The 55,646-nt window shown below is 72.2% G+C and carries 58 protein-coding genes and 1 riboswitch (1 of these 59 only partly in view); of the genes, 18 read left to right on the top strand and 40 right to left on the bottom strand.

The features are described from left to right. Window positions 1-932, bottom strand: partial view of an RNA ligase RtcB family protein gene (locus ACZ3II_RS18135; protein WP_465518802.1) — the 5' portion only. 211 nt of this gene lie to the left of the window's left edge; only the first 932 of its 1,143 coding nucleotides appear in the window; its start codon is at window positions 930-932; its stop codon lies off the left edge, out of view. 282 nt (window positions 933-1,214) lie between these two features. On the opposite strand from ACZ3II_RS18135, the gene ACZ3II_RS18130 reads away from it, so the two are divergent. Then, complete coding sequence (locus ACZ3II_RS18130) at window positions 1,215-2,087, top strand: poly(ethylene terephthalate) hydrolase family protein (protein ID WP_465518801.1); 873 nt, start codon at window positions 1,215-1,217, stop codon at window positions 2,085-2,087. A gap of 45 nt (window positions 2,088-2,132) precedes the next feature. On the opposite strand, the gene ACZ3II_RS18125 is transcribed toward ACZ3II_RS18130, so the two are convergent. From ACZ3II_RS18125 to ACZ3II_RS18090, 8 genes are read right to left on the bottom strand one after another with little or no spacing between them, the layout of a single operon-like run. Continuing rightward, a complete protein-coding gene (locus tag ACZ3II_RS18125; protein ID WP_465518800.1) occupies window positions 2,133-2,618 on the bottom strand; it encodes a hypothetical protein in 486 nt (161 codons plus the stop codon). Beyond that, entirely contained in the window at window positions 2,615-4,231 is a 1,617-nt protein-coding gene (locus tag ACZ3II_RS18120) for an alpha/beta hydrolase (protein ID WP_465518799.1), read from the bottom strand. Before ACZ3II_RS18120 ends, ACZ3II_RS18125 begins: the two co-directional genes overlap by 4 nt. Next, window positions 4,228-4,530 carry a hypothetical protein gene (locus ACZ3II_RS18115; protein ID WP_465518798.1) on the bottom strand — a complete coding sequence of 101 codons (303 nt, stop codon included), beginning with the start codon at window positions 4,528-4,530 and terminating at the stop codon, window positions 4,228-4,230. The genes ACZ3II_RS18120 and ACZ3II_RS18115 overlap by 4 nt, the downstream gene beginning before the upstream one ends. A gap of 55 nt (window positions 4,531-4,585) precedes the next feature. Further along, on the bottom strand, window positions 4,586-5,071 hold the full coding sequence (locus tag ACZ3II_RS18110) for a hypothetical protein (RefSeq protein ID WP_465518797.1): 486 nt from the start codon (window positions 5,069-5,071) through the stop codon (window positions 4,586-4,588). Then, on the bottom strand, window positions 5,056-5,508 hold the full coding sequence (locus ACZ3II_RS18105) for a hypothetical protein (protein ID WP_465518796.1): 453 nt from the start codon (window positions 5,506-5,508) through the stop codon (window positions 5,056-5,058). The genes ACZ3II_RS18110 and ACZ3II_RS18105 overlap by 16 nt, the downstream gene beginning before the upstream one ends. A gap of 19 nt (window positions 5,509-5,527) precedes the next feature. Next, complete coding sequence (locus ACZ3II_RS18100) at window positions 5,528-6,367, bottom strand: DUF72 domain-containing protein (protein ID WP_465518795.1); 840 nt, start codon at window positions 6,365-6,367, stop codon at window positions 5,528-5,530. Continuing rightward, on the bottom strand, window positions 6,367-6,990 hold the full coding sequence (gene bluB / locus ACZ3II_RS18095) for a 5,6-dimethylbenzimidazole synthase (RefSeq protein ID WP_465518929.1): 624 nt from the start codon (window positions 6,988-6,990) through the stop codon (window positions 6,367-6,369). Before bluB ends, ACZ3II_RS18100 begins: the two co-directional genes overlap by 1 nt. After that, window positions 6,990-8,030 (bottom strand): LacI family DNA-binding transcriptional regulator, encoded by a 1,041-nt coding sequence (locus tag ACZ3II_RS18090; protein WP_465518794.1) that lies wholly within the window; start codon window positions 8,028-8,030, stop codon window positions 6,990-6,992. The genes bluB and ACZ3II_RS18090 overlap by 1 nt, the downstream gene beginning before the upstream one ends. A gap of 803 nt (window positions 8,031-8,833) precedes the next feature. On the opposite strand from ACZ3II_RS18090, the gene ACZ3II_RS18085 reads away from it, so the two are divergent. Next, entirely contained in the window at window positions 8,834-9,190 is a 357-nt protein-coding gene (locus ACZ3II_RS18085) for a hypothetical protein (RefSeq protein WP_465518793.1), read from the top strand. Continuing rightward, window positions 9,180-10,370: a serine hydrolase domain-containing protein gene (locus ACZ3II_RS18080; RefSeq protein WP_465518792.1), complete on the top strand. Its 1,191-nt coding sequence runs from the start codon at window positions 9,180-9,182 to the stop codon at window positions 10,368-10,370. Before ACZ3II_RS18085 ends, ACZ3II_RS18080 begins: the two co-directional genes overlap by 11 nt. 17 nt (window positions 10,371-10,387) lie before the next feature. Here ACZ3II_RS18080 and ACZ3II_RS18075 read toward each other — a convergent pair whose 3' ends face one another. Beyond that, entirely contained in the window at window positions 10,388-10,999 is a 612-nt protein-coding gene (locus ACZ3II_RS18075; RefSeq protein ID WP_465518791.1) for a hypothetical protein, read from the bottom strand. Window positions 11,000-11,602: 603 nt separating this feature from the next. On the opposite strand from ACZ3II_RS18075, the gene ACZ3II_RS18070 reads away from it, so the two are divergent. Then, complete coding sequence (locus ACZ3II_RS18070; RefSeq protein WP_465518790.1) at window positions 11,603-11,725, top strand: hypothetical protein; 123 nt, start codon at window positions 11,603-11,605, stop codon at window positions 11,723-11,725. 107 nt (window positions 11,726-11,832) lie between these two features. Here the strand turns inward: ACZ3II_RS18070 and ACZ3II_RS18065 are convergent, their stop codons facing one another. The 7 genes from ACZ3II_RS18065 to ACZ3II_RS18035 all read right to left on the bottom strand — a co-directional run bounded on the left by ACZ3II_RS18065 (window position 11,833) and on the right by ACZ3II_RS18035 (window position 18,339). Continuing rightward, the gene (locus ACZ3II_RS18065; RefSeq protein WP_465518789.1) at window positions 11,833-12,804 is read right to left on the bottom strand and encodes a hypothetical protein; all 972 of its coding nucleotides are present in this window, start codon (window positions 12,802-12,804) and stop codon (window positions 11,833-11,835) included. A gap of 5 nt (window positions 12,805-12,809) precedes the next feature. Then, window positions 12,810-14,372, bottom strand: a complete 1,563-nt coding sequence (locus ACZ3II_RS18060; RefSeq protein ID WP_465518788.1) for an AAA family ATPase — start codon at window positions 14,370-14,372, stop codon at window positions 12,810-12,812. Window positions 14,373-14,392: 20 nt separating this feature from the next. Beyond that, entirely contained in the window at window positions 14,393-14,941 is a 549-nt protein-coding gene (locus ACZ3II_RS18055; protein WP_465518787.1) for a hypothetical protein, read from the bottom strand. A gap of 2 nt (window positions 14,942-14,943) precedes the next feature. Continuing rightward, entirely contained in the window at window positions 14,944-15,153 is a 210-nt protein-coding gene (locus ACZ3II_RS18050; protein ID WP_465518786.1) for a hypothetical protein, read from the bottom strand. Then, window positions 15,150-16,886, bottom strand: coding sequence for a hypothetical protein (locus ACZ3II_RS18045; protein ID WP_465518785.1), 1,737 nt, complete (start codon window positions 16,884-16,886; stop codon window positions 15,150-15,152). Before ACZ3II_RS18045 ends, ACZ3II_RS18050 begins: the two co-directional genes overlap by 4 nt. Window positions 16,887-16,901: 15 nt before the next feature. After that, window positions 16,902-17,276 (bottom strand): hypothetical protein, encoded by a 375-nt coding sequence (locus ACZ3II_RS18040; RefSeq protein WP_465518784.1) that lies wholly within the window; start codon window positions 17,274-17,276, stop codon window positions 16,902-16,904. 403 nt (window positions 17,277-17,679) lie between these two features. After that, on the bottom strand, window positions 17,680-18,339 hold the full coding sequence (locus ACZ3II_RS18035; RefSeq protein ID WP_465518783.1) for a spermine/spermidine synthase domain-containing protein: 660 nt from the start codon (window positions 18,337-18,339) through the stop codon (window positions 17,680-17,682). 56 nt (window positions 18,340-18,395) lie between these two features. Between ACZ3II_RS18035 and ACZ3II_RS18030 the strand changes: the two genes are divergently transcribed. Continuing rightward, window positions 18,396-18,866 carry an SHOCT domain-containing protein gene (locus ACZ3II_RS18030; protein WP_465518782.1) on the top strand — a complete coding sequence of 157 codons (471 nt, stop codon included), beginning with the start codon at window positions 18,396-18,398 and terminating at the stop codon, window positions 18,864-18,866. 782 nt (window positions 18,867-19,648) lie between these two features. On the opposite strand, the gene ACZ3II_RS18025 is transcribed toward ACZ3II_RS18030, so the two are convergent. Continuing rightward, window positions 19,649-20,263 carry a hypothetical protein gene (locus tag ACZ3II_RS18025; protein ID WP_465518781.1) on the bottom strand — a complete coding sequence of 205 codons (615 nt, stop codon included), beginning with the start codon at window positions 20,261-20,263 and terminating at the stop codon, window positions 19,649-19,651. A 271-nt stretch (window positions 20,264-20,534) separates the two neighbouring features. Between ACZ3II_RS18025 and ACZ3II_RS18020 the strand changes: the two genes are divergently transcribed. Both ACZ3II_RS18020 and ACZ3II_RS18015 read left to right on the top strand, forming a co-directional pair. Then, window positions 20,535-21,587, top strand: coding sequence for a glutamate-cysteine ligase family protein (locus tag ACZ3II_RS18020; RefSeq protein WP_465518780.1), 1,053 nt, complete (start codon window positions 20,535-20,537; stop codon window positions 21,585-21,587). A 422-nt stretch (window positions 21,588-22,009) separates the two neighbouring features. Continuing rightward, window positions 22,010-22,774 carry a GAF domain-containing protein gene (locus tag ACZ3II_RS18015; RefSeq protein ID WP_465518779.1) on the top strand — a complete coding sequence of 255 codons (765 nt, stop codon included), beginning with the start codon at window positions 22,010-22,012 and terminating at the stop codon, window positions 22,772-22,774. Window positions 22,775-22,950: 176 nt separating this feature from the next. Here ACZ3II_RS18015 and ACZ3II_RS18010 read toward each other — a convergent pair whose 3' ends face one another. Further along, window positions 22,951-23,205, bottom strand: coding sequence for a hypothetical protein (locus ACZ3II_RS18010; protein ID WP_465518778.1), 255 nt, complete (start codon window positions 23,203-23,205; stop codon window positions 22,951-22,953). A 226-nt stretch (window positions 23,206-23,431) separates the two neighbouring features. Between ACZ3II_RS18010 and ACZ3II_RS18005 the strand changes: the two genes are divergently transcribed. Next, entirely contained in the window at window positions 23,432-23,785 is a 354-nt protein-coding gene (locus ACZ3II_RS18005) for an ArsR/SmtB family transcription factor (protein WP_465518777.1), read from the top strand. Next, a complete protein-coding gene (locus ACZ3II_RS18000) occupies window positions 23,782-24,252 on the top strand; it encodes an SRPBCC domain-containing protein (RefSeq protein WP_465518776.1) in 471 nt (156 codons plus the stop codon). Before ACZ3II_RS18005 ends, ACZ3II_RS18000 begins: the two co-directional genes overlap by 4 nt. Here ACZ3II_RS18000 and ACZ3II_RS17995 read toward each other — a convergent pair. From ACZ3II_RS17995 to ACZ3II_RS17975, 5 genes are all read right to left on the bottom strand, one after another. Next, window positions 24,177-24,446: a hypothetical protein gene (locus ACZ3II_RS17995; RefSeq protein ID WP_465518775.1), complete on the bottom strand. Its 270-nt coding sequence runs from the start codon at window positions 24,444-24,446 to the stop codon at window positions 24,177-24,179. The genes ACZ3II_RS18000 and ACZ3II_RS17995 overlap by 76 nt on opposite strands. A gap of 140 nt (window positions 24,447-24,586) precedes the next feature. After that, window positions 24,587-25,846 carry a glycosyltransferase gene (locus tag ACZ3II_RS17990; RefSeq protein ID WP_465518774.1) on the bottom strand — a complete coding sequence of 420 codons (1,260 nt, stop codon included), beginning with the start codon at window positions 25,844-25,846 and terminating at the stop codon, window positions 24,587-24,589. After that, window positions 25,843-28,053 (bottom strand): GH92 family glycosyl hydrolase, encoded by a 2,211-nt coding sequence (locus ACZ3II_RS17985; RefSeq protein WP_465518928.1) that lies wholly within the window; start codon window positions 28,051-28,053, stop codon window positions 25,843-25,845. Before ACZ3II_RS17985 ends, ACZ3II_RS17990 begins: the two co-directional genes overlap by 4 nt. 33 nt (window positions 28,054-28,086) lie before the next feature. Beyond that, window positions 28,087-30,363, bottom strand: a complete 2,277-nt coding sequence (locus ACZ3II_RS17980; protein WP_465518773.1) for a putative bifunctional diguanylate cyclase/phosphodiesterase — start codon at window positions 30,361-30,363, stop codon at window positions 28,087-28,089. Between the two features lie 69 nt (window positions 30,364-30,432). Next, a complete protein-coding gene (locus ACZ3II_RS17975; RefSeq protein ID WP_465518772.1) occupies window positions 30,433-31,659 on the bottom strand; it encodes an aminotransferase class V-fold PLP-dependent enzyme in 1,227 nt (408 codons plus the stop codon). 17 nt (window positions 31,660-31,676) lie between these two features. Further along, window positions 31,677-31,791: riboswitch (SAM riboswitch) on the bottom strand. A gap of 73 nt (window positions 31,792-31,864) precedes the next feature. Here ACZ3II_RS17975 and ACZ3II_RS17970 point away from each other — a divergent pair. Both ACZ3II_RS17970 and ACZ3II_RS17965 read left to right on the top strand, forming a co-directional pair. Further along, window positions 31,865-32,650 (top strand): DUF1684 domain-containing protein, encoded by a 786-nt coding sequence (locus ACZ3II_RS17970; protein WP_465518771.1) that lies wholly within the window; start codon window positions 31,865-31,867, stop codon window positions 32,648-32,650. Window positions 32,651-32,659: 9 nt separating this feature from the next. Then, complete coding sequence (locus ACZ3II_RS17965; RefSeq protein ID WP_465518770.1) at window positions 32,660-33,730, top strand: M20 family metallopeptidase; 1,071 nt, start codon at window positions 32,660-32,662, stop codon at window positions 33,728-33,730. Here the strand turns inward: ACZ3II_RS17965 and ACZ3II_RS17960 are convergent. The 4 genes from ACZ3II_RS17960 to ACZ3II_RS17945 form a co-directional block, all read right to left on the bottom strand. Next, window positions 33,713-34,270: an HD domain-containing protein gene (locus ACZ3II_RS17960; RefSeq protein ID WP_465518769.1), complete on the bottom strand. Its 558-nt coding sequence runs from the start codon at window positions 34,268-34,270 to the stop codon at window positions 33,713-33,715. The genes ACZ3II_RS17965 and ACZ3II_RS17960 overlap by 18 nt on opposite strands. A gap of 63 nt (window positions 34,271-34,333) precedes the next feature. Beyond that, window positions 34,334-35,974 (bottom strand): sensor histidine kinase, encoded by a 1,641-nt coding sequence (locus ACZ3II_RS17955; protein WP_465518768.1) that lies wholly within the window; start codon window positions 35,972-35,974, stop codon window positions 34,334-34,336. A 5-nt stretch (window positions 35,975-35,979) separates the two neighbouring features. Next, window positions 35,980-37,857, bottom strand: coding sequence for a sensor histidine kinase (locus tag ACZ3II_RS17950; protein WP_465518767.1), 1,878 nt, complete (start codon window positions 37,855-37,857; stop codon window positions 35,980-35,982). Window positions 37,858-37,924: 67 nt separating this feature from the next. Further along, window positions 37,925-38,206: a hypothetical protein gene (locus ACZ3II_RS17945; protein WP_465518766.1), complete on the bottom strand. Its 282-nt coding sequence runs from the start codon at window positions 38,204-38,206 to the stop codon at window positions 37,925-37,927. Window positions 38,207-38,343: 137 nt separating this feature from the next. On the opposite strand from ACZ3II_RS17945, the gene ACZ3II_RS17940 reads away from it, so the two are divergent. Beyond that, a complete protein-coding gene (locus ACZ3II_RS17940; protein WP_465518765.1) occupies window positions 38,344-38,784 on the top strand; it encodes a DUF1877 family protein in 441 nt (146 codons plus the stop codon). A 51-nt stretch (window positions 38,785-38,835) separates the two neighbouring features. Here ACZ3II_RS17940 and ACZ3II_RS17935 read toward each other — a convergent pair whose 3' ends face one another. Both ACZ3II_RS17935 and ACZ3II_RS17930 read right to left on the bottom strand, forming a co-directional pair. Further along, window positions 38,836-39,171, bottom strand: coding sequence for an L-rhamnose mutarotase (locus tag ACZ3II_RS17935; RefSeq protein ID WP_465518764.1), 336 nt, complete (start codon window positions 39,169-39,171; stop codon window positions 38,836-38,838). 26 nt (window positions 39,172-39,197) lie between these two features. Next, window positions 39,198-39,353, bottom strand: a complete 156-nt coding sequence (locus ACZ3II_RS17930; RefSeq protein WP_465518763.1) for a hypothetical protein — start codon at window positions 39,351-39,353, stop codon at window positions 39,198-39,200. Window positions 39,354-39,409: 56 nt separating this feature from the next. Between ACZ3II_RS17930 and ACZ3II_RS17925 the strand changes: the two genes are divergently transcribed. The 5 genes from ACZ3II_RS17925 to ACZ3II_RS17905 all read left to right on the top strand — a co-directional run bounded on the left by ACZ3II_RS17925 (window position 39,410) and on the right by ACZ3II_RS17905 (window position 45,970). Further along, entirely contained in the window at window positions 39,410-40,267 is an 858-nt protein-coding gene (locus tag ACZ3II_RS17925) for an alpha/beta hydrolase family protein (RefSeq protein WP_465518762.1), read from the top strand. Continuing rightward, entirely contained in the window at window positions 40,264-40,680 is a 417-nt protein-coding gene (locus tag ACZ3II_RS17920) for a MarR family winged helix-turn-helix transcriptional regulator (protein WP_465518761.1), read from the top strand. Before ACZ3II_RS17925 ends, ACZ3II_RS17920 begins: the two co-directional genes overlap by 4 nt. A gap of 72 nt (window positions 40,681-40,752) precedes the next feature. Further along, window positions 40,753-42,141 carry an NAD(P)/FAD-dependent oxidoreductase gene (locus tag ACZ3II_RS17915; RefSeq protein WP_465518760.1) on the top strand — a complete coding sequence of 463 codons (1,389 nt, stop codon included), beginning with the start codon at window positions 40,753-40,755 and terminating at the stop codon, window positions 42,139-42,141. Window positions 42,142-42,211: 70 nt separating this feature from the next. Beyond that, window positions 42,212-42,832, top strand: coding sequence for a thymidine kinase (locus ACZ3II_RS17910; RefSeq protein WP_465518759.1), 621 nt, complete (start codon window positions 42,212-42,214; stop codon window positions 42,830-42,832). 606 nt (window positions 42,833-43,438) lie between these two features. Next, window positions 43,439-45,970: a M14 family zinc carboxypeptidase gene (locus tag ACZ3II_RS17905; RefSeq protein ID WP_465518758.1), complete on the top strand. Its 2,532-nt coding sequence runs from the start codon at window positions 43,439-43,441 to the stop codon at window positions 45,968-45,970. A gap of 20 nt (window positions 45,971-45,990) precedes the next feature. Here ACZ3II_RS17905 and ACZ3II_RS17900 read toward each other — a convergent pair whose 3' ends face one another. Continuing rightward, the gene (locus tag ACZ3II_RS17900) at window positions 45,991-47,052 is read right to left on the bottom strand and encodes a zinc-dependent alcohol dehydrogenase family protein (protein WP_465518757.1); all 1,062 of its coding nucleotides are present in this window, start codon (window positions 47,050-47,052) and stop codon (window positions 45,991-45,993) included. 188 nt (window positions 47,053-47,240) lie between these two features. On the opposite strand from ACZ3II_RS17900, the gene ACZ3II_RS17895 reads away from it, so the two are divergent. Continuing rightward, window positions 47,241-48,116 (top strand): serine hydrolase domain-containing protein, encoded by an 876-nt coding sequence (locus ACZ3II_RS17895; protein ID WP_465518756.1) that lies wholly within the window; start codon window positions 47,241-47,243, stop codon window positions 48,114-48,116. Between the two features lie 168 nt (window positions 48,117-48,284). Here ACZ3II_RS17895 and ACZ3II_RS17890 read toward each other — a convergent pair whose 3' ends face one another. From ACZ3II_RS17890 to ACZ3II_RS17850, 9 genes are read right to left on the bottom strand one after another with little or no spacing between them, the layout of a single operon-like run. Then, complete coding sequence (locus ACZ3II_RS17890; RefSeq protein ID WP_465518755.1) at window positions 48,285-48,914, bottom strand: DUF2461 domain-containing protein; 630 nt, start codon at window positions 48,912-48,914, stop codon at window positions 48,285-48,287. Then, the gene (locus tag ACZ3II_RS17885) at window positions 48,889-49,722 is read right to left on the bottom strand and encodes an HpcH/HpaI aldolase/citrate lyase family protein (RefSeq protein WP_465518754.1); all 834 of its coding nucleotides are present in this window, start codon (window positions 49,720-49,722) and stop codon (window positions 48,889-48,891) included. Before ACZ3II_RS17885 ends, ACZ3II_RS17890 begins: the two co-directional genes overlap by 26 nt. Next, window positions 49,719-50,882 (bottom strand): acyl-CoA dehydrogenase family protein, encoded by a 1,164-nt coding sequence (locus tag ACZ3II_RS17880; protein WP_465518753.1) that lies wholly within the window; start codon window positions 50,880-50,882, stop codon window positions 49,719-49,721. Before ACZ3II_RS17880 ends, ACZ3II_RS17885 begins: the two co-directional genes overlap by 4 nt. Window positions 50,883-50,885: 3 nt before the next feature. After that, on the bottom strand, window positions 50,886-51,191 hold the full coding sequence (locus tag ACZ3II_RS17875; protein ID WP_465518752.1) for a Zn-ribbon domain-containing OB-fold protein: 306 nt from the start codon (window positions 51,189-51,191) through the stop codon (window positions 50,886-50,888). Further along, entirely contained in the window at window positions 51,185-52,303 is a 1,119-nt protein-coding gene (locus tag ACZ3II_RS17870) for a thiolase C-terminal domain-containing protein (protein WP_465518751.1), read from the bottom strand. The genes ACZ3II_RS17875 and ACZ3II_RS17870 overlap by 7 nt, the downstream gene beginning before the upstream one ends. Further along, window positions 52,300-52,683: a MaoC/PaaZ C-terminal domain-containing protein gene (locus ACZ3II_RS17865; protein ID WP_465518750.1), complete on the bottom strand. Its 384-nt coding sequence runs from the start codon at window positions 52,681-52,683 to the stop codon at window positions 52,300-52,302. Before ACZ3II_RS17865 ends, ACZ3II_RS17870 begins: the two co-directional genes overlap by 4 nt. After that, the gene (locus ACZ3II_RS17860; protein WP_465518749.1) at window positions 52,670-53,128 is read right to left on the bottom strand and encodes an FAS1-like dehydratase domain-containing protein; all 459 of its coding nucleotides are present in this window, start codon (window positions 53,126-53,128) and stop codon (window positions 52,670-52,672) included. Before ACZ3II_RS17860 ends, ACZ3II_RS17865 begins: the two co-directional genes overlap by 14 nt. Continuing rightward, entirely contained in the window at window positions 53,125-54,081 is a 957-nt protein-coding gene (locus tag ACZ3II_RS17855) for a RidA family protein (RefSeq protein ID WP_465518748.1), read from the bottom strand. The genes ACZ3II_RS17860 and ACZ3II_RS17855 overlap by 4 nt, the downstream gene beginning before the upstream one ends. Next, complete coding sequence (locus ACZ3II_RS17850; RefSeq protein ID WP_465518747.1) at window positions 54,078-55,535, bottom strand: MmgE/PrpD family protein; 1,458 nt, start codon at window positions 55,533-55,535, stop codon at window positions 54,078-54,080. Before ACZ3II_RS17850 ends, ACZ3II_RS17855 begins: the two co-directional genes overlap by 4 nt. Window positions 55,536-55,646 lie beyond the last annotated feature (111 nt).

Raw genomic sequence — 55,646 nt, 5'->3', positions numbered from 1 at the left:
ACGGTGTGTTTGGCCCTGCCGCGCCGCAGCGCGTCGGCCCGCGACATCTTGCGTCCCGCGCCGTGCGCGACCGAGAAGCCGGCCGCGCTGCCGGAGTGACCCGCCACCAGGAACGAGCGCGTGCCGCGGGTGCCGGCGATCAGCACGTCCTGGCCGTCGCCCGGCGCCGCGCCCTTGCGGTGCAGGTAAACCCTTTCAGCGTGTTGAGTTCGGCCGTCATACGCGCCCGAACTCAACACGCTGAGGACCTCGACGGAGTTGTGGCAGACGTCGGTGACGGGGTCGCCCAGTTCGGCGCCGAGGGCGGCGGCGACCCGCTCGGCCATCAGCCGCCGGTTCAGGTGGCCCCAGCGGACCGCGTCGTCGTGGGCGGCCAGGTACGCCTGCGGGTCGGCGGCCGGGCCCGCGCCGTGCGCTTCGGTGTGCGCGCGCAGGATCCGCTCGCCGAGACCGCGGGAGCCGCTGTGCACGATCAGGACCAGGTCGCCGGCGGCCAGTTCGAGCCGGGCCGCGTGCCCGGCGTCGAGGACCTCGCCGACCTTGGCGAGTTCGACGAAGTGGTTGCCGCGGCCGACGGTGCCGAGCTGGTCGGTGTACCCGGCGGGGACGTCGAGGCCGTCCGCGCCGACCGGCTCGTCCAGGTCGGGGAAACGGGCGGCGAGCTTCTCCGGGACGGCCCGCTTGAGCCGGACCGGGTAGACCGCGATGCCGCAGCCGATGTCCGAGCCGACCAGGAAGGGGTAGAGGATCGCCGAGGTCATCGCGGCGCCGATCGGGGCGCCCTTGCCGGGGTGCAGGTCGGGCATCCCGGCGACGTGGATCATGCCGTCCAGCCGGGCCACCTGGTGGCACTGGTCGACGGCGTCGGACTCGATCCAGCTGCCGGGCGCGGCGAAGATCTCGACGGTGGCGGAGGTGTGCTGCTGAGACAAGGCAGGCGCTTCTTTCGCATGACGGAGGCCTCGGCGCGGCGCAGAGCACGCGGAGGTGGCGGAGCCGGCCGGTGTCGTGGGCCGGGTGGGATGCGCGGGGAAGTGCCTCAGTACGTCATGGCGATCACCCTCGCCGAGCCGCCGTGCCCTCGCAACCGATTTACCGCCGGACATATCGCCACGGCAGGTAGTGGGGTGGGATTACCCCGGCTTTGTTACTCCCGGGTTAACTAATCGACATCCTTCGATTACAGGGAATCCCACGACCCCAGGGAGTTCCAGATGCCCGTTCCCACCCGTACCCGCTCGTTCCTGGCAGCCGCCGGCGTCGCCGCCGCCCTCGTCCTGACGCCCACCACCCCGGCCGTCGCCGCCAACCCGTACGAGCGTGGCCCCGCCCCCACCAACGCCAGCATCGAGGCCGCCCGCGGCAGTTTCGCGATCGCCACCACCACCGTCAGCCGGTCCAGCGTCTCCACGTTCGGCGGCGGCACCATCTACTACCCGACCAGCACGACCGCCGGCACGTTCGGCGCGATCGCGATCTCCCCCGGCTTCACCGCGTCCCAGTCGAGCATCGCGTGGCTCGGCCCGCGCCTGGCCTCCCAGGGCTTCGTGGTGATCACCATCGACACCCGCAGCACCCTCGACCAGCCGGACAGCCGCGGCACCCAGCTGCTGGGCGCGCTCGACTACCTGACCACCACCAGCTCGGTGCGCACCCGCATCGACGCCACCCGGCTCGGCGTGATGGGCCACTCGATGGGCGGCGGCGGCAGCCTGGCCGCGGCCCGCACCCGGCCCGCGTTGCAGGCCGCGGTCCCGATGACCCCGTGGCACGGCACCAAGAGCTGGTCCACGGTCCGGGTCCCCACCATGATCATCGGCGCGGAGAACGACACCGTCGCGTCGGTCACCTCGCACGCGGAGCCGTTCTACAACAGCATGGGCGCCGCCCCGGAGAAGGCGTACCTGGAACTCAACAACGCGAGCCACTCCGCGCCCACCCAGGGCGGCAGCGTGACAGTGGCCAAGTACAGCCTGTCCTGGCTCAAGCGCTTCATCGACAACGACACCCGGTACGACCAGTTCCTGTGCCCGGCGCCGTCCGGCTCGGCCATCCAGGAGTACCGCGCCACCTGCCCGCACTCCTGACCACATCGGTACCGAGGGCCCGGCGTTCGCCGGGCCCTCGGCCGGTCAGGGCCCCGGGGTCCGGTAGCAGGGCGACGACAGCATCAGCGACATCGCCCGGCCCTCGCCGCTGGCGATGATCAGGTCGTGGCCGTCCTCGGTCTTCGCGAAGATCTCGCCACCGCCGGCGTCGTAGTCACGCTCCTTCGTGACGGTGTAGCCGTTGCTCATCAGAGCGGACTTCACCTTCGCCAGCACCGGGCGGTGCTGCTCCGCCGGGATGAGCAGTTGATAGAGGCCCTGGATGTAGTAGACCTCGTCGGTGTCGGACAGCTCGCCGCGTCTGCCGTCGCAGGGTGAGACGTTCGCGTTCGCCTGACTGAAGTCGCCCGCGCCGGCCGCCGCACGGACCACCTCCGCGTCCTGACCGACCCGCCGGGTGGCGTCGGCCTGTGCCATCGTCTGCATGTTCTCCTCCTTGACGGAGCATCCGGCCGTCACCATCAAGGCGGCCACCAGCGCCCAGCCGATGCCGCGTGACCACCGGCTCATGATGTCGGCGCCTTTCCGTGATCCAAACCGACCTCCCCATAGTTACCGACGATGATGTTGGCCTGGTTGAACAGGCTCTGCGTGCCCTTGTCCCAGTAGGCGCTGTGTCCCTCGGTGTCCACGGTGAACCGGTTGCCGCCGAAGTCCTCGTCGCTCGGCTCGTTGTCGTGGACCCCGGGGATGCTGCCGGCCCAGCCGGCGATCCCGTCGCCTTCGGCCCGGCCGGCCCACACGTGGCGCGGGTCGATGCCGAGATCGGACGCATGGTCGGTGTGCATGCCCGGGCTCCCGGCGGTGATGATGTCCTGCACGTCGAGCCCGTCCCCGTTCAGCGCCGCCTCCGCGACCACCGTCGAGCCGTAGCTGTGCCCGACCACCGTGACGTGCGACGGATCCGTGGAGTGGGTGGCCCGCAGGCCGTCGGTGAAGCGGTCGAGCGCCTGTGCGCCCTGCTCGGCGCGTTCGCTGCCGAGCGCCGAGGTGTTGATCTCCGGCGCGTCGTAGCCCAGCCACAGCACCGCCGCGACGTCACCGGGCATGTCGGTGCGGATGTCGGCGACCTGCTGGATGTTGACGACACGCTTCAGGTCGTTGTCGACGTCGGCGAGGTCCGTGCTGACGCCGGGCACCCAGACCGCGGTGTGCCGGGCCGTGTCCGGGTTGCCGACCGCGACGATCGCCTTCCCGTCCCCGGCCGGGTCGATGCCGAGCAGCATCCCGTTCGGGCCGAGCTCCCCCAGTTTGTTCTCGATGTCGCCGAGGTCGCCGATCCGGCCCCGTACTCTCGCCAGCTCCGCCTGGAGGTTCTGCATCTCGGCGGCGAAGACCCGTCCCGCCGGCCGGCCCCGCGCGTCCTCGTACTTGTGCCCGATCTCCCGCTCCAGCTCGGTCTGCCGGGCCACCAGCTCGTCCCGGTCGCGGTCGAGCCGAATCCGGTTGGCGACGTCCCGGTCGGTGGCCGGTACCCCGTCCAGCCAGCCGACCAGCTCCGGCATCCCGGTGATGGCCTGTTCCTGCTGCTGCGGGGTCAGCGTCTCCCACCACGCCCGTACCTGCGCCGGGGTCCGCCCCTGCTGTGCCTGCAGCTGCTCCCGGGTGACCGGTGGCAGGCCCGGCTGCCCGGGCGGGGTGATGGTGGACGGCATGTTGACCTGGATCGCGGTGACCGTCGCGTCGTCGAGGGCCCGGGCCCGTTCCAGCACCGTGCCGAGGTCGGCCACGATGCCGTCGACGTCAGCGGTGGCGCCGGCGGGCTGCTGGACGGTGCCGGCGGCGACGTCGACGACGAGACCGGCCTGCCGGGCGGCGGCAACGATGCCCTCCGCGGTCTGCCGCAGCTCGTTGACGGCGTAGGCGTGCCGGTCGAGCGCGTCGAAGACCCGCCGCGCCGGGTTGTAGGAGTTGCTGACCCGGTCGCGCATCCCGGCGGCCTTGCCGGTGGCCGCCTGCGCGCCCTCCCCGGCGGTCCAGGCGAAGGCGAGGTCGCGGCTGGACCGGATGAACTGTTCCGCCGCGTCGTCGATCCCGTCGGCCAGCCGCCGCCACCCGGCGGCCGCCGCGTGCCACGGCCCGGCGTCGACGTTGAGCAGGTCCGCGAGCGTGAGGGTGCTCATTTCGCACCGATCTCCTGGCCGGACCGCTCGTCGGTGGCGCCGACCAGCCCGGCCGCCGCGAGCAGTTCCCGGCCGAACGCGCGCATGTCGCCGGCGAGCCGCCCGGCGTACGCGTGCCAGGCGTCCTCGGCGGCGCGGGTGGTGGCGGCAGCGGCCCAGCCCCGCTGGTTGGCGAGGGCGAGATTGTCACGGGTGGCGGTGCGGGCGTCGTCCAAGGTCCCGGCGGCGGCCACGGCACCGGCCGCGGCGCCCGCCAGGATCAGGACGTCGACCTGCATCACCCCGAACGGCATGGTCACGGCTGGCCTCCTGGTTCGCTCCTAAGAGGCCGTACGCCGCCGTGCCGTCACCGGTTCACAGGCAGATCCAGCAGAAGAGGTGCTCGCCTGCGTCGCGGGCCGCCCGGGCCAGCACGGTCAGTTCGGTGATGGTCTCGGCGGCGAACGCCTCGTCGCCGTCGCGGTGGTCGCCGAACTCCTCGATCCGCACCCACCGGGCCGTCACCTCCGGCAGCCGGGCGTCGTCGAACCCGGCCAGCACGTCACGGGTGGTGTCGGGCAGGAGGGTGACCCACGGTCCCTCGTGTGCGGTGTCCTGCTCGCCGCCGGGCGGCCAGACCAGGCTGTCCCGGGCCGTGCCGCGCGCCGACGGGTCGATGAAGCCGATCAGCTGCCCGAGGACCACGACCGGGTCGATCCGTTTGAGCTCGACGACCGGGGTCGGCCAGTCGCCGAGGTTCGCCGGGGAGGTGGCCTCCGTGCGGTCCATCAGGGCGGCGACGGCGGCGGCGTCGGGCGCGCGGAAGTAGTCGTAGAGGACGCCCATCAGTCGATCAGCCACACGTGCAGAACCGAACCCCACGGCGAGAAGGTCAGCACGGTCAGCGCCACGAATGCCGCGGTCCAGAGCGCCGGCCGCACCCACCGCCGGCCGGCCACGACCAGCGAACCCGCCGCGAGCAGGAGACCGGCCAGCGGGAACGGTTTGATCATGACGACGATCGAGTGGGGCAGGCCGAAGATCCACAGGAGCGGGTTCCACAGCTCGGCCGGGCCGATCAGCGGGATCGAGTCCTTCGGGTCGCCGAACCGCTCCAGGTTCGGATCAAGGATCCCGGCGTGGTCGCCGGTCGTGACGGCGGCGGTGAGCAGCGCCCCGAACATGCCGATCACCTGGATCGCGAGCAGCACCGCCAGGATCATCGTCACCGGCCGGCCGGGATGCCGCTCCACCCAGGCCTCGTCCCGGCCCTGTTGCTCGATGTGCGCCTGCGTCATGGGCGGCACGGTACCGCAATCAGAACAGCGTCGGCGGGCCGTCCTCCTCGATCGGCGCCGGCTCCGGCAGCGGGGCCAGCGACGGCACCAGCGCGCGGACCTCGTCGTGGAAGCGGCGGCACAGGGCGGGCGCGTCCGCGTTGTCCGGGGTGTGCACGAAGAAGGTCGGTGACCGGCCCTCGCGCAGCCAGCCCGCGACGATCGGCACCCACTTGCGCCAGCCCTCGACGGTCCGGTCCTCGGCGTCGCGGCCCAGGTAACGGATGATCGGGCGGTCGGTGAGGGCGGTGGTGCGCAGCGGCATGCGGGGCTTCTTCAGCCAGGCGTCGCGTTCGGCGTCGCTGGTCGGCGGCGTACGGAAGAACTCGGTGGTGTCGAACGGGACCCACTCCGCCCCGGCCTGGGCGAGCGTCTCCTCGAGCCGGCGCGGGTCGTGGAAGAAGGCCTGATCGCGGACTTCCACGGCGTACCGGAAAGGGGTTGGCAAGCCGTGCAGGAACCGGGAGAGGACCGGCAGGTCGCCGGGTCCGAAGGATCCCGGCAGTTGTATCCACAGCGCGTGGACGCGGTCCCCGAGCGGCTCGATCACCCGAACGAATTCCGACAGAGCCGAAACGTCGGAGAGGTTGGAGTCGTGGGTGACCGCGCGGGGCAGTTTCAGGACGAAGCGAAAGTCCGGTGGTGTCTGGGCGGCCCAGGTGGAGACCGTCGACAGTGACGGCGTCGCGTAGAACGTGGTGTTGCCCTCGACCGCGTCGCACCAGCCCGCATAGGCGCGCAGCCGATCCGGGCCGGCGGGGATGAAACGCCCCTGCCACGACCTGAGCGACCACATCGCGCAGCCCACGTGCAGGCGCATCACTGCCCCCACCGGTCGGCGTGCAGCGCGTCACTCAGTGGCCGCCGCTGGCGCCAGCCGTGCCGTTCCAGGTCGGGCACGTCTTCGAGGTGGGTGACCGGGCCGAGGCAGAGCCAGGCGACCGGCCGGATGCCCGCCGGGATGCCGAGCAGGTCGCTCAGGAACTCCTCGCGGTAGAACGACACCCAGCCGACGCCGAGCCGTTCGGCGGTCGCGGCCAGCCACAGGTTCTGGATGGCGAGGCAGACCGAATAGAGCCCGGCGTCGGCGATGGCGTGCCGGCCGAGGACCGCGGGCCCGCCGCGTGACGGGTCGTAGGTGACCACGACCGACAGGCTGGACTCCAGCACCCCGTCGATCTTGATGCGGGCGAACCGTTCGGCCGCGTCGGCGTCCAGGGTCGCGGCGAAGGTGTCCCGCTCGGACTGGACGTGCTGGTAGAAGGCCTCGCGCAGCGGCCGGGACCGGACCAGCACGAAGTCCCACGGCTGGGACAGCCCGACGCTCGGGGCGGCGTGCGCGGCGGTCAGCACCCGGTCGAGCACGCCTGGGTCGACCGGGGCGCCGGTGAACTCGGCGCGGACGTCGCGGCGGCTGTGGATGACCTCGTACAGGTCGTGGATCACCGCCGGACGGTACCAGTGGAGGCGCGGGCCACCAGCGCCGGCACGAACGTGGCCTGCTCGTGGGTGTGGTCGGGGTTGCCGGCCTCGTCGAGCACCAGCCGCGCGGCGGTCCGGCCGAGCTCCTGCCGCGGCTGGCGCACCGAGGTGAGCGGCACCGCGGCGGCCGCGGCGAAGTCGATGTCGTCGAACCCGACGATCGCCAGATCGTCGGGCACCCGCAGGCCGGCGGTGACGGCGTGCTGCAGCAGGCCGAGGGCGAGCAGGTCGTTGGCGCAGAACGCGGCGGTCGGCCGGCGCCGGCTCGGCAGGCCGGCCAGCCGCTCGCCGGCCGACCGGCCCTCGGCGACGGTGAGCGCCTCGGTCGGCAGGTGGATCAGGTCCTCCTCGGGCATGCCGAACTCGGCCCAGACCGCCCGGGCGCCCTGCAGCCGCTCGCGGACCTGGCCGATGCTGTCCGGCCCGCCGACGAACGCGACCCGCCGGTGACCGCGGTCGATCAGGTGCTCCACGGCGATCCGGCCGCCGAGCACGTCGTCGACGGCGACCGAGCAGTGCCCGCCGTCCCGGCTGAACCGGTCGACCATGACGAACGGGATGCCGCGCTGGGAGATGTCGCGCAGGTGCGGCGCGTCCGGGTCGACCGGGGTGATCAGGATGCCCTGGACGCGCTGCTGGACGAGCCGGTCGATGTGTTTGATCTCGCGCTCGGAACGGCCGCTGGAGTTGCAGACGAACAGCGACAGGTCGGCGTCCTCGGCGGCGGTCTCGATGCCCTCGGCGACGTCGTGGAAGAACGGGTTGCCGCCGTCGAGCATCACGTAGGCCAGCGCGCGGCTGGTGCCGGCACGCAGCTGGCGGGCCGACTCGTTGCGCACGAAGCCGAGCTCGGCCATGGCCCGCTCGACCCGCTCCCGGGTGGCGGTGCTGACCACGGCGGGCCGGTTGAGGACGTTGGAGACGGTGCCGAGGGAGACGCCCGCGGCGGCGGCGACGTCCTTGACCGACGGTGCGCGCCCGTTGCGCGGCTGGAGTGTCACCCGGTGAGTCAACCACGACTCTTGAAACATTTCAATCCCCGCCCCCGCACCCGAGGGCGTCCCCCTGTCCCGACGATCCAGAACCGGGCCGATGCGGTCCACGAGCGGCTGCCCGGCCACCGGCCCGCCGAGAGGACACCGCCGACCGGCTGGAGGCTGGTTGCGCTCCCGCCCCTCCGCCTGGGCATGGAAGCTCTCGTGGTCCAGCGTAAGGGGTGGAGGTCCGCGAGCACACTTCGGCCGGGATCCCCGAGATCCTGGAGGCGCGGGCGTTTCCGGCCGCCGGGCGCATCCCCTGAGCCCCCGCTGCGCCGGCACACGAAGATCAATTACTGGAGTCTGCACCAGCCCGCCGCCTTCGCCCCTCCGACGACGAGACGGCGGCATCCGCGACGCTCGCGGCACGGCGTGGTCCTCACACCGCTCCTGCCGCTCCTTGAAACGTCGTTCAATCCCCGCACCGGCGGGGTGGCCACCCCGGGTTGCAGGCCGGATACCACCCCGGTTCACCCACGTCCGCCTGCAGGTCTGGGTCAGCAACGGGCTGCGCCACGAGATGGGCCTCCAGCGCTTCTGACCCCGTGACCCCCCGTCGGCGACCTCACGCAGCGATCGGTCACACCACTTTCTGGTACGGGCCAACGACGGTCCCGTGACACCCCGCGGCTGCGGCAGGCGTCCCCTCCGGACCGTCCCTTTCCTCCGCTCATGCATGCCCCTTGCGGTCACCCCCGGCTGGTTCTCAGGGCTGTCTCGACCGGGTCGAGACAGCCCTGAGAACCAGCCGGGGGTAGAAACATCGGATGCTGATCGAGGACGTCTTCCCGGATCCGGCCGGTGGGACCGCCGTGACCGGCCGGGTCGGCGCCGGCCCGATCCGCCGGGGCGACACCCTGTGGCCGGCCGGGCGGCACGAAGTCACCGTGCTGCGTATTCTGCGGCTGTGCGGCCGCCACGATCCGGACACGGCGCGGCCGGGTGAGAACGCCGCGCTGGTCCTCGGCGGCCTGTCACCCGGCATGGCGCTGACCGGTCTGACCCTGCACAGCAGCCCGGCCTCCGGCTGGTCCGAGCCTTTCAGGGCGGGTCTCCGCCTGGCCCAGGCGGGCTCGGGCTGGTTGGTGACGGCGAGACGGAACGGGGAGACGGGTGAACGCTGACGGATTCGCGCCGAAACGGCTGGGCCGGCTGCGGGACCTGCTCGAACGGCACGTCGCCTCCGGTTTCGTGCCGGGTGCGGTCGCCGTGCTCGCCCGCCACGGCCGGGTGCACGCCGAGGCGGCCGGGACCCTGGCGTTCGACGGTCCGGGTTCGGCCACCCCGATGGCCGCCGACACGATCTGCCGCCTGGGCTCGATGAGCAAACCGATCGTCGCGGCCTGCGTGATGACCCTCGTCGAGGACTGCACGCTGCGCCTCGACGACCCGGTCGACGACCTCCTGCCCGAACTGGCGGACATGACCGTGCTCGCCGACCCGCACGGGCCGCTGGACCACACCGTCCCGGCGAACCGGCCGATCACGGTGCGCGATCTGCTGACGTTCACGCTCGGCACCGGCATGGTCCTCGCCGAGCCCGGGACGGTTCCGATCGCCGAGGCGCTCGCCGCGGTCTACGCCGCCCCGCGCGCGGAATGGCTGCGGCGGCTCGGCGCGCTGCCACTGGTCCACCAGCCGGGCGACCGCTGGATGTACGACACGGCAGCCGACGTGACCGGTGTGCTGGTGGCCCGCGCCACCGGCATGACGTTCGGCGAGGCGCTGCGGGAGCGGATCTGCGAACCGCTCGGCATGACGGACACCGGGTTCACCGTGGGCGGCGCGGATCTCGGGCGGCTGGCGACGGCGTACGCCCGAGACGACGCCCCCACCGGCGAACCGGTCGTCGACGACGCCCCGGACGGCCGCTGGAGCCGTCCGCCGGCGTTCGAGTCCGGCGGCGGCGGTCTCGTCTCCACTCCCGCCGACTTCCTCACGTTCGCCTCGACCCTGCTCGCCGGCGGAGTCCACGACGGCGAGCGGGTGCTGTCCCGCCCGTCGGTGACGCTGATGACCACCGACCATCTCAGCGCCGCGCAGAAGGCGGTCTCCGGTTTCCGGCCCGGCTACTTCGACGCCATGGGCTGGGGTTTCGGCATGTGCGTGCGGACCCGCCGGACCGAACTCGGCCCGTCCGCCGGCAGTTACGGCTGGCCCGGTTTCTACGGGACCGCCTGGTACAACGACCCCGCCGAGAACCTGACCGCGCTGCTGTTCCTGCAGCGCGCCCACGCGGGCGACCAGACCCTGCCCCGCTCGAGGGACTTCTGGACCACGGTCTACCAGGCCCTCGACGACTGATCCACCCGCCGGAACGGTCAGATCAGCAGTACGGCGGCGGCGGTGGAGGCGAGCAACAGCACCGCCAGGGTCAGACCGGCGATCTGCACCGGCGGCAGCGACGGGTCGGCGTCGACACGGCGTACCACCGGCCCACCGAGGGCGGTGAGCAACTCCACCGCGCGCAGCGGGCCGGGCCGGGCCGGGTTCCGGCGCAGCAGGCCGGCGTGCCGGGCCGGGATCACCCGGACCAGGTCGCCGCGCCGCAGGGCATCACGGGGCGCGGCGGTGCGGATGCTCACCCGGAGATCGGTGCCGTGGGCGGCGCGTACGGTGAACTCCCGGACCGCCGCCGAACCGCCACCCGCGGGCAGCAGCCGGTGCGCCAGCGCCAGGCCGGCGACCAGCGCCAACGGCACGAGCACCGCGGTCAGCAGCAGGCCGGTGCCGACGTCCCCGGCCAGGGACCGGCCGGCCCAGGCGGCGATGCTGATCACGGCAGCGACCGACGCGGCCAGCACTCCCGGCGCTGACCGGTTCGACAGCGCCGCCGCCGTCACCCGCACATGCCCGGCGATCACGCCGACGTGCGGGTCCGCCTCGTCGGTCTCCGGCCGTCCCTCACCCGGCGGTGTGCGGTCTCCCGGCACTTCGCTCTCCCCCGGCCCCTGCCCCGCCCACGGCTGCCCGGCCCGGCCTCCCGCTGCAGGCCCGCCTCGCGCTGACGGCGACCCCGACTCTCCGGGCCCGCCCCACGCCGAAGGTGGCCCCGACTTTCCAGACCTGCCCCGAGCCGACGGCGGCTGCGGCTGCCCGGAGCGCCCCGGCGTGGGGGGCGATGCGGGCTGACGCGAGCCCGGTGGCGGCTCGCGGCGCGGTTGTCCCGGTTTGCGCCATTGGGGCGCTGCTCCGTCAGGCCCCGGCGGCCCTGCCACGTGACGGCCGACCGGCGGCCCGCCAGATTCGGGTGGTTCCGACGGCTCTGGCCAACGGCCGAAGGGCGGCCCACCTGTCTCCGAGAAGGTTGACGGGCGACGGCCGGACGGCGGTCCCCCTGTTCCCGGGAGCGGCGGCGGGCGGCGGCCCGGGGGTGGTCCGCTGCGTGTCTCCGGCGGCGGGCGGCGGCCTGGCGGCGGTCCTCCGGATGCTTCCGGCGGCGGGCGGTGGCCCGGTGGCAGGTCGCTGGAGCCGGGGGTTTCCACGGTGCGGTCGCGGCGGGTGCGGGGCAGGTCGGGCGGGGTGGTCCATGGCCGATGCGGCCGGGATACCGGACCGGCGGGGAAGAGCCGATCGCCGGACTCGAACAGGGGCCGTTCCTCGTCGGCGGCCGCCGGTTCGGCACGGGGGTCAACCGGATCGGGCGGCGGGACCGGTGATTGCCGGTCCGCGCCTGGCCCGGGCCGGGCCGGCTGGGACGATTCCGTCGTGGGCTGGTCGTGGTCACCGGGGTCGGGGATCGCCCAGGGCGGGGGTGGGTCGGTGGTCATGGGGCGGCTCGGAGGGTTCGGGCGTCGCACTGGTTCTTCAGTTCGGCGGTGGAGAGGTCGCTGAACTGGTTGGCGCACCAGTCGAGCACCGACTGTTTGTCGGGGAAGTCGCCGGTGGCGAAGGTGACCCAGAGCGGCTGGCCGTTGATCAGCTGCTGTTTGCCGTAGTCGGTGCTCTTCAGCAGGATCACCGGATGGTCGGCGTCGCCGTGCTGGGCACGGAGTCGCTGGTGCTCGGCGAGGATGTCGGTGGCCTGGAAGACGTGCGAGCCGTCGGCGGTGGTCTGCAGGGGGTCGCTGATGCCGGGGTACTTGGAGGCGATCTGGGCGACGAACTGACCGGCCGGTACGACGGTGGCGACGTCATCGTCGCGTTGCTGCTCCAGCTGGGCGAGGGCGGCGGCCTGCGGGTCGGCGGCCTCGGTGGCCTCCAGCGTGGTCGGGGTGGGCTCGGGCGTCCAGGTCTCGCCGGATGTCGTCGGGATGTCGGCGGGCACGTCGTCGTCGGCGGGGGCTGCCGGAACGGCGGCGGCCTCGGTGCGGTCCTGGTAGCGCACCAGCAGGATGCCCCCGGCGGTTCCGGCGAGGGCCAGCAGGGCGACGGCCAGGATGATCAGTGGCAGCCGGTTGGGGCTCTTGGAGACGGCCGGTTGCCAGGTCTCGGCGGCGGGTTCCCCGTACACCGGAGGGGTTGAGAAGCTCGTGGGCGGCGGACTCTCCCACGCCGGCGGCCCGGGCGGCGGGAGACCACCCCAGGCAGGGCCACTGACCGGCATGGTGGGCTGCTGATCCGCCGCCGGGCCGGGGTCGGCGACGATGGGGTCCGGGGCGGCCGGCTGCTGCTCGAAGGCGAAATAGGTGCCCGGGACAGCCGGAGCGGCGGGCACGGTGGGCTGCTCGTCCGGCGGCGGGGCGGAGAACAGGTTGGTGGGGTCCCAGACGCCGCGCGGGTGATCGTTGTCGGTCATGGTGATCAGTCCCCGAAGACCACGACGCGGCGGCGCTGCGGCCCGGTGTCGGCGGGCGCCCGGGTGAGGGCCCGCCCGGCGGGGACGGCCCGGTCGCGGCCCCACGCCTGGATCTCCTCGATCTGTTCCGGGTTGGTACGGCTCAGCGGGAACGTGTTGGTGAACGTGTCGATCACGAAGTCGGGCCGCAGCGACTCGGGCCCGTTGAGGAACACCTGTTCGCCGACCTCGTGCAGGGCGGCCTGGATGTCGGAGCCGGCGAACCCCTCGGAGAGCCCGACGAGTTTGTCGAGCAGTTCGGCGGGCGGGTCCTGGTCGACGTACCGCCGGTAGTACATGCCGATGATCTCCTGCCGGTCCTCACCGTCCGGCAGATCGACGAAGAACAGCTCGTCGAAGCGGCCCTTGCGCAGCAGCTCCGGCGGCAGCGACCGGACGTCGTTGCTGGTGGCGACCACGAACACGCGGTGCCGGGACTCCTGGAGCCAGAACAGGAACTGCCCGATGAGACGGCGGCTGACGCCGGTGCTGTCGTCCTGCCCGGCGAGTCCCTTCTCGATCTCGTCGATCCAGAGGATGCAGGGGGCCAGCCGGTCGGCGGTGTCGAGGGCCTCACGAAGGCGGGCCTCGGACTGTCCCACGTACTTCCCCATGATCGCGGCCAGGTCGAGGCGGTAGAGCGGCAGCTCCCACACCGCGGCGATGGCTTTCGCGGACAGCGACTTGCCGCAGCCGGGGACACCGACGAGCAGCACCCCGCGGGGCGCCCGCAGCCGGGTCCCGCGCAGGTCGGCGGTCATCAGCCGCTGCTTGCGGCGCAGCCAGGCACGCAGGCTGGTCAGCCCGCCGATCTCGGTGTCGCCGGCGTCGAGCCGGACCCGTTCCAGGCCGGCGAGGGCGCCGAAGTGCTTGTCCTTGAACGCGGCGAGCTTCTGCACGTCGGCCTTCTCCACCGATCCCTTGGTGACCAGGGTGGCCATCACGTTGATGGCGGTGCCCTCGGGAACGCCGACGAGGAATTCGGCGGCGCGGCGGGCGTCCTGCTCGGACCAGTCGATCGGGACGACGCCGTGGTGGTCGCGGAGGAAGTCGAAGATGGCCTCGTACATCTCGGCGGCGTCGGGCAGGTCCAGGGTGACGCTCATGCCGAGGCGTTCCAGGCCGTTCCACAGCGGGGTGTCGGTGAGGATGACGACGCTGCCGGAGTTGGCCTCGGCGAGGCGGGCGAGTTCGGCGACGTGCCGGCTGGCGGTGTTGTCGTCGCTGAGATCGTCCGGGTCGACGAAGACGACGGTGGCCTGGGCGCGGGCGCTGAACCGCTGGGCGGCGAAGTCCATCGCGCCGGTCAGCGAGTGGTCGTCGAGGGCGGGGGCGCCGGTACGCAGGTCGCGCAGCCCCAGCGCCCGGGTGTAGATCCAGAACGCCTGGTTGGCGCGGCGCGGATCGGTGGCGACCTGTTTGATCAGGCGCAGCGCGCGGGTCTGTTCGATGCTGTGCACGCCGATCAGCGGCACCCGTGCCGACAGGTAGCTGTCCAGGTCCTTGCCGGCCTCGTGATAGTTGGACATCGGTGGTCTCCCGGGCCGTTTCAGTCGAGGATCACCCGGCGCCGGGGCGTCGCGGTGGGGTCGATGGCCCACCCGGCGCCGGTGGCGCCGGGTGGGCTGGTGAGGGCGGCGGTCAGCGGGTTGTCACGGATGGTGCGGCGCCGGGCCTCGACGGCGCGGTGCGGGCGCCCGGCCCGGCGCATCCGGTCGACGTGCTGTTCCAGCTGGTCCTGGACGCCACGGATCTGGGCGTCGACCAGGCCGGTGAGCCGGCTGCGCAGTTGTTCGGGCAGGGCCGGCGCGGCGGCCAGCGCCCGGATCGTGGTGAGCTGCCGGCGGGCCTGATGCAGGGCGTGGGCGGCGGTGAACTCGTCGCGGGCGGCGCTGAGCTCCCGGGCGAGGGTGCCGGACCAGGTGGTGAGCCGCTGGTCGAGGGCGCCGGTGATCCGGTCGGTGAGCCGGGCCCAGCTGTCGCCGGCGAAGTGGCCGGGGTCCAGGGCGGGCAGGGCGGCGGGGTCGGCGTTCTCCCCGGCGGCCCAGCGGTCCAGGAAGCCGGCCCAGGTCTGGAAGGCGCCTCCGGTGACCCACATGGTCAGTCCCGGGCCCGGCGGCGGACCAGGTTCTCCCCGGGCGGCAGCGGGTCCCAGCCGGGCAGGTCGCGGACGATGCGGCGTTCGCGGCTGGTGGCGGGCCGCCCGGTGCTGCGGCGGGCCCACGGCACATCCTCCTCGACGCGTTCCGGGAAGGAGGCGCGGGGCGCCGGGATCTGCGGCGGGCGCTGCCCGTTGGACGGTGCCGTCATCGCGAAGCTCCTGTTCGGGGGGCGCCGGCGGTGGCCAGGTCGGCGATGACCTCGCGGACCTCGTGTTCGCGGTGGTCGGCGTTACGGAACGCGGTGCTCCAGTCGACGACCTCGGCGCCAGCGCCGCGCAGCTGCCGCAGCGAGTCCTGCTTGGCGTCCTCGAGTTGTTTCCGCGCGGCCTCGCGGCGCTGCTCGGCGGTCTGCGACTGCGACCACAGCACGAGTCCCCACACGCCGCCGACGATGACGGCGGCCAGCAGGAAGCCGAGGTGCTGGAAACCGCACAGCGCCAGCACGACGGTGACCGCGGCCGGCAGGATCAGTTTGCGGGTCCAGTCGAAGTCGAAGCTGGCCAGGAACGGCTGGGCGGCCCGGTCCCAGTGGGCGGCCAGGTCGCGTTCCAGGTCGTCCATCGGGGTGGCGAACGATCCGGTCCAGGGCGGCAGCCGGAAGACGGCGCCGGTGAGGTTGTGCGTCTGGTCGAAGACGGCCTCCACGTCGGTGGGCACGCCGCTGCGGTAGTCGCGGGTGTAGAGGGCGTGCGCCCGGTTGAACCATTCGTGGCAGGAGGAGACGGCCATCCGCTGGGTGGCCCGGCTGACGCCGAGCCGGTCCGGGTTGAGCGCGGACTCGCTCTGGATGGTCAGGTAGTCGTACGTCTTGTCGAGCGCGAGCAGGTCGGTGTCGAGGGCGTGGCGGGCCGCGTCGAGGTCGCCGCCGTTGTCGACCACGGCCCGGTGCTGGGCGTGTTCGCGGCGCAGCGGCAGTTCCTCGTCGTCGTAGCCGCGGACCAGCTGGTCGAGGATGTCGTCGACGTGGTCCTCGATCCGGGCGGGCGGCGTGTGCACCTCGGCGGCCATCGCCGCGTACGCGTCGATCAGCGAGCCGTGCGCGCCGGCCCGGGCCAGCGCGTCGTCCATCTGCGGCCACTGCGGGGAGATCTCGGCCAGCCGCGGGAACCGGTCCGCCGACGACGGGCCGGCGTGCCGGTCCAGCTCGGTGCGCCAGCGGTCGATCTGGGCCTGCTCGCGGCTCTCGTCGCGCAGCAGGTGGGCGCGCCACTCGTCGAGGCGTTCCTGCACCATGGCGACGCCGGCCGGGCCGAACGCGCCCTGCGAGATGCTCTCCAGCACCATCGCGAACTCGCGGCCCAGCGCCTGCGGGTCGAGGGCGGCCAGATAGTGCCGCAGCCAGCGCAGCGACGCCTCACCACGGCCCTGCCGGCGCAGCACCAGCGCCATGAACAGTGACGTCTTGGCCGGGGACCGCTCGAACGCGATGCCCAGGGCCCGATCGCAGATCTCCGGGTCGTCGGCGATCCAGGCACGCAGGCCGACCAGCACCGGGGCCAGCCAGTACCGCGGCGTCTGGATCATCAACTGCTCGCCGACGTCGCGCATGGTGTCGTCGGAGACGATGCCGGTGTCGAAGCCCTGCAGCATGCCGGTGGCGACGTTACGGACCACGTTGTAGTGCCCGTACTGGCTGTTGAGCTGGGCCTCGACGACGCCGATCCGGGTCTCGGCACGCTGCACGTTGGCGGTCCGGGCGGCGACCTGCACGTAGTCCTCGAAGGCGCGGGCGAGGGCCTGGAGCCGGTCGCTGACCTCCTCGGCACGCCGGCCGACGTGCTCCACCCGCAGCCCGACCTCGCCGACGCCCTGCTGCAGCCCCTTGACGAGGAGCTCCACGTCCTCCACCTTGCCGCGCAGGTACGCATCGTATTCCGACATGGATGTGACGACCTTTCAGGCGACGACGGTGCCGTCCGCGAGGACGGGTTTCAGATCGCCGCTGGCGTAGACCTCGACGAAGGCGTAGGCGCCGGAGCGGACCATCATCCGCGCACGGGCGAACGGGTCCGGCACGGCGTCGGCCGGGGCGTAGTGCTCGACGATGGCTTGCCACAGGTCGAGCCGGTGATCGACATAGGGCGGGCCGAGGTGGCAGACGGCGAGCAGGCCGAGCGGCACGTCGCCGAACTCGTTCGCATACTCCCCGCGGATCCACTCGGCCAGCTGGGCCCGGGTGGCGGCGCCGAGGCCCGCGTCGAGCCGCCGGGCCGCCTCGAACAGCCCGGCGTGCCGGGGCCGGCGACTCTGCCGGACGGCCGGGCCGGACAATTGTTGATCTCTTTGGGCGGCCGCCGCCTGTGCCTCTATACGCGTTTCCACACGTCGCCGGCGCTCGAATTCCATTTCGCCCCCGGGAGCGTTTCTCCAGCCGAATTCCCTTCGGTTCCCGCGAGCCTAACAGCGCATTTGTCCCGGGCACCAGGTCACCACAGCGCGATGTTCCCCCGTACCCCGGACGGGTGTCCGCACTTGATCTTCGCCGGTCCGCCGCCACCAGCGCACATTCCGCCCTAAGCCGGAATTCCACAAAAGCCGGCCGATCAGTGGAACGAAATGCTTTCCTGCCGGACAGGACAACGAATTGACGTACGACGAATCCACCGTACGGATGAATCGCCGGAGCCGAACGCCTGACCACCATCCGGGCCGCGCCCTGCACGCCGTCATCCGTTCACCCCCTGCCGTCGCACCCCTCGTCCGCACGGGACGCGACGTAGACGACATCCGGCTCGCCCCGCCGCACCGGCACCCGGACCGTGTGCACCGGCCCCACCACGCGGACCAGGGTCTCCGCGAAACCCGGCTCCGGGGCGGCGCTCCACACCGCCAGCACCCCGCCCGGCCGCAGATGCTCGCGCAGCATCGCCAGACCCGCCGGCCGGTACAGCCCCGTGTTGTGATCGAACACCGTCCACCCCGGGCCGTTGTCCACATCCAGGCAGATCGCGTCGAACCGGTCGCTGACCCCGGTGCACCAGGCCGCCAGGTCCGCGACCACCACCCGGACCCGCGGATCGTCCAGGGCGCCCTCGCTGAACGGCCGCAGCACCCCGCGATGCCAGCCCACCACCGCCGGCTCGATCTCCACGACGATGATCTCTCCGGCATCCGACCGCGCCGCCTCGGCCAGCGAGAACCCGACCCCCAGCCCACCGATCAGCAGCCGCGGCCGCTCCCGCCGGCACGCCGCGACAGCCGCCCGGACCAGCACCCGCTCCGACTCCCCCGACCGCGTGTCCATCAGGAAGACACCGTTGCTGATCAGCTCGAAATGACCGTCCCGGCGCCGCAGGACCAGCTCACCCCGTTCGGTGAAGACCCGTTCCTCCATGGGCGGCAAGCGTACGCACCCGATGGACTCCCGTCGATGAGCTACGGTGACCGGCTGTGACCTCCGACGACGGCATGACGCTTCCCGATCACTGCGTACGGGCGCTCGACAAGGCCCGCCGCAACGGCCTCGACGTCACCGGGGCGCTGGCCGCCGCCCACACCCGCGACGGTGGCGCCGACCTCTACCTGCTCGTCTACCCGGACCGCCTGGAACTCGCCAGCACCGGAACCCTGATGCGCACCGGCGCCGGCCGGGTGCGCATCCCCCTCACCGACATCACCGCGGTGACCGCCCGTGATCGACTGTTCCGTTCCAGCGTGGAGATCACCACCGGCGGCAACACCGTGTCCGTCAGCACCGACCGCGCCGCCGCCGCGTTCCTCGCCGACCTGATCTCCCGCCGCCGGACCGCCGCCCCCGACACGTCCGCCCTGCTCCAGAAACTCGCCGAACTGCATGCGGCCGGATTGCTGACAGACGCCGAGTACCTCGCCAAACGCGCCACCGTCCTCGACACCCCGTGACCTCCGACCGGCGTCACTCCTGACCCCTCGGAAGATCGTCCCTGGTCGAGGGCTGCGGCCCTCGACCCGCCCGACATCGGTAGCCCGCCCGCCGCGGAAAGAACACGCCCGGCCACAGCCGTCCCGGCGGTGATCGTTCCCGCGCTCTCGAGTTCAGTCCGCTCACCCGGGCGCCATCACCCGCGCGCTGAGCCTTCTTCGCTGTTGTCGAGCGTCTGCCGAACAGGCCGGCACCTCGACGCCCGGAGTGAAGATGCCGGAGCGGAACGCAGAGCCGATCGCATAGCCCCGGCGGCAGACCGGACAGCGGGATCCGGGATGCTCGCGTCGATGGCGGGCGGGACACGCGAGTCCAGAACGGAGCTTGTGCACAGATCTTGTGGATGCGGCACCGGACCGAGGCGATCAAGATCGGGATCGTGCCCGAACTTGTGCGATTCACTCCGGGAATGAGCCTTCTTCCTGGGTGCTGAACGGCGAGTAGTCAAGCCCTCTGTCCGGGGCGATGCCGTCACACCTACGGCCGGGGCTCCCGGGCCAGTGCCCGATCGTGTGGATTCGACGCCGGAGCCGGGCGCACAAGATCGAATTTTTGCTCCTTATTGTGCGCTGAGCTGCGGAAATCCAGCACTTTCCGCCCAAGATCGCGAACCTGATAGATCTTGGGCAGGCAGCGCCGGCACGAATCGCACAAGATCCTAGAAGCGACGAGCAGCAGGGCAGCCGACAGCACCCGCCGATCGGCGTGGGTGAAGGCACCTCTGAGATCAGCGGGCGAGCCGTCAATCGTCGTAGGCAGAGGCGCCCACCGAGAGCAGCGGGCGGGACGACTCATCGGCGGGACCCACGAGCGCGCGACCACCGCGGTCCGGGACCACGGCGGTACGGCCGGGCCGCGCCAACGGAGCCAGCGCGGCCAGCAGGATCAGCGCCGCGAGCGGCAGAAGACCGATCTCGATGAGCCCCGCGGCGATGCCGGCGCCGAACAGCAGTGGACTCCAGACCGGAACCCGGCGGGCCGCCACCAGCAGTCCGAGCAGGGTCAGCATGCCCAGCGAGAACAGCAGCGGCCCCGCGATCGCGAGCGGCACGGGAAGCGGAGCCCGCAACGCCGGGTTCAGGCCGTCGACGACTGTCCAGAGGAAGCAGGCGACCCCGGAGATCGTCGCGGCCAGGCCGGCGGAGGCGAGGTGCCGGCCGGCGCTGGAGGCGTACGGATGGACCGCCGCCGCCAGCACCACGAACGCCAACAGCGCGGCAGCGAGAGCGCAGTGCCCGAGAGTCTGGGCGAGCCCTGGACCGTACGCTCCACCGACCAGCCGGAACAGGCCGTGGGCCAGCAGCAACAAGGGCGCGGCCGGCGCGGCGCGGCGCACCGTGAGGCTCTTCGATGGCATGCGCTGACGATATGGCGGATCACGTGACCGCAGGTCCGGCACTTACCCTCCCCCACCCCCTATTTCCACCCCTACAACCCCTAGGGCATCCTAGGAACCCATCCTGAAATCGGGGTCGAAGCCAGTCAGGTCAATATTCCTATTAAGCAGATGGGAATGCTATGCTCGTCGCTCCGGAACGGGCCTCCGAAGCGGACGACGAGCCCGATGGGAACGGCGAGACGGGTACGGGGCGGCGCCGCCCCGGGTGCGACGGGGAGTTGAGGCGGACATGGGGATCCTGAACGAGCGGATGGCCGAGGAGTTCGTCGCGGCGGGCGCGTTCACGCCGGGACTACCCGGTTTCGTGGGCATCGCGGTCGATCTCCTGGTGGATCCGGCGTGTGCGCCGGCCGGGCGGCGTCCGCTGCGGCATGGGTTCCTGAACACCCGGTCACCGCGGATCCTGGTGGTGAGCGGGCCGCCGTCACCGGGACTGGAGGTGGCGCTGCGGCGGATGGGCGACGATCTGGCCGCGTCGGCACGGATCGTCGAGCAGCACCGGCTCACCATGGTTCCGCAGGCCACCGGGACGGTGCACCCGCAGGCGCCGGGGTCCGCGATCGGTACGGCCACCGCCGGCATCCGGGTCGGCCTGGAAGCCGGGCTCGACGGCGGCGGGCCGCTCGGACTCCCCCGGCGCTGGCAGCTCGCGCACCGGCTCACCCCGGTGCTCGCGGCCGCGTTCGCGAACTCGCCGTTGCGGCACGGCCGTCCCGCCGGGTGGCGCAGCGTACGTCAGGCGCTCCGCCGGGACCTGCCGACCGTACCGGTGCCCGAGGATCCGCGGGCAGCTTGGACGGCGTACGTCATGGATACCCCCGGAAGCACCGGGGCCTCGCCCCGGCAGCGGATCCGCGCCACCGGCCACATCACCCGCACCGAACTGGAACGGCACCGGGCCGGGCTGCGTCCGCCGGTGGCCGCCCGCGGGCACCTGGAACTCGACGTCGCCGACCGCCAGCCCGGCGACGACTGGCGGATCCCGGCCACCGTGGCCGCGGTGCTCCTCGACGACCCGCAGGCCGCGGAGGAGGCCGGGGCAGCCGTCGCCCGTCTCACCGGCGAGTCCGCGCTGTGGGAGCGTGCGGCCCGCGACGCGCTCACCGACCCGGTTCTGGCCGCGGCGGCGCGGGACTGTTTCCTGGCCGCCTACGGCGCCCTCGCCCGCCAGGGCGTCTCCCGCGAGTTGCGCGATGCGGTCGCTGACTTCACTGAGCGGTACGTGTACCGCGGCCGCTGCCCCGCCGACGACATCCTGGACCGCGCCACCGCCCACCAGTAGACGCCGCCCCGGCAGTCATCACCACTACCGGGACGGCATCTCGGCGGTCTCACCCGTGACACCCGGCAAGCCCGGCCGTAGGCTGCCTGGTCCGGCTGGCCGTGAGTGCTGCCTCAGGACGGTCGAGACAGCACTGAGGACCAGCCGGAGGCTTGGGCTGACCCGGCTGGTTCTCATGGCTGTCTCCCGCCCGCTGAGACAGCCATGAGAACCAGCCGCACAAGCTGGCAGGTGGGCCGGTGGCAGGCACGACCGTAGGCAGGCACGACGGCTGGCAGGTGGGTCGGTGGCAGGCAGGGCCGGTGGCAGGTGGGGAGCGGTGGATCGGTCGTCCGGTGCCATGGTCTCGGGGGGCGTGGTAACACTGGGGAATGGGCAAGACTGCGGCGCGGAGCCCGGAGTCCGGGCCGGAGAATGGGACTGTGCCGGCCCGGGGCGATCATGCGGCACGGGCCCGGGAGATCGCTGAGCGGGCTCGGCAACGGCACGCCGACGCCGAGGAGCAGTTGCGGCAGGCGCTGCGGGCGCGGTCGCAGGCACAGCACAGCCGGGAGGTGGCCGAGGCCTGGCGGCAGACGGTGCAGAACGAGCTACGACAGCGGTGGGCCGACGTGGAACAGCGAGCGGCCCGGCTGGCACGGGACGCGGCGGCGATGACGTCGGCGGATCAGCGGGGGCTGGTGCTGTTCGAGCCGGAGTTCTACCGGGTGGAGGACCCGGGGGCGATCGCGGCGGCGGTGTTGGCGGCGGCGATGACGCTGACCCGGGCGCCGATGGGGAACGTGCAACTGTACGACGCGGGCGCCGGCGGGCTGCGGATCGTGGCGCAGCGCGGGTTCGGGCCGGAGTTCCTAGAGTTCTTCGAGGTGGTCGACGATCAGGCGTCGGCGTGCGGGGTGGCGCTCGGGCGGGCCCGGACGGTGCAGGTGCACGACGTGGCGAGCAGCCGGGTCTTCGCCGGGCAGCCGGCCCGGGCGGTGGTTCTGGACGCCGGGGTACGGGCGGTGCGGTCGATTCCGCTCACCGGTCCGGACGGGGACGTGATCGGGGTGCTGTCCACCCACTATCCACGGCCCGGCTCCCCCGATCAGGCCGAGCAACGGCTTCTGGCGCTGCTGGCCGCGGCGGGTGCTCGCCGGCTGGCTCGGTCCACCGACCGCCCGCCGGCCCCGGGCCCGAATGCCTGAAAGACTGAGAAGAGCGGATAAATCAGGCGGGCGTCTCTGACGCCGGCCGCGCAAGCAGGAGCAAGTCAGAGGAGGCGGAGGGCTTCAGGCACGAACGCAGGAGCGAGTGAGGAAGCGGAGGCGGAAGCGAGTGAGGAGAAGCGAAGGCGGGAGCGAGTGAGGAGAAGCGGAGGACGTCAGGCCGCGGAGCGGGCCGGGGAATGCGGGCGGGTCGCCGGGCCGGCGTGCAGGGCGGTGGGCAGGGGCGCCGGGGTGGGGCCGGGCAGCGCGCGGGTGGCCTCGGTGGCGAAGAGCTGGGCGGCGGCGATGGCGGACAGGACGGTGGTGTGGCGTTCGCCCGGGTGGACCCGGCGGGCGGCGGCCAGGCGCTCGCGTGTCAGCAGCATCCGGTCGATGCAGTCGTCGAGCAGCCGGAGCATGTCGTCGTGCACGTGGGGTCCCTCCCGCTACGCCAAGGATGAGTGAGATCCAGGGTAGGGCGGCAACCGCCCCGAAAGGGCACAGTCGAGTAACCAACTGTCGAGGAAATGTTTACGGCGGGTTTCCCGGGGAACCGCCGCCAAAACGGCCCCGAGCTGGTCTTTAAACTTTCTGGTTGACACTGCGACGCTGCCGGTCTACGTTGGCTTTAAACCAAGAGGTTGAATTGAGGTACGGATGTCAGCCGACACGATGTCGAAGGTCTTCGCCGCTCTCGCTGATCCGACGCGGCTCGACATGATGCACCGGCTGGCCGGCGGCGACGCGACGGTCAATCAGATCGCCGAGCCCTACCGCATGTCGCTGCAGGCGGTCTACAAGCACCTCCGCGTGCTGGAGGACGCCGGCCTGGTGAGCCGCCCGCCGGGACCGCAGCCACGCGTGGTGCGCCTGGAGACGGAGGTGTTCGACCAGATGGAAGCGTGGATCGAGCGTTACCGCCGACGCGCCGAGGAGCGTTACCAGCGCCTGGACCGGGTGCTGGCGGAGATCGACGAGACGGACCCCCACCGGAGAGGACAGAAGTCATGAACACGAGCATCGAGGCCGACCCGAAACTGCCGATCATCCGGATCACCAGGGATTTCACCGCCACGCCGGAGCAGCTGCTCCGGGCGCACACCGACCCGGAGGTGTTCGTCCTGTGGAACGGGCCGGAGTCGCTGACCAACGAGATCGACTACTGGGACGCCCGGGACGGCGGCAACTGGCGGTACGTGTCCCGCCGCGGCGAGGAGGCGTACGCGTTCCGCGGCTGCTTCCACCAGGTCGGCCCGGACCGGATCGTGCAGACGTTCACGTTCGAGGGCGAGCCGGACGGGGTGGCCCTGGAGACGCTGTGGTTCGAGGACCTCGGCGACGGGCGGACCCGGCTGCACGCCCAGTCGCTGGTGGAGAGCTTCGAGAGCCGGGACGCCTGGCTTCAGAGCGGCATGGAGGTCGGCGTCAACGAGGGGTACGCCCGGTTGGAGAAGCTGGCCGCCGAGGGCCGGATCTGAGCCTCGTGCCGGGCCAGGACCGCCCGCACGTCGAGCAGCCGGTCGGCCTGATCCCGCAGTCCCGGGTCGCGCCCCCAGGCAGGAGCGGCGCGCAGCCGGGCGAGATCACCGTCGACGTCGCGCACGGTGATGCGGAGCGGGTTCGGCGCCGGATCGACGCGCTGGTTCAGGTACCCGAGGATGCGGCGGAGCACGGTTTCTCCCTGTGAAGGCGCTGGCGGACTTCATACCCGATCAGCGCCGGATGACACGACCCGGGCACAGGGGATACACAGGATCGTTATGCCGGGCGGACGGACCTCGATGGATCATCGGGCCCGTCCGCCCGTACCACTCACGCGGTCCTGGCGGTGAAGAGGTGGTCGAACACGGCGCCCCGGTCGAAGGCGAGCGCGTGGGCCCGGGCGCGTTTCTCCAGGTCACGTCGCTGTTCAGCGGACATGTCGAGGACCACCCGGTCGACCGCCTCGGCGATCGCCGGCACGTCGCCGGCCTCGACGATCACCGCGGTGTCGCCGACCGCCTCGCCGACGCCGCCGGTCGTGGTGGTGATGATCGGGCCCCCACCGGCCAGGGCCTTCTCGGCCAGGGCGATGCCGAACGTCTCGACGAAGTCCGGTTCCGGCTTGGTGGGCAGCGCGTACGCCGCGCACCCGGCCATCAGCAGCGGCTTCTCGTCGTCATCGACGTCGGTGAGGAAGACGATCCGGTCGTCGTCCCGGGCCATCGCGCGGACGTGCTCCAACGCCGGCCCGGTCCCGGCGACGACCAGTTTCACGTCGTCCCGGCAGCGCATCTGGCCGTACGCCATGACCAGGTCGTAGATGCCCTTGGCACGGGCCACCCGGGACAGGAACAGGATGTACCCGTCCCGGCGCAGACCCCGCCGTGCCAGGGCCGCGTCCACCGCGTCAGGGTCGAGGTCCAGGAACGCCGACGCGTCGATCGGTGGGTAACTGACGGTGACGCGGGCCCGGCACTGCTCGGCGAAGCGGGTGCCGCGGTGCGCGTCCACCTCCTCGGCTGCGGCGATGATCTCGTCGCGGGTGTACTCGGAGACCGCCACCACCTCGTCGCTGGCCAGGAACGTGGTGAGCAGCACGGTCGCCGCACCGAACCGGCCCTCGCGCAGGCAGTTCCGGATGACGTTGGTGACGTCCGAGCCGACCGCCTTGGCGATGGTGTGCACGTCGGGGGCGAATCCGGCGGCGCGCGCGGCGGTGACCGCGTCGTTGATCACCTGGGTGTGCGGCACCAGGTACATCGACAGGCAGACGGTGGGCACCGGTTCGCTCAGCAGCTCGACCAGCCGGCCGGTGAGCCCGGCCAGGTGGCGGCCGTCCGGCACCCGGTAGTCGCCGACCGCCTCCGGCCGTTCGACGGTGATGCCGGGGCTGTACGGCAGGAGCCGGTCCAGGGGCTTGAGCGGCAGGCCGGCCGCCCGCAGCGCCGGTACCGGCCAGGTGAGCAGCCGGACGTCGTCGAAGCCGCGGGTGAGCGCGACCTCGGCGAGGTTGCGGGCCTCCCCGGAGTGTCCGCAGATGACCGGGTCGGCGCGGACCGCGATGACGAGTCGGCGGGTGGGTCGGCTCATCGGGCTTCCTTAGGGTGGGAATCGGCGAGGGACGGCGGCCGGATCCCGTGCCCCCAGGTGGAGGGTTCGGGGCCGAGCCGCAGGTGCAGCCGTCCGCCGTGGTGGACGTCGGCGGCCGACAGGTGGGTGCCGTGCAGGGGCCTCCCGTTGAGGGTCGCGGATTGCACGTACTGGGGCGCCGGGTCGCGGTCGAGGCCGTCGACGCCGATCGGGTTCGCGCGGTGGCCGCTGGTCTCGATGACGAACTCGCCGCCCTCGACCTGGAGCGCGGCGCGTTCGAAAGCGGGCGTGTTGACCAGGAACAGGTTCTGGCCGGCGACCGGGAACAGGCCGAGGGAGGCCCAGACGTACCAGGCGCTCAGCCCGCCCGAGTCGTCGTTGCCCGGCAGGCCGCCGGGTCCGGTGCCGAACTGCCAGGTCAGCGCCGAGTTGATCACTTCGGCGGTCCGGTCCGGGCGGCCCGCGTAGTGGTAGGCCCAGGGCACTTCCATGTCGGGCTCGTTGTTGAGGCCCTCGAACCGGTTCAGGGCGTACCCGGCGGCCATCTCGGCCGGGTCCGGGCCGCGGCCGGGCTGCTTCACCGGTTCCGCGCCGTAGCCGAAGAACCGGTCCAGCATCCGCGCGAACGCCCGGTCGCCGCCGGCCAGCGCGATCCGGCCGCGCATGTCGTGCAGCAGCCGGAACGAGTAGTTCCACTTGCCGCCCTCGTAGAACTCGGAGTCCCGCAGCAGGCCGGTGGCCGGGTCGAAGGCGTTCACCCAGTCCCGGCTGCGCCGGTCCAGGTCGGCGGCGAGGCGGTGGTCACCGAGGGCGCGGGCCACCGTGGCGGTGCAGTGGTGGGCGTACGCCAGGTCGAGGGTGTGCGTGATCGGGTGCACCACGCCGTGCTCCCAGAAGTCCTCGCCGTACAGCCGGCGCAGGTCGTCGACCATGTGCACGAGCGCCCAGGTCCAGTCGATGCCGGGCCGGTTGAGCGCGTGCATGTCGGCGAGCGCGGTGTGGGCGAGGGCGCTGGCCTGCCGGAAGAACCGGTCGGCGCCGCGGGCCATCCGGTAGCCGATCGGGAAGTTGCCCTCCTCCTCGCACACCCGGATCAGCGATTCGAGCAGGTCGTGGTGCCGGTCCGGGGCGATCGCGGAGAGCAGCGGCAGCTGCGTCTTGTAGATGTCCCACATGGTGCAGATGTCGAACGCGTACGGGCCGGGGCCGGGCCAGTTGGGGCTCTCGTCGCCGGCGATGCACGGCTTGATCAGCGAGTGGTACAGCGCGGTGGCCAAAACCGTGCGGCGCGCCGGGGTGCCGCCGTCGACCTGGACCCGGCCGAGGTGGTCGCGCCACCGGGACCGGGTGCGGGCGCGGACCGTCTCGAACGCCGTCGTCCCGGTGCCGCACTCCCGGTGCAGGTTCTCCCGGGCCTGGTCGCAGCCGCGCAGCGAGAACCCCATCCGCACCTCGATGGTCTGCCCGGCGCGGGCCGGGCCCATGAAGAGCATGCCGAACGGGCGCAGCGTGGTGTGCCGGATGCTGTCGAAGTCGAGGCGGGTGCCGCCGGGGATGAGCCGCCGGTCGTACCAGAGCATCTGCCGCCAGCCGGGGCTGTCCACCTCGATGTGCACCGAGAGCGGGATGCCCTCCATCACCACGGTGCCCTGCGCCCGACCGTGTCCCATGCTCTCGGCCTGGGCCCGCAGCGGCACGGTCCGGCCCAGGTCGATGGCCAGGCCGCCGCAGGACAGGTCGATGACGACACGGGCGCTGTGGTGGTCGGGGAAGGTGTAGCGGTGGACCGCGACCTTCTCCCCCACGGTGATCTCGCAGCGCACCCCGGTGTCCAGGTTGGCCGCGTAGTACCCGGCCTCGGCCCGCTCGTCCTCCAGTGACCAGGACTGGCCCAGGTCGTCGAGCGGCTGGGTCATCGGCGTCACGCGGACATAGTTGTAGTACTTGCGGATCGCGCCGGTGCCGGACTGCTGGAAGTGCGTGAACCCGGACGCCTTCAGCCGGTCGAACATCTCCTCCGGCACGCCCTCGGTGTTCTTGGCGTACCTGCCGTAACCGGTCGGGTACGCCCCCGAGTACGGGCAGGCGGAGACCATGCCGAAGGGTGAGGTGGCCCCCGGGTGGGTGTTGCCCACCTGCGGTTTCGGCCACCACCAGGTAGCGGCGAGACCGTGTGCGCGAGGCAGATCGGTGGCCGCGGTGCCGATGAAGGGATCAACGTCGTCAAGGATGGGCGGACTCTAACCGGCGACAGCGGTCCCCATGGTTTCGTCCAGGTGAACTCCCCTGACGGGCGACCGCAGCATCCCGTCGAACTCGGCGGCGGGCAGCGGCTTGCTGAAGAAGTAGCCCTGCACGGCCGGGCAGCCGGCGGACCGCAGCGCCGCCCAGTCGGCGAGCTCCTCGACACCCTCGGCGATCGTGGACATGCCCAGCGACCGGGCCAGCCACAGCACGGCCTGGATGATCGACGCCTTGCGCGGGTCCTCGGCCAGCCCGGCCACGAACGAGCGGTCCAGCTTGACGATGTCGGCGGGCAGCGACTTGAGCCAGGTCAGCGAGCTGTATCCGGTGCCGAAGTCGTCCAGGGCGATGCGCACACCGAGCTGCTTGAGCGAGGTGAGCCGCTCCGAGACGTCCACGGCGGACGACAGCAGCGCGGTCTCGGTGATCTCCAGGACGATCCGGGACGGGTCGAGGCCGGGCAGCCCGGCGAGCACGCCGGCGACCATCGGCACGAAGTCCGGTTCGGCGAGCTGCCGCGGGCTGACGTTGACCGACACGTACCCGAGCCGGTCGGACCAGTGCAGCAGGTGCTCGACGGCGGAGCGCAGCACGTGCTCGCCGAGCGGCACGATCAGGCCGGTCTCCTCGGCGGCGCCGATGAAGTGGTACGGGGACAGGATCCCGCCGTCCGGGGTGCGCATCCGGACCAGCGCCTCCGCGCCGGCGATCTGCCCGGTCACGGTGGACACCACCGGCTGGAACCACAGCGGCAGCGTCACCCGCGGGTCGCCGGCCAGGGCACGGCGCAGCCGGCCCTCGGCGGCGATCTTCTCCTGTACGGGCACCCGCAGCTCGTCGGTGTACACCTGGATCCGGTTGCCGCCGGCCCGCTTCGCCGCGTACATGGCGGTGTCCGCGGCGAGCACCACGTCCTCGGCCGGCATCGGCCCGAACGCGGTGGTGACGCCGACGCTGACCGAGACGGGCAGCTCGACGGCGCCGACCGGCAGCGGCTCGGCCAGCGAGGCGAGGATGCTGTTGCCGACCCGCAGGCCGGTGCCGGACGGTCCGGCCAGGGCGGCGATGAACTCGTCGCCGCCGAGCCGGGCCACCAGGGCGCCGGGCGGGACGACCTGCCCGAGGCGCTGGGCGAGCGCGCGCAGCACATCGTCGCCGCTGGCGTGCCCGGCCCCGTCGTTGATCGACTTGAACCGGTCGACGTCCAGGTAGATCACGCTGACCGGCTCGGCGCTGCCGGCCAGCAGCGCGGCCAGGTCGTGCTCGAACGCCTTGCGGGACAGCAGCCCGGTGAGCGAGTCGTGGCGTACCTGGTGGCGCAGTTCGGCCTCGTGGTCGCGGACCGCGGTGACGTCCAGGCAGTGCACGAAGATCAGCCGCAGGGCGCCGTCCCGGCCGTAGAGGCCGGTGGCGTGGGTCTGCGCCCAGATCAGCGAGCCGTCGTCGGTGCGCCGGTACTGCCGGGTCACGGTGACCGGCTCGGGCGAGTCGGTGAGCATCCTTCCCAGCTGCGGCTCGTCCGGGGTGACCGGGGCGAGTGGCAGGTGGGCGAGGGAGAAGCCGTCGGGCAGCACGGCGGGCAGGCGCAGCCACTCGCGGTAGGCGGCGTTGGTACGGACCATCCGCCCGTCCGGGGTGAACATCGCCATCGGCACCGGGGTCTCGTCGAACGCCACCGACAGCTGCGCCCGGCTCTCGCTCAGGTGCTCCTCGGCGCGCTCCTCGGCGGTCTCGTTGAACCGCCAGGCGACGATCTGGAAGGAGGCGGCGGCGAGCACCGCCACCCCGTGCAGCAGCGCCCAGACCAGCGGGTTCTCCCGGGCCTGGTCGTTGCCGAAGGTGTGCTCGATCTCGAAGGTGCCGAACCCGGCGTGGTGGGCGACGGTGGCGAGCAGGAAGCCGCCGAACGGCGCCCAGTCCCGGTACAGCGCGAGCGCCGGGATGGCGACGAAGAACGCGAAGTGCGCCTCGGTCAGGCCGTGGCAGAACGCCACGAACCCGGCGCAGGCCGCGGCGGCGCCGAGCGCGACGGCCAGCGACCGGACCCGCCGGTTGCGCAGCACCGTGGCCGCGACCAGGCTGGACAGCACCAGGCCGTCGGTGATCAGGAGTTCGGTGGGGTGGGCCCCGGTGAGCACCCCGTACACGGTGAGCAGCACCATGACGACGCCGAGCAGCACCGTCAGCAGCCGGTGCCGGCCCGCCCAGTCCCCGTCGCTGAGGCCCCGCCCGGCCGGAAGCCGGTCGCGGAGCCGCCTCATCCACGTCGCCACGAACGCATCATCGGCCTGCCGGGGCCGGGTCCGCGTTCCTGCCGGGTTGCTACTGGGGTGTGAGTACCGCTACTGGGGTGTGAGTACCGCGCGCAGCCCGGCGACCAGCCGGTCGATGTCACCGTCGGTGCTGCCCAGGCCGAAGCTGACCCGCAGCAGCCCGGGCGTCCCGTCGCCGCAGGAACCGGTCCGCCCGGCGCCGGTCAGCCGGCGGGTCAGCGGGTGGGCGCAGAACTGGCCGGCCCGTACCCCGATGCCGTGCTCGCGGCCGAGCCGCTGGGCGACCTCGGCCGGGTCGTGGCCGGGCAGGGCCAGCGAGACGATGCCGACCCGGGGGTGGGCCGGGCCGAACAGGCTGACCTCGACGGCCTCCGGCACGGTCGCCAGACCGTCCCGGAGCCGGGTCAGCAGGTCCTGCTCGTGAGCGTGCAGGGCGGCCCGGTCCGCGGTGAGGAGCGCCTCGCAGACGGCGGCCAGGGCGACGGCGCCGAGCAGGTTCGGGGTGCCGCCCTCGTGCCGGGCGGCCCCGGTGGCCCAGGTCAGGTCGCCGGGACGGTCACCGACGGCGGTGACGGCGCCGCCACCGGCGAGGTACGGGGCCGCCGCGTCCAGCCAGTCCGCGCGGCCCACCAGCACCCCGGCGCCGAACGGGGCGTACAGCTTGTGGCCGGAGAACGCGACGTAGTCGGCGCCGAGATCGTCCAGGTCGATCGGGCGGTGCGGGGCGAGCTGGGCGGCGTCGACGACCACCCGGGCGCCGTGGGCGTGCGCGACGTCGGCCAGCTCGCGCACCGGCCACACCTCGCCGGTGACGTTGCTCGCCCCGGTGACGGTGACGACGACCGGCCCGGTGATCTCGCGCAGAGCCGCATCCAGCGCTTCTTTCACCAGACCGGATGAAGGCACCGGCAACCGGACCGGGTTCGGCCAGGGCAGCAGGTTGGCGTGGTGCTCGCCGTCGAACTGGACCGTCGTGGCGCCCGGCGGCAGCGCCCGGGCCAGCAGGTTCAGCGCGTCGGTGGTGTTCCGGGTGAAGATCACCGTGTCGCTCGCGCGGGCGCCGGTGAACTCGGCGACCACGTCGCGGGCCAGCTCGTACGCGACGGTGGAGCTGTGCGACCGGATGCCGGTGCCGCGGTGGACGCTGCCGTACCGCGGCAGCAGGTCCTGGATCGCGTCGGCGGCCGCCTGCACGCACGGCGCCGAGGCCGCGTAGTCGAGGTGCGCGAAGCGGACGGCCTCGCCGGACGGGAGCTCGACCTTGAGATCGTCGCCGATGACGGACAGAGATGGCATGACCGCGCCTCCACGGGTTCGCCGTTTTGCCGCTGCCGGACGGCAGCGGCCCGGTCCTCACCCGGGGCACCCCGTCGCGAACGGAAGGGTTGCCGGCCAGCGAGCCGGGGCTTCGCGCTGGCGCTCATGACCTGCATCGGAACGTAGCAGATGTCACGCCCCGCACCAATCTCCCACGCAACAAGTAGGGATTAAAGTCCTGATCATGACGATCTCGTTCCAGGACCAGTGGGACCAGTGGCACGCCGAGCACGAGCAGCGGCGCGCCGATCCACACGGCTTCCTCGCCATCACCGGCCTGCACTGGCTCGACGCGAACCCGCAGCGGTTCGAGGGCGCGCCGGGCGCGTGGAGCACCGGGCCGGAGGGCGTGACCGTCGCCCTGGCCGAGGGTGAGTCGCTGACCGTGGACGGCACGGCGATCACCGGCACGCACACCTTCGCGCCGCTCGCCGAGCGCGCCGACATCACCGTGGGTCACGGAAACGCGAAGATCGAGATCGCCCGGCGGGGTGGCTTCGACGTGGTCCGGCCCCGGCACCCGGACAACCCGGTACTCACCGGCTACCCCGGCACGCCCGCCTATCCCGCCGACGAGAAGTGGATGGTGACCGGCTCCTACCAGGCTTTCGACGAGCCGAAGCCGACAACGGTGGGCTCGGTGTCGGAGGGGATCGAGCACGTCTACGAGTCGCCGGGCCGGATCGACTTCGAGGTCGGCGGGGTGCGGCAGTCACTGATCGCTTTCAACGGCAGCACGCCGGGGTCACTGTTCGTGTTGTTCACCGACGCGACGTCGGGGCTGACCACCTACGCGGCGAACCGGAGCCTGTTCATCGCGCCGCCGGCCGCCGACGGCACGGTCACCCTGGACTTCAACCGGGCGACGAACCTGCCGTGCGCGTACACCGAGTTCGCCACCTGCCCGCTGCCGCCCACCGGCAACCGGCTCGAGGTCGCCATCGAGGCCGGTGAGCAGATTCCGCGGTAGTTTGCTGCGATGGAGGAGCTTGCGGAACTCATCGCGATCCGCTCGACGGCGGATCGGCCGGACGAGCTGCGGCGTGCGCTGGGCTTCCTGCTCACGGTGGCCGGTCCCGGTTTCGGGGTACGCCACTTCGAGTCCCACGGCAGGCCCAGCGCCCTCCTGACCTCCGCGGAGGGGACGCCGCGCGTCATCCTGAACGCCCACCTGGACGTCGTCCCCGGCGAGCCGCACCAGTTCGTCCCGCGACGCGACGGCGACCGGCTGTACGGCCGCGGCGCCCACGACATGAAGGCCGCCGCCCTGGTGATGGCCGGGGTGTTCCGCGACCTGGCGCCCCGCCTGCCGTACCCGCTCGCCCTGCAACTGGTCACCGACGAGGAGGTGGGCGGGTTCGACGGCACCGGGCACCAGGTGGAGCAGGGCGTCCGGGCCGGGTTCGTGATCATCGGCGAGCAGAGCAACCTGCGGGTCGTGCCCGAGTCGAAGGGCATCCTGCGGGCCCGGCTCTCCGCGACCGGCCGGACCGCGCACGCCGCCTACCCGTGGCTCGGCACGAACGCGCTGCTCACCGTGGTCGAGGCGGTCCGCCGGCTGCTCCAGCGGTACCCGGTCCCGGCCGCCGAGGAATGGGTGACGACGGTGAACGTGGCCCGGATCGACACCCCGAACCAGGCCGCGAACGTGGTGCCCGCGCAGGCGGGGGCGCTGCTGGACATCCGGTTCCCGCCGTCCGACCCCGATCTGGCCGGGCGTGGCCCCGAGGAGGTCGCCGCCCACCTGCGCGAGGTCGCCGGGCCGGGGGTCGAGGTGACGGTCGAAGGGCTCGGGGCGCCGCACCACGCCGACCCGGATTCCGCCGAGGTGCGCCTGCTGCGGGAGTCGGCGCGGGCGGCCGGGTTCGACGGGGCGCTGCTGCGCAAGCACGGGGCGGCGGACGGGCGGTTCTACTCCGCGGTCGGCGTCGACGCGGTGATCTTCGGGCCGGGTGGCGACGGGCAGCACGGCCCGGAGGAATATGTCGACCTGCGGACGCTCCCCCCGTACCGGCAAGCGCTCGTGAGGTTCTTAGAAAGCCTTCAGTGAGTGCTCGACCCGGGCGGTCACGGCCCGCAGGTGAGGGCGGCGGACGTCGCCCACCTTCGCGTTCCACGAGCAGGGGCCCTGGCGGAGCAGCATCTCCTCGTAGCGCGTCTCGGTGTCGACGCGCTGCCCGGCCGGGCCGACGGTCTGATCGGCGTAGGTGAGCGCGTCGGCGGTGAGGCTGCGCTCGTCCGGGAAGGCGGACAGTTCGGTGGCCAGGCCACGGGCGGCGGCCACGAACCGGGCGCCGGAGTGGTAGGCGACCAGGCCGGCGATCCGGGCCGGCCAGCCCTCGGCGCTCAGGTGCACGGCGCCGTCGAGAGGGTGGAAACCGGTCCGGGCGATCGGGGCGGCGTAGCCGACGTCGTGCAGCCAGGCGGCGGCGACCAGCACGTCCGGGTCCAGACCGAGCCGGTCGGCGAGCTCGGCGGCCCGCTCGGCCACGCCCGCGGTGTGCCGCCAGCGGTTGCCGCTGTCGCCGAGGAGCGTCTCGGCGACCCGGCGGGCCAGGTCGGCGCGGGTGGGGGTGAGCACGGCGGTCATCTGCGGATGCTACGTCGCCGCAGGTTAACGCCGGATGGACCGCTGATGGCCGGTGTCGGAAGGTCACGCCTCCTCGGGCAGGGTGAACGACACCGTCGTTCCCCCGCCCGGGGTCTCGTCCACCACGATCCGGCCGCCGTGCCGTTCCACGATCCGCCAGCAGGTGGACAGCCCGATGCCGTGCCCGCCCGCCGTCCCGTTGCCCAGCCGGGTGAACATGTCGAAGACGCGTTCCCGCTGCTCCGGCGGGATCCCGAGGCCGTTGTCGGCGACCCGGACCGTCCAGCCCCGATGGTCGTGCCCGGCCGACACCGTGACCCGGCAGTCCCGCGCCGGATCCCGGTACTTGATCGCGTTGCCGATCAGGTTCTGCAGCAGCTGCCGGATCAGCACCGGGTCGCCGGCCACCGCCGGCAGGGGCCCGTCCGCCTCGACTGCCGCCCCGGCCTCCTCCGCCGCCGGGCGCAGATCGGTGCGGACGTGCTCGAAGATGTCCGCCAGGTCGGCCGCGACCCGCCGCACCGGTGCGTTGCCGGCCTGCGCGTAGTCCAGCAGCGACCGGATCAGGTCCCGCATCCGGGTGACCGCCCGTGACGCCGCTTCCACCCAGGTCAGCGGGCGGCCCCGTACCTCGTCGCCGATCAGCTCCAGATAGCCGCCGACCGCCGCCAGCGGCGCCACCAGGTCGTGGCTGACCGCGCCGGCGAAGTTCTTCAGATCGGTGTTCGACCGGCGCAGCTCCGCGTTGGCGGCGGCCAGCTCCCGGCGGGCCGCCTCGATCACCCGCTGCTGGGCGCGGGCACTGGTCACGTCGTTCATCGCGACGACCGCGCCCTGCGGCCGGCCACCCGGACCGGTCAGCGCCCGGCCGCTCACGCTGACCTGCATCGGCTCCCGGCCCGGGCTCCTCAGGATCATCTCGGCGTCCTTGACGCTGCCGTCCCACAGGGCGCGCAGCAGCGGAACCCGGTGCGGCGCGAGCAAGGTGCTCCCGTCGGTCTCGAACAGCCGGTAGTGTTCGGCGATGTCCTCCGGCGCCACGCCGCGGTCCGCGTCCCTCCCGTGCCACTCCCGCGCGGCCCGGTTGAACAGGGTGAGCCGCCCGTTCCGGTCGGCGGCGACCACCGCCACGTCGATCGTGTCGAGCAGCGTGTCGGTCCACCGCTGCCGCTCCTCGGCCAGGGCCGCCAGCTCGGCGTTGATCCGCGCCTGCCGGCGCCGCTCGAACAGCGCCAGGATGATCTGCGCCAGATCCTTCAACCGGGCGATCTGCTCCGCGTCGAGCACCCCCGGCACCAGGTCGAACACACACAACGACCCGAGGGCATGACCCTCCGGCGTGACCAGTGGCGCGGACGCGTAGAACCGCACCGCCGCGTGCACACCCGTCACCCACGGATTGTCCTTGAAGTCCGGGTCGACGCTGGCGTCCGGCAGATACGTGAACTGGCCCGTCTCGAACCGCACCGCGCACATCGAGTCCGACCGGTCCGAGTCACCGCCCTCGAACCCGACGGTGGTCAGCTGACACTGCCGGTTCTCGTCGATCAGGTTCAGCGTGGCGTGCGGGACCCGGGCCACCGCCGCGGCCACCCGCACCACGGCCTCCAGTTCGTCCCCGGCCGGCGAATCGAGCAGACGGTACTCGTGCAGGGCGGCAAGCCGCAGCCGCTCCCGTTCCGACAGCCGGTCAGCCAGATCCACCTGTGTCATATCGGCAACGGCGGCTCCCATCTGACGGTTTGCCCCGCCGCGCTCCCCAGCGTGACGGTCACGGTGGTGCCGCCACCCGGGGTGTCCCCGATCGTGATCCGCCCGCCGTGCCGCTCCACGATCCGCAGGCAGCTCGCCAGCCCGATGCCGTGCCCCGCCGCCGGCAGCCCGTCCCGCCGGGCGAACAGGTCGAGCACCTCGCCGGGCCGCTCCCCCGGAAGCCCGGCCCCGTTGTCGGCGATCCGGATCGCCGTCCCCCCGGCGACGGTCTCCGCGCTCACCTCGACCCGGGCCGGCCGGTCCGGGTGCCGGTACCGCACCGCGTTCCCGATCAGGTTCTGCAGCAGCTGCCGGATCAGCACCGGGTCACCGATCACCTCCGGCAGGTCCCCGGGCACGCCGACCCGCACCCCGGCCGGCCCGATCTCCGGCTCCAGGTCGTGCAACACCGAGTCGATCAAAGGCGTGAGGGGTACGCGTTCCGTCCGCACCGGCGCACTGCCCGCTCTCGCGTACCCCAGCAGCGCGTCGATCAGATCCCGCATCCGGGCGACCGCCTGTGCCGCTGCTCCGGCCAGTCCCGCTACACGTTCCCGCTTCCGGGCCAGCGCCGCCCCGTCCGACAGTTCACTGCCTGATAGTTCATCGTCTGACAGTTCACCGCCCAACAGTTCACCGCCCAACAGTTCACCGCCCAACAGTTCACCGCCTAATAGTTCACCGCCTAATAGTTCAGCGTCGAATAGTTTGCCGTCTGACGATGGGACGTCTGAGGACTCGACGTCTGACAGTTCGTCGTCGTCGAGGTCGGACAGCAGGTCGAGGTAGCCGCCGACCGCGGCCAGCGGCGCCACCAGGTCGTGACTGACGGCGCCGGCGAAGTCGGTCAGGTCGGCGTTCGATCGGCGCAGGTCGGCGTTGGCCGCGGCCAGCCGCTGACGGGCCTCCTCGATGATCCGCCGGCGGGCGCGTTCGGCGGTGATGTCGTGCAGCGCGACCACCGCCCCGGCCACGACGCCGTCAGCGGATCGGAGGGGGGCGGCGTTGGCCCGTACCGATCGCAGACCGCCGTCGGGAACCCGGATCGCCATCTCCCGGCCGCGGACCGGAGCCCCGGTGCGCATCGCCTTCAGCAGCGGCACCTCGTCGTCGGGCAGCGGTTCCTCACCGCCCGGCTCGTAGAGCCGGTAGCGGGCCGCCGCACCGGGCGGCCCGGCCGACAGGTCGACGTCGGGGTCGTGCAGTTCGCGGGCGGCCCGGTTGAACAGGGTGACCCGCCCGTCCGGGACGATCGCGACGACCGCCTCGTCGATGCTGTCGAGCATGGTGGCGGTCCACTGTTCGCGGGACTGGATGGTCTCCTTGAGGGCGGCGGTGAGCCGGGCGTGCCGGCGCCGTTCGAAGAACGCCACGACGATGCCGGCCAGGTCGGTGAGCCGGCCGATCTGGTCCGGGGTGAGTTCGTGCCGGGCCCCGTCGAAGACGCAGAGGGTGCCCATCACGTTGCCGGCGGGGCTGATCAGCGGCGCGGAAGCGTAGAACACGACCCGGCCGAGCACCCCGGTGACCCACGGATTGTCGCGGTAGTCGGGATCCTCCCGAGCGTCCGGCAGATGCACGAACCGGCCGAGGTGCAGCCGAACCCCGCACAGCGAGTCCTCGCGGGAGCACTGCTGCGCGGCGACGCCGACGGTGGTGAGCATGTACTGCCGGACGTCGTCGAGCAGGTTCAGCGTCGCGGCCGGAACTTCGGCGACGGCGGCGGCGACCCGGACGACGGCTTCCAGCTCGGCGGCGGGCGGGGTGTCGAGCAGGTGGTACTCGCGCAGCTCGGCGACCCGCCGCCGCTCCCGCTCCGTACCGCTGCCCCCCACCTGATACTCATCGGCACCGTTGCGGCACTGCTGAGAAGGCCACTGTTGCGGCGCCGCCGAGAACGCCCTAGAAGAAGCGGCGGCGCCGGTAGTGCCCGTGATGACGGTAGTGACCATGGTGCCGGTAGTGCCCGTGATGTCCGTAAGCGCCCGGGTGACCGTAAGCACCCGGCGGACCATAGGCGCCCGGGTGACCATAGGCGCCGGGATGCCCATAACCCTGCTCACGGTGGAGGCGGTGATTCACCTCGCGGAGCGCGCCGTCGACCATCGGGTTGTGGCCGCGGTGCGACATCCGCTGCAGCTTCGACGCGACCATCGAAAGCACAAACCTCTTGATCATGCCCAACGCACTGTCTCCCTCACTGCCCGGCCGCCTGTTCCGGCGCGCCGTCCGGATTCCAGCGTAGGCCGCGAAAGCCACCCCTGACCTGTACGTTTCCTGTCCGTTTCCGGTGTGCCGCCCGGGTGGGCCAGAATGCCGCGATGAGCGTGATCACCTACTTCCGGCGCACCTCCCCGGCCACCGTCACCGAACTGCGGCGCCTTCTCGGCGAGGATCCGCTCACGGCTCTGGAGTTCGCCGGCCGCCTGCCGGGCACCCACACCGACCGCGCCTGGGCCGGACTGCATTTCCTGCTGCTGGATCTGGCTCCCCCGGTGGACATCTTCGCGGCGGGAGACCCTTTCCAGATCTTCACCGCCGCGGAGGTACGGGCCACCGCCGCCTTCCTGGAGACGACCCCGTTCCCCGCGCTCGCTGCCGGGTACGACCGCGCGCTGATGGAGTCGATCGGCGTCTACCCGGAGGACCTGTGGGAGGCCGACTGGGCGCTGTCCTACCTGGAGGACGCCTACCTTCGGGTGACCGCCCTGTTCCACGACGCCGCAGCCGCGAACGAGCAGGTCACGGCGTGGCGGTCATGACCTGCGTGTGGAGTTGCGGCGCGCACGACGGCCGTACTCCACACGCGGTCGTCAGCGTTCCAGCTGCTCCTCGAGGTGGAAGACCTGGTCGAGGACGAGCATGCCCTCGTCGGGGCGGGCGTCGCCCAGGGCCGGGAAGAATCCGGCCATGGCGGCCTGCCAGCGGGCGTTGACCTCGGTACGGGCCATCGCCTCCTGAGCGGCCGCGAAGTCGTCGGTCTGCAGGGTGCCGACGAGGAGGCCGTCACCGCGCAGGAAGAGGCGGTAGTCGCGCCAGCCGGTGGCCGCGAGCGCCTGCAGCATGTCCGGCCAGACGGCGGCGTGCACGGCCTTGTACTCGTCGAGTTTCGCCGGATCCACCTGCAGGGTGAAGCACACGTAGGTCATGCCGCCGACAATAACGTTTCAACCCCTCAGCATGTCGAGTGGAAGAGACCGCCGACCGGCTGGGACTCGGCGAGCGCGTTGTACAGCCGTACCGCCTCGGTGGTCTCCGCCTCGTGCACCTCGATGTCGCGCTCGCGCAGCAGCGCGAGGGTCGCCGGGTCGACCTCCAGGCGGTGCTCCATGCCGCGGGACAGCACGACCGCCGTTGCCCACCCTAGCCCGTGCTAATTTATGTCGCATGCGAAATACTTCCATCGCGGTCGGGCCGATCGCCGGGACGCTGTTCGAGCCGGACGGCGATCCCCTGGCGGTGCTCGTGGTCCATCCGGCGACGGCGACGCCGGCCGGGTTCTACACCGGGTTCGCGACCTATCTGGCCGAGCACGGGATCGCCGCCGTCACCTACGACTACCGGGGCACCGGCCGATCCGGGTCGCCGCGGGAGCACCGGGCGGCCGGCATGCGGGACTGGATGGAGACCGACGTGCCGGCCGTGACGGCCTGGGCGGCCGGGCGGTTTCCGGGGCTGCCGCAGCTCGCGGTCGGGCACAGCATCGGCGGGCACGCCCTCGCGCTGGGGCACGGCGGCCCCGGCCTGACCGCGTCGGTGCTGGTCGCCGCGCACGTCGCGTCGATCGCCGCGATTCCGGACCGGGCGGAGCGTTTCCGCGTACGCCTCGTGCTGTCCGTCCTCGGCCCGGTGCTCGGCGCCCTGCTCGGCTACGTCCCGGCCCGCCGCCTGGGTCTGGGCGAGGACATCCCGGTGACCGCCGTCCGGCAGTGGGCGCGGTGGGGCGGGCTGCCGAATTATCTGTTCGACGACCCGGCGATGCGGGCGGCCGAGCGGGCGGCGACGGTGACCGGCCCGGTGCTGGTGATCGGGGTCGGCGACGACCCGTGGGCGACGCCGGGCCAGGTGGACGCGCTGGCCGCCCGGCTGACGAACGCGGCGGTGGAGCGGCGCACGGTCACCCCGGCCGGCGCGGGGGTGCCGCGCGTCGGCCACCATGGGTTCATGCGACGCACCGCCCGTGACACGCTCTGGCCCGATCTGCTGACCTGGCTGCAGAAGCAGGTGGCGAACTCCACGTCATGACCGGCAACCGGCTCGTCTTCGACCTGATGACCGCCGAGCGCGCGATGCGCCGGTGGATCGACGCGCGGTCCGGTGGCAGCGGCATCGGCGCGGCCGGGGCGGGGGTGCTGTTCCACCTGGCCCAGCACGACAACGCCCTGGTCGGGGATGTCAGCGCGGCCCTGCACGCGTCGCCGTCCGGGATCAGCGGGCTGGTCAGCCGCCTGGAGAAGGCCGGTTTCGTGGCGAAGACGCCGGATGCCGGGGATGCCCGCGCGGTACGGCTGAGCCTGACCGCGCGGGGCCGGGAGGCGGTCGCGACCGCGAAAGCCGTGACCCGGGAGCTGAACATCGAGCTGACCGACGGGTTCACCGAGGCGGAGCTGGACGTGGTGGCGCGCTGGCTGGGACAAATCACACAACGCTTGACCTGACCGCCGGTACTTCCGCTCGGGCCCTGGGCATACCAGTGTGGTCTATGGGTGCCCTGAGGTGGAGGAGTACTGATGAGTCATCGTGTGGTTGTCGTGGGGGCCGGGTTCGGCGGCCTGTTCGCGATCAAGGCGCTGCGCCGCGCGGACGTCGAGATCACCCTGATCAACGGTACGGCGTACCACCTCTTCCAGCCGCTGCTCTACCAGGTCGCGACCGGCATCCTGTCGGAGGGCGAGGTGGCCCCGCCGATCCGTGAGGTGCTGCGCCGGCAGGAGAACGTGGACGTGCGCCTCGGCTGGGTGCAGGACGTGGACGTGGCGGCGAAGACGGTGTCGGTGGCCGGGCCCGGCATCGACTACACCGTGCCGTACGACACGCTGATCGTCGCCGCCGGCGCCTCCCAGTCGTACTTCGGCAACGACCAGTTCGCCGACCACGCGCCGGGCATGAAGAGCATCGACGACGCCCTGGAGCTGCGGGCCCGGATCTTCGGCGCGTTCGAGGTCGCCGACCTGCACACCGATCCGGAGACGATCGAGCGCTGGATGACGTTCGTGGTGGTCGGGGCGGGCCCGACCGGCACCGAGATGGCCGGGCAGATCGCCGAGCTGGCGCACCGCACGCTACGCGGTCAGTACCGGCACATCGACTCCCGCAAGGCACGGATCCTGCTGGTCGACGCGGTCGGCTCGGTGCTGAACACGTTCGGCGACCAACTGTCCGCGAAGGCCGAGAAGCAGCTGGACAAGCTGGGTGTCGAGGTGCGGACGAACACCAAGGTGGTGGCGGTCGACGAGACCGGCATCGAGGTGGAGACCGACGGGCACCGCGAGCGGATCCCCACGATGACGAAGGTGTGGGCGGCCGGGGTGGCGGCGCCGTCGCTGGCCGGGAAACTGGCCGCGGCGACCGGGGCGAAGACCGACCGGGCCGGCCGGATCCAGGTGGAGAAGGACACGTCGGTGCCGGGCCACCCGGAGATCTTCGTGCTCGGCGACATGATGAACCTGGCCGGGGAGGACGGGAAGCCGCTGCCCGGGGTGGCGCAGGTCGCGATCCAGAGCGGGCGGCACGCGGCCGGGCAGATCAAGCGCCGGCTGGCCGGGAAGGAGACGGGTCAGCCGTTCCGCTACTTCGACAAGGGCAGCCTGGCCACCATCTCCCGCTTCTCGGCGGTGGCGAGCATCGGGAAGGCGCGGCTGTCCGGCTTCCCGGCCTGGGTGGTGTGGGTTGCGGTGCACCTGTTCTACCTGGTCGGCTTCAAGAACCGGGTGACCGCGGTGCTGCACTGGTTCGTCAGTTTCCTGGGTCGCGGCCGTTCGGAGCGGGTGGCCACCCAGCAGCAGGCGTTCGCCCGCCAGGCGATCCGGGCGTACGGTGACCCGTTCCGCCGGGCAGCCGCGGTGACCGCCCAGACGGCTGATCCGGGCAGGGCGACGACCGCCGAACAGGCCAGGTAGCGTGTAGCGGCCCGCTGAAAGTCCTGAGGAAGGCTCACCATTGGTCCCGGTCACTGTTTCCACGCCCGTGGTGTCCCGAGCCAGGACTCTCGCACCCGTCTTCCATGAGCTGACGCTCTTCCACGGGAGCATGGGGGCGGGCAAGTCGACGCTCGCGCTGCAGAACGCGTACAACCGCCGGCAAGCGGGCCGGCCCGGGATCCTGCTGACCAGCATGGACCGGGCCGGCGCCGGGGTGATGTCGTCGCGTCTCGGGGTGGCCGCGGACGCGATCGAGGTGACCGACGGCACCGAGCTGACGAACCTGATCGCCGCGGAGGTGCCGGCCGGCGGCTTCGTGATCGTCGACGAGGCGCAGTTCCTGCGTCCGGAGCAGGTGGAGCAGCTGGCCTGGGCGGTGGACGAGCTGTGCGTGGACGTGGACTGTTACGCGATCTCGACCGACTTCATGGCCCGGCTGTTCCCGGGCGCGCAGCGGCTGCTCGAGCTGGCCGACAACATCGTGTCGCTGCAGGTCGAGGTGACCTGCTGGTGCGGGCGGCCGGGCCGGCAGAACGCCCGGATCGAGAACGGGCGGGTGGCCCGGTCGGGCGCGCAGGTGGCGGTCGGCGACACCTCGGACGCGGCGGAGGTCACCTATCGGGTGCTGTGCCGCCGGCACTGGCGCGACGGCGAGGCCGGCCCGCTCTGACACTTCCGCCCCGGCAGGTCGTTAGCTAGGCTAACTTCTACCTGCCGTCCAAGGCGTGATCAACTTCCTGGCCCGGCTGTATCTGCTGCGCACCGCGTACGAGATGGAGTACGACCTCCGCAACGTCGTCTTCACCCACCTCATGCGGATGTCGTACGGCCGCTGCTTATGCGCCACTTCACAGGGATCTCGGGCACCCCGATCGAGGAATCACGGATGCGGACGTGAGTCGCCGAGAAGAAGTCCCGCCGACCGCAACGGGCGCAACGAACCCCGACCGCCAGACCCCGCCTGGACGGCCCGGTCAAGGAGGGAACAGCCCTACACGGTCGCCGCGGAGGAAGGTGGGGGCGACATCGAGCAGGCGGTTCCGAAGCGGAGAAGCAGGACCGTGACGGGCATGCATGACCCGCACCCGGCAGACGGTCGCGAGGAAACGCCTGCCGGGGCCGCCGCGAGTCACGGGACGCCGCGTGGCCCGTACCACATCATGGTGTGAGAAAAGCGCCAGTGATGACCCTAACGATATGGCAAACCAGCCAGATAGATCATTGCGCATACGTCGCACCGGACGAGAGGGTCGGGGCATCCCAACGGAGGTGCTTTGTGGACTTGTCACGACCGCTGGCCGGATTAGGCGCCACCCTGCTCGCCACGGCCCTGCTCGCGAACCCGGCCGCCGCCGCCCCTGCCGACCACGCCCCATCGACCCGCGACTTCGGCAACGGGCCGGAGCGCAACGAGGTCGCCGCCGACGACGCGACGATCAGCGCCCTGGCGGCGCGGACCCTGCCCGCGGAGGGGCAGGCGTCCACCTGGACGCTGAAGACCCGGAAGGGCTACCCGCGGCAGAACAGTCTGCCGGTCTACCCGGAGAACCCGGACGACAAGTCGATCAAGCTGGGGCTCATCCCGTACCACGCGATCGCCCCGAAGTTGAACGCCCTGCAGAAGGCGTCGGACCGCGTCTCCGCGGAGATCATCGGGAAGTCGGCCGGAGGCCGTGATCTGTACCTGGTGACCGTGACCGCGCCGGAGACCGCCACCGAGGCGGCCCGCCAGGACCGCTGGCGCGACCTGATCGAGGACGACCCGGCCGCCGCCAAGCGGGACCGGTCCCTGGCCGCCGGCTACAAGACGCCGGTGTGGATCAACGCGAACATCCACGGCAACGAATGGGAGGGCACCGACGGCTCGCTGCGCGTCATCGAGCGCCTGGCCACCGCCGGCGACGCCGCCACCCGGGACTTCCTCAAGCGCAGCCGGGTGTACGTGACCGTCACCAACAACCCGGACGGCAGGATCGCCGGGACCCGGGCGAACGGCGCCGGATTCGACATCAACCGGGACTACGCCACCAACTCGCAGCCCGAGTCGCGGGCCAACCGGGACGTGGTGATCGGCACCCAGCCGTTCGTGATGCTCGACGAGCACGGCTACACCGGGACGACGCTGATCGAGCCGGCCACCCCGCCGCACGGGCAGAACTACGAGTACGACCTGTACATCAAGCACGCCCTGCCGAACGCGCTCGGCATGGAGAAGGCCATCCAGCAGCTCGGCTACCCGGAGACGACCCGGGCGGACATCCCGTTCCGGGACTACGCGCCCGGTGACTGGGACGACTGGCCGCCGATCTTCACCCCGATGTACGCGATGTACCACGGCGCGATCGGCCACACCGTGGAGATCCCGCTGCGGGTCAACAACGCCGACTACACCGGCCTGCCGGTCGAGGAGCTGCAGCGCCGGGCCCGGATCAACACCGACGTGGCGGCCGCGACCATCCAGGCGGCGCTGAACTACGCCGACACCAACCGGAGGACGCTGCTCACCGACCAGATCGAGCAGTTCCGCCGGGGCTGGGCCGGAGCGCCCTCGCCGGTGATCCCGGACGGTTTCGTCGACGGGTTCGGCCCGGAGGACCGGTACTCGACGACGTTCCCGCGCGCCTACGTCATCCCGGCCGGCACGCCCGCCGCCGCCCGCCTGGTGAATCACCTGATCGCCAACGACATCCGGGTCACCGCCGCGCTGCACCCGTTCGCCCTCAACGGCAAGCGGTACCCGGGCGGCACCTACCTGGTCGACATGCACCAGCCGAAACGTGGCCTGGCGAACGTGTTCCTGGAGGCCGGGCGGGACATCTCCGACCTGGTCCCGCAGATGTACGACATCTCCGGCTGGAGCCACCGCCTGCTCTGGGGCGCCCCGGTCGACATCAGCCGCAGCGCCGCCCCGCGCGTCCTCACCCGGCCGGTGTCCCGGGCCGCTCTGACCGGCGCCGTCGACGCGCCGCGCGGCCGTGACCTGAGCCTGTCGCTGCGCGACGGCAACGATGTGCGTGCGGTCAACGAGCTGCTCACGCGGGGCGTCAAGGTGCGGCGTACGGGCGCGGCCACCGTCGTGGTCCCGGCCGACGCGCGGGCCACGGCCGCGTCGATCGCCAAAGCTCGGGGGGTACGGTTCACCGCCGCCCCGCGAGGCGCCACCGGTCCCGCCGTGGAGCAGCCGGTGATCGCCGCCGCCGTCTCCGCCGACGAGCTGTTCGCCCTGAAGGAGATGGGCTTCACGGTCCAGACCGTGTCCACGGCGATCCTCAACGCCGGGTTCGACCTGTCCGGCGCCGACACGCTGATCGTGTCGTCCGGCCTGTCCTACACCGGCCTCAACCCGGCCGCCCGGGCCGCCGTCGACGCGTTCCTGGCCCGTGGCGGCGGCATCGTCACCCGCGGGGCGACCGGCGCCGCCTTCAACGCCGCCGCGAAGGTGCTCCCGGCCACCGCGGTCACCGGCCGTGGCGACGCGAACGGCGTCGTCACGGTGACGAACGAGGGCCCGATCGTGGGCGCCGGCTCCCCGCCGCACTCGTTCGTCTACTCGCCGATCTGGTTCACCGGCAGCGGGTTCACCGTCGAGCAGCGGTACGGCGCGGACCCGCTGGTGGCCGGCCACTGGCTGCCGCTCGAGGACGGAACGAACGGCCCGGCTCAGGCCGCCGGTCAGGCCGCCGTCGTCTCCGGCCGCACCGCGGGCGGCGGCAACGCCGTCCTGTTCGGCACCGAGCCGCTGTTCCGCGCGCACCCGAAGGGCCTGTACGCCCAGTACGCCCGCGCCCTCTTCTGGACCGGCCGGTAGTTCTCCGCCACGGCGGGTCGTCAGGGACGCAACAGCACCTTGACGGCCCGCCGTTCGTCCATCGCGGCGTACGCCTCGGCCGCCTCGGACAGCGGCAGCTCCAGGTCGAAGACCTTCCCCGGCTGGATCCGACCGTCCAGAACCTCCGGCAGCAGCTCCTCGATGTAGCCGCGGACCGGCGCGACCCCGCCCCGCACCCCCACGTTGGTGCTGAACATCAGCGGCACCGGCAGCTCCGGGCCACCCGCCGGCACCCCGACGAACCCGATCTGGCCGCCCGGCCGCGCCGACCGCAGCGCCTGATCCATCGACTCCTTCGTGCCGACGCACTCCAGGACGATGTCCGGGCCGATCCCGCCGAACATCTCCTTCAGCTTCGTGATGCCCGCGTCGCCGCGTTCCGCGACGATGTCGGTGGCGCCGAACTCGCGGGCCAGCTTCTGCCGCGGCTCGTGCCGGGACATCGCGACGATCCGGGTCGCGCCGAGACGCTTCGCGGCGATCACCGCGGACAGGCCGACCGCGCCGTCCCCGACCACAGCGACCGTCGAGCCCTCGCGGACCCCGGCGGACACGGCGGCGTGGTGGCCGGTGCACATCACGTCCGACAGGGTCAGCAGGCCGGGGATCAGCGCCGGGTCCGGTTCGCCGCCGGGCACCACGACCAGGGTGCCGTCGGCCAGCGGAACCCGTACCCGCTCGCCCTGCCCGGCGTCGGCATAGCCCTCACCCTCGACCTCCGCACCCCACCAGCCGCCGTTCAGGCACGAGGTGCTGACGCCGTTGCGGCAGTTCACGCACGCATTGCAGCAGACGTAGAACGGGGCGATCACGAAGTCACCCACCTTGACCGTGGCGACCGCCGGGCCGGCCTCCTCGACGACACCGACGAACTCGTGGCCCATCCGGCGCTCCCCGGCGGTCTCGCGGATCCCGCGGTACCCCCACAGGTCCGAACCGCAGACACACGAGGCGACCACACGGACGATCGCGTCGCGCCCGGAGCCACCGGCCAGCAGAACCGGATCCGGCGCCGCCTGAACCCGTACGTCATGGTCCCCGTGCATGAATACCGCGCGCACCGCATCTCCTCGCTCATCCCACCAACAAGATCAACCCTACGTCTCCCGGCTGGTTCTCATGGTTGTCTCACCGCGCCCGAGACAGCCAGGAGAACCAGCCAGGGTTCGCCTGGATCTCCCGGCTGGTTCTGGTGGCTGTCTCGGCCGGGTGGAGACAGCCATGACGACCAGCCGGATAGCGTGCGGTGGTGATCGACGAATTCGTGCGGGCGGTTCGGGAGAAGGGCCTCGGGGCGTACGGGATACACCTGCACCGGGAAGGGCGGGCGCCGGTCGAGCACCGGTTCCGGTCGGATGATCGGGTCAACGTGTACTCGGTGGCGAAGACGTTCACGGCGGTGGCGCTGGGGCTGGCCGAGGCGGAAGGGCGGCTCGGACTCGACGACCGGCTGCTCGATCATCTGCCCGAGCTGCGGCCCCTGGCGGCGGACGGGTTCGAGGACGTGACGTTGCGGCAGCTGACCACGATGACCAGCGGGACCGGCCACCGGTGGTTCGCGCACCTGCGGATCGACGCGGCGGATCTGCTGCACGAGATCGTCGCGGCGCCGCTGGTGGCGAGGCCGGGAGCGCGGTTCTCGTACACCGGCTCCGGCCCTTATGCGGTAGGCCGTGTGATCGCCAGGGTGACCGGGGCGGATCTCCGGGCGTACCTCCTGCCTCGTCTCTTCCGACCGCTCGACCTGCACAATCCCGCCTGGCACACCTGCCCGCTGGGTTTCCCGTTCGCGGAGAGCGACCTGTTCCTGAAGACGGAGGAGCTGGCCCGGTTCGCCCGGCTGCTGCTGCAGGACGGCGAGTGGGAGGGGCGGCAGGTCCTGCCCGCTGAGTTCGTGCGCCGGATGCGCCACGAGAAGGTTGATGCGAGCTTCCGCAAAGCTCACGGGTACGGGCTGGGCGTGTGGCTGGACCGGAACGGCACGTACCGGATGGACGGCGCCTACGGCCAGTACGCCGTGATCGACCCGGCCCGCCGCGCCGCCGTGACCGTCACCGCCCACTCCGACGACGACGCGGCGCTGCTGGACGCCATCCACGACCTGGTGCTGGCCCGCCTCACCTAGGAACCGCTCTCAGCCGTCGCCCAGACCGGTCACGGCCGGCGAATGACCGGCCTGACGTACGGCCGGGCAAGCCAGCCGTCGCCCAGACCGGCTAAGCGGCTCCCGAAAGCGGCGTGAGCGACGGCTGACGAATCGGCCACACCGCCGCGAACCTCGCGGATGCGCGGGCTAGGCCGGTGGGCCGACGTGGTTGTCGAGCCAGGTGCGCAGCGGGCGGCTGCCACGCAGGAAGTCGGCGAGGCGGTCGCGGGCGGCCGCCGTGCCCATCCACGGGGCGGGATCCCATTCCTGCCAGGTGGTCAGGCCCTTGTGGCGGAGCAGTCCGATCCGGGGATGGTCCTTGGGGAAGCCGCGGGGCGCCGTCTTCAGCGTGCCGTGCCCGTGGACCGCGATGCCGGACTTCTCGATCTTCTCGATGAGGCCGGTCAGGCTGGGACCGAGGCGCGGGTCGGCGACCGCCCGCCGGTAGCGGGTGAGCTGGTCGGGTGACATCTGGTACATGCCGGAGCCGGCGGCGAGCCCGTCGGCGGACAGCTGGATGTAGCCCCCGGACTCCAGCCACGCGCCCAGGTGGGTCTTGTACGGCGTCTTGTCGGGGCTGAACCGCACGTCCCGGTACGGCCGGAAGATCTTGCCGGGGCCGAACTCCGGTTCCAGGTCGGCGAGCAGCTCCTCCATCGGACCGCGGACCCGGCTGTCGTAGAACGGTTTGTGCGCGGTCCAGTACGTCTTCGAGTTGTCGGCGGCGAGCCCCTCGTAGAACTCGAGGGCCTCACTCGGCCAGCCTGCGAACGTCACCCGCCCAGGATGCCACCACGCGCCGCGCCTCCCGGACCACGGCGAGGTCGATCATGCGGCCGCCGGCGTCCAGGCAGACCCCGCCGCCGGCCGCCTCGAACCGGGCGATCAGGTCGCGGGCGCGGGCGATCTCGGCGGCGGCCGGGGTGAACACCTCGTTGACGACCGGGATCTGCGCCGGATGGATGCAGGCGCGGCCGTAAAAACCCAGCCGCTTCAGGGCGATCGTGGAGCGGCGCAGCTCGTCGAGGTCACGGAAGTCGGTGCTGACCGCGGCGACGGGCGGTTCTATCCCGGCGGCGGCGGAGACGAGAACGACGGTGGACCGTACCAGCAGAAGCTCGTGATCGCCGGGGGTGACGCCGAGCTCCGCGCTCAGGTCGGCTTCGCCGATCTGCAGGCGGGTCACCCGGGGCGCGGCGGCGAGGTCGGCTGCGGCGAGGACGGCTTGCGGGGTCTCCAGGAGGGGTACGAGGCCGACCGCCCTCGACGGATCATGCTCGCCGAGGAGTTCCGCCAGGCCGGTGAGCTGGTCCCGGGACGCCTTGGCGACGACCAGCCCGCGCAGCGCCGGCGCGATCACGGTCCGCGCGTCCTCGAGCCCTGCCGTCCCGGTGTTGACCCGCACCCACACCGGCGCGCCGGCGGGCAGCCGGCGCAGCCATGCGGCGACCGTGTACCGGGCGGACTCCTTCTCCCCCGGCGGCACCGCGTCCTCCAGGTCGACGATCAGCGCGTCGGCGCCCCTGGCCAGGGCGGAGGCCAGCATCTTCGGCTGGTTGCCGGGCACGTACAGGAACGATCTCATCCGATCGTCGCCGTCCCGCCGAGCAGCGCGCGGGCGATGACGACCCGCTGGATGTCGTTGGTGCCCTCGCCGATCATCATCAGCGGGGCGTCCCGGTAGAGGCGTTCCACCACGAACTCCTTCGAGTACCCGTACCCGCCGTGCACCTGCATCGAGGTGAGCGCGCAGAACACCGCCGCCTCCGACGCGAACGCCTTCGCCATGCCGGCCTCCATGTCGGCCCGGTGGCCGCCGTCGGCACGGGACGCGGCCCAGTAGACGAGCAGCCGGGCGGCCTGCACCTGCGCCGCCATCTCGGCGATCTTGAGTTGTACGGCCTGGAAGTCCCCGATCGGCTTCCCGAACGCCGTCCGCTGCCCGGCATAGCGCAGCGCCTCGTCGTAGGCGGCCTGCGCGATGCCGAGCGCCCGCGCCGCCACGTTGATCCGGCCGCTCTCCAGCCCGGACAGCACCTGCTGCATGCCACGGCCCTCGATCCCGCCGAGCAGCTGCGACACCGGAACCCGGGCGTCGTCGAGCAGCACCTCGCACGACTCGGTGCCGTGGTAGCCGAGTTTCGGCAGGTCCCGTGCGACGGTGAAGCCGGGCGTGCCGGCGTCGACCAGGATCACCGACATGCCGCGGTGCGCGGGTGACGCCGACGGGTCGGTCTTGCACAGGACCGGCAGCGGGTCGGCGTGCCGGGCGTTGGTGATCCACGTCTTCCTGCCGTTGAGGACGTAACAATCCCCGTCGCGGGTGGCGACGGTGGCGATGCCCTGCAGGTCGGTCCCGGCGCCGGGTTCGGTCAGGGCGATTCCGGTACGCCGGGCGCCGCTCGCCAGATCCGGCAGGTACCTGGTCTTCTGCTCCTCGGTGCCGTGCCGCGCGATCAGCCGGCAGGACAGCGAATGGGAGCCGAGGATGCCGGCGATGCCCATCCAGCCTTTGGCGATCTCCTCGAAGGTCAGCGCGAAACTGACCATGTCGGCGCCGAGACCGCCGTACTCCTCGGGCACGGTCAGGCCGAAGAGCCCCATCCGCCGCATGGTCTCCACGATCTCGGTGGGGTACCGGCCGGACGCCTCCCACTCCTGCGCGACCGGCCGGATCTCCCGGTCCACGAAGTCGCGGAGCACGTCCCGGAACATCCGCTGCTCGTCGTCGAGTTCGAAGTCCACGGGTCACTCCGGGTCCTGGTCGTCGGGTTCGAACACCGGCACGTCGGGGCCCGGTGCGATGCGGACCCGCTGACCGATCCGCGGGTCCGGCTCGCGCACCAGGTGGGTGAGCAGGATCGGGCCTTCGGTGAGACGGACCCGGGCCAGGACGTACGGCTCCTCGCCCGCCCGGTGCACGACGGTGAAGCTGTCGACCGTCCCGGTGCCTGACGCCTGCACGCCGGCCGGTTCGCCGCTGCCGCAGCCGGCGCAGACCGGGCGCGGATAGAACTGGTATCGCCCGCACACGAGGCAGTGCTGAATCACCATCGGTCAGCTCCCAGGATCACCGTGGCGTGGCTGGAGAAGATGCCGCCGGTGCCGTGCGCGAGAGCCGTCCGCGCCCCGGCCACCTGACGGTCCCCGCACTCGCCACGCAGCTGCCGGACCGCCTCGACCAGCAGCAGCACCCCGAACTGGCCGGGGTGGCAGTAGGCCAGGCCGCCCCCGGTGGTGTTGTGCGGGACGGCCGCCGACAGGCCGGCTCCGGGTTCGGCGAACCCGAGTGCCTCCAGGCCGAGCGGCACCGCGATGGTGAACGCGTCGTACAGCTGCACCACGTCGATGTCGGCCGGGGACAGGCCGGCCCGCGCGAACGCCCGCCGGCCGGCGTCGATCGCGCCGGTCCGCAGCAGGTCGGGGGCGGTCGCCATGCCGGTGTGGGTGAGCGCCTCTCCGTAGCCGAGCACGTGCACCGGCCGTCTCGGCAGGTCCCGGGCCCGGTCCAGGGAGGTCAGCACGATCGCGCCGCCGCCGTCGGTGACCAGGCAGCAGTCCAGCCTGCCGAGCGGGCTGGAGATCATCGGGGCGGCCAGCACGTCGGCGACGGTGAGCGGGCCCAGGCCGTACGTCCACGCCCGGGGGTTGATCTGCGCCTTCTGCCGGGCGGCCACCGCGACGGTGGCCAGGTCGGCGCGGGTCAGGCCGTACTCGTGCAGGTAGCGCTGGGCGACCAGGGCGTAGTAGGAGATCGGGTAGAGCGGGCGGTACGGGGCCTCCCACACCGCCTCGGGCGTGCCGTCGTCGTGGACCGCGTCCAGCGAACGACTGCGGGCGGAACGCTGGTTCGAGGCGTACGAGATGACGACCGTACGGCACTGGCCGGCGGCGATGGCCTGGGCGGCGCGGGCCACGTACATCTCGAAGACCGCACCCCCGGCGAACGTCGAATCGCACCAGGCCGGCTCCAGTCCCAGCCAGTCGGCGAGTTGCGTCGCCGAGAACCGGGAGATGCCGTTGGTGGCGAGCCCGTCCACGTCGGTGAGGGTCAGGCCGGCGTCCTCGAGCGCCCTTCGGATGGCCTGGGTCTGCAGGTCCAGGACGGTCTTCCCGGTCCGGCCCAGGTCGCATTCGGCGGCCCCCACGATGGCGACCCCGGTCATGGCAGGCGCAGAGTCGCTGCGGCGGGCGCGACAGCGATCCGGCCGTCGCCGGCGACCTCGACCCGCAGGTCCAGTTCGGCCCGGCCCGGCTCGCCGCCGGTCACCGTGCCGGCGCAGCGGATCGTCTCCCCGGCGAAGACCGGGCTCCGGAACCGGAACGACAACGCCGTGATCACCGCGTCCGGGCCGAACCATTCCCGCAGGGCGATCGCCAGGTACGCGCCGAACACCTGACCGTCCACGACCGGCTTCTCCAGGCCGCGTTCCCGCAGGTAGTCGCGGTCGTAGTGGAGCCGGTGCCAGTCCCACGTCGCCCCCGCGTAGGCGATCATGTCCGGCAGCTCGATCGTCCGCTCGAAGACCAGCTCACCGCTCGACATGGATCAGCGTCTCCTCGTTGACGGCCAGAACCCGGCCGGACTGATCGGAGTACGTGGCGACGGACGTGACCACGAGCATCCGCTTCCCGCCGCCGGTGACCCGTTCGGTGATGTCCGCCAGCCGCCAGCGGGCGGTGATCACGTCACCGGGTCCGACCGGGCGCTCGAACCGGTAGCTGTTCCCGCCCCGGACCAGCCGGGTGCCCGGCACGTCCAGGTCCCAGCCGTGCCCGGCGTAGCCGTCGGCGTCCCGGGGCAGGCCCGCGTACTGGTTGGTCTCACAGATCAGCGTCGGCGGCGCCACGTCCCCGGCCAGGTACGCCGGATCGGTGTCGCCGGTGGCGAGCGCGAAATAGCGGATCGCGGCCCGGCCGAGCGGTTCCGGCGCGGTGTAGACCCGCTCCTCCCCGATCCGCGCGGCCAGCTCCGCCGTCAGCAGCGTCATGCGGTCACCGCCGTCGGCACCGTCTCGAGCAGGAACTCCGGGCGCAGCAGGGCCGAGCAGACGACAGCGGTGACGACGGCGTCCGGGAAGTGTTCCGCCCGCAGGGACGCCGTGCGCGGATAGTCGGCGACGGCTGCCGGGGTCAGGTATTCGACCAGGTGGACGACGTCCGCTCCGGGGCCCGCCTTGGCCAGGACGGTCCGGATGCTCTGGTAGATGTACTCGGCCTGGGCGACCAGATCGCCCTCGTGGACAGCCTGCTGGCTGACCGGGTCGAGCGCCCCGAAGCCGGACAAGAAGACCGATCGTTCTTTCTGTACCGCCGGCTGGTAGGTGAGGGTGTCGTACCGGGCCCACCCCGGATTGAGCGCCGTCAACGGCCCTGTCACGGCGACCGCGTCCAGGGAGACCTGAGCGCCGGGTTCGACCGGGAGGTCCACCAGGATTCCGGCCGCCCCGGGATACACCGGCCCCAGCAGTTCCCTGCGGGGCCTGCCGCACCGCGGATAGTCGGCGCGCGTCGCAGTGGCCGTGTAGTCGACGGTCCGGACCAGCGCGCCGATGTCCGTTCCGGCGGCCTCCAGCAGGGCGGCGACCCGTTCCAGGCACCACCGGTACTGCTCCCGGAAGTCACCGCCGGTGGTGTGCACGCTCGGGAGATGGACGATGCCGTCCGCCACCCGGATCACGTCGTCACCGGCGGTGTGCAGGTCGCCGCCGCCGGGATGAGCGACGACGGCGACCGCGTACGGGGCGTCCGTGCCGACGATCGCCTCGACCGGGACGCGCGAGACCGGGACCCGATGCTCCCCGAGCGCTTTTCGCCGTGCCGTGTCCAGGGCGGCCGGGTCGGCGAGGGCGGCCGCCGTGACGTACTCGGTCACGTGCACGACGTCACCGGCAGTCACCTCGAGATGGTCGTAGCCGGGCACCGCCGGCAGGTACACGGTCACGTCAGGCACCCTTCGATCCGGTCGAGCAGTTCCACCACAGCGGCTTCGGAAGCGGTCAGCGCGCCGGCCGCGGCGAACACCGCGTCCGCGTGGGAGCCGAGGTTCGCGGCCGCCTTGGCGCGCACTCCCCCGCCGGCCGGCCGCTCCACCCGGGCCACCCGGCCGTCACCCGCGACGATGCCCGGCGCCTCGGCCGCGACGCCATCGGCGGCCCCGGTCACCACCGTGATCCGGGACGCCAGGCCGAGGATCTCCGGCCGGTCCAGGTCCTCGAAAGTGTCCAGGTCAACCCGGCCGTCGACCACCATGGCGGCGACGCACCAGTAGACGCTGAACTTCGCCTCGTAGGCGCTGCGCGGTCGCCGCTTCCCCACCCCGCCGACGATCGTCACAGCATCCGGATGCAACGTCACGGTCAACGCCGACGGCGCCGAGCCACTGAACTCGCGTGCCGCGTCGATCGAGGCGTGCGCGAGTTGGCAGGCCGGGTACGGCTTGATCCCGATCCGCATCACTTCCCACCGCCCGGCCGTGTTTCTCCGGCTGGTTGTCAGGGCTGTCTCGACCGCTCTGAGACAGCCCTGACAACCAGCCGCACAAGATTCACCGCGATCCGGGTGGGCTCGGCCGGCGGACGGAACGGTGCCGGGAGAGGGCGCGGCGGGTGGAGAGGTGTGGTGCGGGCTCGTGGGAGGGGCGGTGGGCGGAAGGTCGCTGAGGAGGGTGGTCAGATCGGGGGCGCGGCCGGTCATCGTACGGAAGAGGCCGTAGTCGCCGTCGAGGGCGCCGGCCGGACCGGTGGCGCCGGCGGCGGCGAGGCGGGCGGCCAGGATGCCGTTCGCGGCGGCGGTGCCGGGGTGAAGTTGTTTGGTGCTCGCGGGACTGTGCAGGAACTCGAGGAGGCCACTCGCGCCGCTGGCCGCGATGCCGATCGCGTGCGCCATGCGGGTCTCGTCGAGGCCGATCAGCTTCCCGGCGGTCACCGCGGCGCCGATGACCCCGCACATCGAGGTGGCGTGCAGCCCGCGGGCGTGGAACCCGTGCGGCGCCGCCGACCCGAGCCGGCAGACGATCTCCAGACCCGCGGCCAGGGCGGTGATCAGGTCGCTGCCGCGTGCTCCGGTCTGTTCTGCCACGGCGAGCGCGACCGGTACGGTCACCGCACTCGCATGAACCAGCCCACCCGCGTGGGTGTCGTCGAAGTCGAGCGCGTGCACCGCCACCGCGTTGCCGAACGCCGCCGCGACCGCCCCGACCCGCTCCCCGCCGAACAGCCGTGCCTCGGGCGGGCCGCCGAGCCCGCGCGCGACGGTGAGCGCGGGTTCGGCGGCACCGCGTCCGATCGCGGCCACCGCACAGCCGACCGCGTCGATCAGATGCTCCCGAACCGCCTCGACGACCGTGTCCGGCAGATGTTCCGCGGCGAGCCCGGCAGCCCACCGCGCCAGCACCACGGCTGCGGGGTCTGCCGCGCCCGGACCGCGAGCAACGACGGGGTCAACGGCATCAAGGCCGCCGCTATCGGCTTCTATATCCGAAAAATCGGTCATGCCGCCTCCGCCTCG

The sequence above is a fragment of the Actinoplanes sp. NPDC019969 genome (genome assembly GCF_055562375.1).
The sequence above is the reverse complement of the archived record's forward strand: the minus strand, read 5'-3'. Positions and strand labels throughout refer to the sequence as shown.

Coding starts and splice junctions, on each gene's coding strand:
- ACZ3II_RS17975 (WP_465518772.1), bottom strand. CDS start 31,659: ATGCCATCTCTGTCCGTCATCGGCGACGATCTCAAGGTCGAGCTCCCG.
- ACZ3II_RS18065 (WP_465518789.1), bottom strand. CDS start 12,804: ATGACCGACAACGATCACCCGCGCGGCGTCTGGGACCCCACCAACCTG.
- ACZ3II_RS18045 (WP_465518785.1), bottom strand. CDS start 16,886: ATGTCGGAATACGATGCGTACCTGCGCGGCAAGGTGGAGGACGTGGAG.
- ACZ3II_RS18125 (WP_465518800.1), bottom strand. CDS start 2,618: ATGAGCCGGTGGTCACGCGGCATCGGCTGGGCGCTGGTGGCCGCCTTG.
- ACZ3II_RS17860 (WP_465518749.1), bottom strand. CDS start 53,128: ATGACGCTGCTGACGGCGGAGCTGGCCGCGCGGATCGGGGAGGAGCGG.
- ACZ3II_RS18105 (WP_465518796.1), bottom strand. CDS start 5,508: ATGACGCAGGCGCACATCGAGCAACAGGGCCGGGACGAGGCCTGGGTG.
- ACZ3II_RS18020 (WP_465518780.1), top strand. CDS start 20,535: ATGGGGATCCTGAACGAGCGGATGGCCGAGGAGTTCGTCGCGGCGGGC.
- ACZ3II_RS17885 (WP_465518754.1), bottom strand. CDS start 49,722: ATGAGATCGTTCCTGTACGTGCCCGGCAACCAGCCGAAGATGCTGGCC.
- ACZ3II_RS18050 (WP_465518786.1), bottom strand. CDS start 15,153: ATGACGGCACCGTCCAACGGGCAGCGCCCGCCGCAGATCCCGGCGCCC.
- ACZ3II_RS17875 (WP_465518752.1), bottom strand. CDS start 51,191: ATGGTGATTCAGCACTGCCTCGTGTGCGGGCGATACCAGTTCTATCCG.
- ACZ3II_RS17960 (WP_465518769.1), bottom strand. CDS start 34,270: ATGACCGCCGTGCTCACCCCCACCCGCGCCGACCTGGCCCGCCGGGTC.
- ACZ3II_RS17935 (WP_465518764.1), bottom strand. CDS start 39,171: ATGACCTACGTGTGCTTCACCCTGCAGGTGGATCCGGCGAAACTCGAC.
- ACZ3II_RS17940 (WP_465518765.1), top strand. CDS start 38,344: ATGAGCGTGATCACCTACTTCCGGCGCACCTCCCCGGCCACCGTCACC.
- ACZ3II_RS17870 (WP_465518751.1), bottom strand. CDS start 52,303: ATGACCGGGGTCGCCATCGTGGGGGCCGCCGAATGCGACCTGGGCCGG.
- ACZ3II_RS18070 (WP_465518790.1), top strand. CDS start 11,603: ATGCGGCCGGGATACCGGACCGGCGGGGAAGAGCCGATCGCCGGACTC.
- ACZ3II_RS17930 (WP_465518763.1), bottom strand. CDS start 39,353: ATGGAGCACCGCCTGGAGGTCGACCCGGCGACCCTCGCGCTGCTGCGC.
- ACZ3II_RS18060 (WP_465518788.1), bottom strand. CDS start 14,372: ATGTCCAACTATCACGAGGCCGGCAAGGACCTGGACAGCTACCTGTCG.
- ACZ3II_RS18055 (WP_465518787.1), bottom strand. CDS start 14,941: ATGTGGGTCACCGGAGGCGCCTTCCAGACCTGGGCCGGCTTCCTGGAC.
- ACZ3II_RS18130 (WP_465518801.1), top strand. CDS start 1,215: ATGCCCGTTCCCACCCGTACCCGCTCGTTCCTGGCAGCCGCCGGCGTC.
- ACZ3II_RS18120 (WP_465518799.1), bottom strand. CDS start 4,231: ATGAGCACCCTCACGCTCGCGGACCTGCTCAACGTCGACGCCGGGCCG.
- ACZ3II_RS17915 (WP_465518760.1), top strand. CDS start 40,753: ATGAGTCATCGTGTGGTTGTCGTGGGGGCCGGGTTCGGCGGCCTGTTC.
- ACZ3II_RS17990 (WP_465518774.1), bottom strand. CDS start 25,846: ATGAGCCGACCCACCCGCCGACTCGTCATCGCGGTCCGCGCCGACCCG.
- ACZ3II_RS18000 (WP_465518776.1), top strand. CDS start 23,782: ATGAACACGAGCATCGAGGCCGACCCGAAACTGCCGATCATCCGGATC.
- ACZ3II_RS18005 (WP_465518777.1), top strand. CDS start 23,432: ATGTCAGCCGACACGATGTCGAAGGTCTTCGCCGCTCTCGCTGATCCG.
- ACZ3II_RS18100 (WP_465518795.1), bottom strand. CDS start 6,367: ATGCGCCTGCACGTGGGCTGCGCGATGTGGTCGCTCAGGTCGTGGCAG.
- ACZ3II_RS17970 (WP_465518771.1), top strand. CDS start 31,865: ATGACGATCTCGTTCCAGGACCAGTGGGACCAGTGGCACGCCGAGCAC.
- ACZ3II_RS17920 (WP_465518761.1), top strand. CDS start 40,264: ATGACCGGCAACCGGCTCGTCTTCGACCTGATGACCGCCGAGCGCGCG.
- ACZ3II_RS18025 (WP_465518781.1), bottom strand. CDS start 20,263: ATGCCATCGAAGAGCCTCACGGTGCGCCGCGCCGCGCCGGCCGCGCCC.
- ACZ3II_RS17925 (WP_465518762.1), top strand. CDS start 39,410: ATGCGAAATACTTCCATCGCGGTCGGGCCGATCGCCGGGACGCTGTTC.
- ACZ3II_RS17965 (WP_465518770.1), top strand. CDS start 32,660: ATGGAGGAGCTTGCGGAACTCATCGCGATCCGCTCGACGGCGGATCGG.
- ACZ3II_RS17865 (WP_465518750.1), bottom strand. CDS start 52,683: ATGTCGAGCGGTGAGCTGGTCTTCGAGCGGACGATCGAGCTGCCGGAC.
- ACZ3II_RS18035 (WP_465518783.1), bottom strand. CDS start 18,339: ATGGAGGAACGGGTCTTCACCGAACGGGGTGAGCTGGTCCTGCGGCGC.
- ACZ3II_RS18085 (WP_465518793.1), top strand. CDS start 8,834: ATGCTGATCGAGGACGTCTTCCCGGATCCGGCCGGTGGGACCGCCGTG.